General features: G+C 65.1%; 52 protein-coding genes and 2 pseudogenes (2 of these 54 only partly in view). 30 read left to right on the top strand and 24 right to left on the bottom strand.

From position 1 onward, the window contains the following. The 6 genes from J2T47_RS04845 to bglX form a co-directional block, all read left to right on the top strand. A protein-coding gene (locus J2T47_RS04845; protein WP_253442980.1) for a PHP domain-containing protein crosses the window boundary here: on the top strand, positions 1-619 show its 3' portion. The gene continues 257 nt to the left of window position 1, outside the view; 619 of the gene's 876 nt are visible here — the last part of the coding sequence; its start codon lies beyond the left edge, outside the window; the stop codon is at positions 617-619. Continuing rightward, the gene (locus tag J2T47_RS04840) at positions 616-1245 is read left to right on the top strand and encodes an L-threonylcarbamoyladenylate synthase (RefSeq protein WP_045210146.1); all 630 of its coding nucleotides are present in this window, start codon (positions 616-618) and stop codon (positions 1243-1245) included. Before J2T47_RS04845 ends, J2T47_RS04840 begins: the two co-directional genes overlap by 4 nt. Before the next feature lie 61 nt (positions 1246-1306). Further along, a complete protein-coding gene (locus tag J2T47_RS04835) occupies positions 1307-2521 on the top strand; it encodes a tryptophan--tRNA ligase (RefSeq protein WP_253442979.1) in 1215 nt (404 codons plus the stop codon). Positions 2522-2899: 378 nt separating this feature from the next. Continuing rightward, a complete protein-coding gene (locus J2T47_RS04830) occupies positions 2900-3763 on the top strand; it encodes a segregation and condensation protein A (RefSeq protein WP_253443781.1) in 864 nt (287 codons plus the stop codon). Between the two features lie 83 nt (positions 3764-3846). Next, positions 3847-4887, top strand: coding sequence for an SMC-Scp complex subunit ScpB (gene scpB, locus J2T47_RS04825; RefSeq protein ID WP_253442978.1), 1041 nt, complete (start codon positions 3847-3849; stop codon positions 4885-4887). 217 nt (positions 4888-5104) lie between these two features. Further along, positions 5105-7402 (top strand): beta-glucosidase BglX, encoded by a 2298-nt coding sequence (gene bglX / locus J2T47_RS04820; protein WP_253443778.1) that lies wholly within the window; start codon positions 5105-5107, stop codon positions 7400-7402. 59 nt (positions 7403-7461) lie between these two features. Here the strand turns inward: bglX and J2T47_RS04815 are convergent, their stop codons facing one another. Further along, positions 7462-8241 carry a hypothetical protein gene (locus tag J2T47_RS04815; RefSeq protein WP_253442977.1) on the bottom strand — a complete coding sequence of 260 codons (780 nt, stop codon included), beginning with the start codon at positions 8239-8241 and terminating at the stop codon, positions 7462-7464. 53 nt (positions 8242-8294) lie between these two features. Here J2T47_RS04815 and J2T47_RS04810 point away from each other — a divergent pair, with 53 nt between their 5' ends. Then, positions 8295-8444, top strand: a complete 150-nt coding sequence (locus tag J2T47_RS04810) for a hypothetical protein (RefSeq protein ID WP_253442975.1) — start codon at positions 8295-8297, stop codon at positions 8442-8444. Beyond that, on the top strand, positions 8416-8598 hold the full coding sequence (locus J2T47_RS04805; protein WP_253442973.1) for a DUF1289 domain-containing protein: 183 nt from the start codon (positions 8416-8418) through the stop codon (positions 8596-8598). Before J2T47_RS04810 ends, J2T47_RS04805 begins: the two co-directional genes overlap by 29 nt. Before the next feature lie 291 nt (positions 8599-8889). Here J2T47_RS04805 and gap read toward each other — a convergent pair whose 3' ends face one another. Then, positions 8890-9894, bottom strand: coding sequence for a type I glyceraldehyde-3-phosphate dehydrogenase (gap, locus tag J2T47_RS04800; protein WP_253442971.1), 1005 nt, complete (start codon positions 9892-9894; stop codon positions 8890-8892). Between the two features lie 128 nt (positions 9895-10022). Here gap and edd point away from each other — a divergent pair, with 128 nt between their 5' ends. The 10 genes from edd to J2T47_RS04750 all read left to right on the top strand — a co-directional run bounded on the left by edd (position 10023) and on the right by J2T47_RS04750 (position 22064). Further along, positions 10023-11849 carry a phosphogluconate dehydratase gene (gene edd / locus J2T47_RS04795; RefSeq protein WP_253442968.1) on the top strand — a complete coding sequence of 609 codons (1827 nt, stop codon included), beginning with the start codon at positions 10023-10025 and terminating at the stop codon, positions 11847-11849. 106 nt (positions 11850-11955) lie between these two features. After that, on the top strand, positions 11956-12954 hold the full coding sequence (locus J2T47_RS04790; RefSeq protein WP_253442967.1) for a glucokinase: 999 nt from the start codon (positions 11956-11958) through the stop codon (positions 12952-12954). Between the two features lie 43 nt (positions 12955-12997). Beyond that, the gene (locus J2T47_RS04785; protein WP_253442966.1) at positions 12998-13732 is read left to right on the top strand and encodes a response regulator; all 735 of its coding nucleotides are present in this window, start codon (positions 12998-13000) and stop codon (positions 13730-13732) included. A 19-nt stretch (positions 13733-13751) separates the two neighbouring features. Continuing rightward, a complete protein-coding gene (locus J2T47_RS04780) occupies positions 13752-15173 on the top strand; it encodes an ATP-binding protein (RefSeq protein ID WP_253443775.1) in 1422 nt (473 codons plus the stop codon). A gap of 164 nt (positions 15174-15337) precedes the next feature. Further along, on the top strand, positions 15338-16600 hold the full coding sequence (locus tag J2T47_RS04775; protein WP_253442965.1) for an ABC transporter substrate-binding protein: 1263 nt from the start codon (positions 15338-15340) through the stop codon (positions 16598-16600). Between the two features lie 101 nt (positions 16601-16701). Beyond that, a complete protein-coding gene (locus J2T47_RS04770; protein ID WP_253442964.1) occupies positions 16702-17628 on the top strand; it encodes a carbohydrate ABC transporter permease in 927 nt (308 codons plus the stop codon). Next, positions 17621-18466 (top strand): carbohydrate ABC transporter permease, encoded by an 846-nt coding sequence (locus tag J2T47_RS04765; RefSeq protein ID WP_253442963.1) that lies wholly within the window; start codon positions 17621-17623, stop codon positions 18464-18466. The genes J2T47_RS04770 and J2T47_RS04765 overlap by 8 nt, the downstream gene beginning before the upstream one ends. 11 nt (positions 18467-18477) lie before the next feature. Then, the gene (locus J2T47_RS04760) at positions 18478-19638 is read left to right on the top strand and encodes an ABC transporter ATP-binding protein (protein ID WP_253442962.1); all 1161 of its coding nucleotides are present in this window, start codon (positions 18478-18480) and stop codon (positions 19636-19638) included. A gap of 53 nt (positions 19639-19691) precedes the next feature. Then, complete coding sequence (locus J2T47_RS04755) at positions 19692-21047, top strand: carbohydrate porin (protein WP_253442960.1); 1356 nt, start codon at positions 19692-19694, stop codon at positions 21045-21047. A 180-nt stretch (positions 21048-21227) separates the two neighbouring features. After that, on the top strand, positions 21228-22064 hold the full coding sequence (locus J2T47_RS04750) for a D-hexose-6-phosphate mutarotase (protein ID WP_253442958.1): 837 nt from the start codon (positions 21228-21230) through the stop codon (positions 22062-22064). A gap of 164 nt (positions 22065-22228) precedes the next feature. Here J2T47_RS04750 and J2T47_RS29180 read toward each other — a convergent pair whose 3' ends face one another. The 3 genes from J2T47_RS29180 to J2T47_RS04740 all read right to left on the bottom strand — a co-directional run bounded on the left by J2T47_RS29180 (position 22229) and on the right by J2T47_RS04740 (position 23045). Next, positions 22229-22357 carry a hypothetical protein gene (locus tag J2T47_RS29180; protein ID WP_017516671.1) on the bottom strand — a complete coding sequence of 43 codons (129 nt, stop codon included), beginning with the start codon at positions 22355-22357 and terminating at the stop codon, positions 22229-22231. Positions 22358-22431: 74 nt separating this feature from the next. Next, positions 22432-22584 (bottom strand): hypothetical protein, encoded by a 153-nt coding sequence (locus J2T47_RS04745; protein ID WP_253443815.1) that lies wholly within the window; start codon positions 22582-22584, stop codon positions 22432-22434. Positions 22585-22607: 23 nt separating this feature from the next. After that, positions 22608-23045 carry a hypothetical protein gene (locus J2T47_RS04740; protein WP_253442955.1) on the bottom strand — a complete coding sequence of 146 codons (438 nt, stop codon included), beginning with the start codon at positions 23043-23045 and terminating at the stop codon, positions 22608-22610. A gap of 223 nt (positions 23046-23268) precedes the next feature. On the opposite strand from J2T47_RS04740, the gene J2T47_RS04735 reads away from it, so the two are divergent. Together J2T47_RS04735 and J2T47_RS04730 are read left to right on the top strand one after the other, a co-directional pair. Beyond that, positions 23269-23703 (top strand): PGDYG domain-containing protein, encoded by a 435-nt coding sequence (locus J2T47_RS04735; RefSeq protein WP_253442953.1) that lies wholly within the window; start codon positions 23269-23271, stop codon positions 23701-23703. Between the two features lie 156 nt (positions 23704-23859). Next, positions 23860-24765 (top strand): YihY/virulence factor BrkB family protein, encoded by a 906-nt coding sequence (locus J2T47_RS04730; RefSeq protein WP_253442951.1) that lies wholly within the window; start codon positions 23860-23862, stop codon positions 24763-24765. Here J2T47_RS04730 and J2T47_RS04725 read toward each other — a convergent pair. Together J2T47_RS04725 and J2T47_RS04720 are read right to left on the bottom strand one after the other, a co-directional pair. Beyond that, positions 24762-25313, bottom strand: coding sequence for a hypothetical protein (locus J2T47_RS04725; RefSeq protein WP_253442949.1), 552 nt, complete (start codon positions 25311-25313; stop codon positions 24762-24764). The two genes, J2T47_RS04730 and J2T47_RS04725, sit on opposite strands and share 4 nt — an antisense overlap. An 88-nt stretch (positions 25314-25401) precedes the next feature. Further along, positions 25402-26310, bottom strand: a complete 909-nt coding sequence (locus tag J2T47_RS04720; protein WP_253442947.1) for a LysR family transcriptional regulator — start codon at positions 26308-26310, stop codon at positions 25402-25404. Positions 26311-26416: 106 nt separating this feature from the next. Here J2T47_RS04720 and J2T47_RS04715 point away from each other — a divergent pair, with 106 nt between their 5' ends. Beyond that, positions 26417-27661, top strand: coding sequence for an SGNH/GDSL hydrolase family protein (locus J2T47_RS04715; protein ID WP_253442945.1), 1245 nt, complete (start codon positions 26417-26419; stop codon positions 27659-27661). Positions 27662-27740: 79 nt separating this feature from the next. Here J2T47_RS04715 and J2T47_RS04710 read toward each other — a convergent pair whose 3' ends face one another. The 4 genes and pseudogenes from J2T47_RS04710 to J2T47_RS04700 form a co-directional block, all read right to left on the bottom strand. Next, the gene (locus J2T47_RS04710; protein WP_253442944.1) at positions 27741-28856 is read right to left on the bottom strand and encodes a PilT/PilU family type 4a pilus ATPase; all 1116 of its coding nucleotides are present in this window, start codon (positions 28854-28856) and stop codon (positions 27741-27743) included. Between the two features lie 114 nt (positions 28857-28970). After that, positions 28971-29411, bottom strand: a pseudogene (locus tag J2T47_RS29415) (methyl-accepting chemotaxis protein); the annotation flags it as partial. A gap of 99 nt (positions 29412-29510) precedes the next feature. After that, a pseudogene (locus tag J2T47_RS29410) lies at positions 29511-30197 on the bottom strand (PAS domain-containing protein); the annotation flags it as partial. 227 nt (positions 30198-30424) lie between these two features. Next, the gene (locus J2T47_RS04700) at positions 30425-32182 is read right to left on the bottom strand and encodes a hybrid sensor histidine kinase/response regulator (protein WP_253442939.1); all 1758 of its coding nucleotides are present in this window, start codon (positions 32180-32182) and stop codon (positions 30425-30427) included. A 27-nt stretch (positions 32183-32209) separates the two neighbouring features. Between J2T47_RS04700 and J2T47_RS04695 the strand changes: the two genes are divergently transcribed. Together J2T47_RS04695 and J2T47_RS04690 are read left to right on the top strand one after the other, a co-directional pair. Next, on the top strand, positions 32210-32869 hold the full coding sequence (locus J2T47_RS04695; protein ID WP_253442935.1) for a response regulator: 660 nt from the start codon (positions 32210-32212) through the stop codon (positions 32867-32869). Positions 32870-33080: 211 nt separating this feature from the next. Further along, complete coding sequence (locus tag J2T47_RS04690; protein WP_253442932.1) at positions 33081-33713, top strand: LysE family translocator; 633 nt, start codon at positions 33081-33083, stop codon at positions 33711-33713. Positions 33714-33795: 82 nt separating this feature from the next. Here the strand turns inward: J2T47_RS04690 and J2T47_RS04685 are convergent, their stop codons facing one another. Next, positions 33796-34077: a peptidylprolyl isomerase gene (locus tag J2T47_RS04685; protein WP_184594568.1), complete on the bottom strand. Its 282-nt coding sequence runs from the start codon at positions 34075-34077 to the stop codon at positions 33796-33798. A gap of 288 nt (positions 34078-34365) precedes the next feature. Continuing rightward, positions 34366-34959 (bottom strand): NAD(P)H-dependent oxidoreductase, encoded by a 594-nt coding sequence (locus J2T47_RS04680; RefSeq protein ID WP_253442929.1) that lies wholly within the window; start codon positions 34957-34959, stop codon positions 34366-34368. Positions 34960-35124: 165 nt separating this feature from the next. Here J2T47_RS04680 and J2T47_RS04675 point away from each other — a divergent pair, with 165 nt between their 5' ends. Then, positions 35125-35418, top strand: a complete 294-nt coding sequence (locus tag J2T47_RS04675; protein ID WP_253442926.1) for a putative quinol monooxygenase — start codon at positions 35125-35127, stop codon at positions 35416-35418. 7 nt (positions 35419-35425) lie between these two features. On the opposite strand, the gene J2T47_RS04670 is transcribed toward J2T47_RS04675, so the two are convergent. Further along, positions 35426-36865, bottom strand: coding sequence for a sensor domain-containing diguanylate cyclase (locus J2T47_RS04670; protein ID WP_253442923.1), 1440 nt, complete (start codon positions 36863-36865; stop codon positions 35426-35428). Between the two features lie 242 nt (positions 36866-37107). On the opposite strand from J2T47_RS04670, the gene J2T47_RS04665 reads away from it, so the two are divergent. Next, a complete protein-coding gene (locus J2T47_RS04665; RefSeq protein WP_253442920.1) occupies positions 37108-37956 on the top strand; it encodes a CAP domain-containing protein in 849 nt (282 codons plus the stop codon). 4 nt (positions 37957-37960) lie between these two features. Here the strand turns inward: J2T47_RS04665 and J2T47_RS04660 are convergent, their stop codons facing one another. The 4 genes from J2T47_RS04660 to J2T47_RS04645 all read right to left on the bottom strand — a co-directional run bounded on the left by J2T47_RS04660 (position 37961) and on the right by J2T47_RS04645 (position 40935). Then, on the bottom strand, positions 37961-38482 hold the full coding sequence (locus tag J2T47_RS04660) for a hypothetical protein (protein ID WP_253442918.1): 522 nt from the start codon (positions 38480-38482) through the stop codon (positions 37961-37963). A 183-nt stretch (positions 38483-38665) separates the two neighbouring features. Continuing rightward, the gene (locus J2T47_RS04655; RefSeq protein WP_151186420.1) at positions 38666-39502 is read right to left on the bottom strand and encodes a bifunctional allantoicase/(S)-ureidoglycine aminohydrolase; all 837 of its coding nucleotides are present in this window, start codon (positions 39500-39502) and stop codon (positions 38666-38668) included. Between the two features lie 187 nt (positions 39503-39689). Next, a complete protein-coding gene (locus tag J2T47_RS04650) occupies positions 39690-40574 on the bottom strand; it encodes a LysR family transcriptional regulator (RefSeq protein ID WP_088418102.1) in 885 nt (294 codons plus the stop codon). An 82-nt stretch (positions 40575-40656) separates the two neighbouring features. Then, complete coding sequence (locus J2T47_RS04645; RefSeq protein ID WP_253442915.1) at positions 40657-40935, bottom strand: hypothetical protein; 279 nt, start codon at positions 40933-40935, stop codon at positions 40657-40659. 157 nt (positions 40936-41092) lie between these two features. Between J2T47_RS04645 and J2T47_RS04640 the strand changes: the two genes are divergently transcribed. Then, positions 41093-41416, top strand: a complete 324-nt coding sequence (locus J2T47_RS04640; protein ID WP_253442911.1) for a hypothetical protein — start codon at positions 41093-41095, stop codon at positions 41414-41416. A 37-nt stretch (positions 41417-41453) separates the two neighbouring features. On the opposite strand, the gene J2T47_RS04635 is transcribed toward J2T47_RS04640, so the two are convergent. Next, entirely contained in the window at positions 41454-42512 is a 1059-nt protein-coding gene (locus J2T47_RS04635) for a hypothetical protein (protein WP_253442908.1), read from the bottom strand. A 91-nt stretch (positions 42513-42603) separates the two neighbouring features. Then, entirely contained in the window at positions 42604-42825 is a 222-nt protein-coding gene (locus J2T47_RS04630) for a DUF1654 domain-containing protein (RefSeq protein ID WP_253442905.1), read from the bottom strand. Positions 42826-43182: 357 nt separating this feature from the next. On the opposite strand from J2T47_RS04630, the gene ycaC reads away from it, so the two are divergent. Beyond that, the gene (gene ycaC, locus J2T47_RS04625) at positions 43183-43812 is read left to right on the top strand and encodes an isochorismate family cysteine hydrolase YcaC (protein ID WP_253442902.1); all 630 of its coding nucleotides are present in this window, start codon (positions 43183-43185) and stop codon (positions 43810-43812) included. 1027 nt (positions 43813-44839) lie between these two features. On the opposite strand, the gene J2T47_RS04620 is transcribed toward ycaC, so the two are convergent. The 4 genes from J2T47_RS04620 to J2T47_RS04605 all read right to left on the bottom strand — a co-directional run bounded on the left by J2T47_RS04620 (position 44840) and on the right by J2T47_RS04605 (position 51670). Beyond that, positions 44840-45310, bottom strand: coding sequence for a BRO-N domain-containing protein (locus J2T47_RS04620; protein ID WP_253442898.1), 471 nt, complete (start codon positions 45308-45310; stop codon positions 44840-44842). A gap of 210 nt (positions 45311-45520) precedes the next feature. Beyond that, positions 45521-46921 carry a hypothetical protein gene (locus tag J2T47_RS04615; RefSeq protein WP_253442895.1) on the bottom strand — a complete coding sequence of 467 codons (1401 nt, stop codon included), beginning with the start codon at positions 46919-46921 and terminating at the stop codon, positions 45521-45523. Between the two features lie 361 nt (positions 46922-47282). Further along, positions 47283-48530 carry a ribonucleotide-diphosphate reductase subunit beta gene (locus tag J2T47_RS04610; protein ID WP_081518061.1) on the bottom strand — a complete coding sequence of 416 codons (1248 nt, stop codon included), beginning with the start codon at positions 48528-48530 and terminating at the stop codon, positions 47283-47285. A gap of 251 nt (positions 48531-48781) precedes the next feature. Next, positions 48782-51670, bottom strand: a complete 2889-nt coding sequence (locus tag J2T47_RS04605; protein ID WP_253442892.1) for a ribonucleoside-diphosphate reductase subunit alpha — start codon at positions 51668-51670, stop codon at positions 48782-48784. Between the two features lie 783 nt (positions 51671-52453). On the opposite strand from J2T47_RS04605, the gene J2T47_RS04600 reads away from it, so the two are divergent. The 3 genes in view from J2T47_RS04600 to J2T47_RS04590 are tightly spaced (at most 3 nt apart) and all read left to right on the top strand, a layout consistent with a single transcriptional unit that may run on beyond the window. Then, the gene (locus J2T47_RS04600; protein ID WP_253442889.1) at positions 52454-53158 is read left to right on the top strand and encodes a response regulator; all 705 of its coding nucleotides are present in this window, start codon (positions 52454-52456) and stop codon (positions 53156-53158) included. A 3-nt stretch (positions 53159-53161) separates the two neighbouring features. Next, positions 53162-53722 (top strand): GNAT family N-acetyltransferase, encoded by a 561-nt coding sequence (locus J2T47_RS04595; protein WP_253442886.1) that lies wholly within the window; start codon positions 53162-53164, stop codon positions 53720-53722. Beyond that, positions 53719-55073, top strand: partial view of an ATP-binding protein gene (locus J2T47_RS04590; RefSeq protein WP_253442883.1) — the 5' portion only. It continues 271 nt past the right edge of the window; only the first 1355 of its 1626 coding nucleotides appear in the window; its start codon is at positions 53719-53721; its stop codon lies beyond the right edge, outside the window. Before J2T47_RS04595 ends, J2T47_RS04590 begins: the two co-directional genes overlap by 4 nt.

The following is a 55073-nucleotide window of genomic DNA, read 5'->3' as shown; positions in this document are numbered from 1 at the left end:
GCTGGTGCAGGCGCTGGACGACCTGCACCGCGCCCGCTGGACCCGCGCCGAGGAAATCGGCCGGCGCCTGGAAGCCAAGGGCATGCCCGGCGCCTTCGAAGGGGCGCGGGCGATTCAGGCTGAACTGGGCGACAGCGAGAATGCCCCGGCGCGCCCGCATTTCGCCGAATTCCTGCTGCGCCAGGGCCATGTCAAGGACCGCGCCGAAGCCTTCCGCAAGTGGCTGGGCGCCGGCAAGCTGGGCGACGTCAAGCAGCACTGGCCGAGTCTCGCCGACGCGGTCGGCACGCTGCGTGCGGCGGGCGCCTGGATCAGCCTGGCGCACCCCTACCAGTACGACTTCACCCGTACCAAGCGGCGCAAGCTGCTGGCCGACTTCATCGCCGCCGGCGGCCATGCACTGGAAGTCTGCAACGGCCCGCAGCCGGCCGAGCAGGTCGGCGTGCTGAGCATCCTCGCCCGCGAATTCGGCCTGATGGTCACCGCCGGCAGTGACTTCCATGGCCCCAGCGACTGGTCGGAGCTGGGCCTTTACCGGAGCGTACCGGACGACCTGCCGCCGCTCTGGCCGCGCTTCGCCAGCGCCGAGAACGCCATCGGGATCAAGGAGACTCCATGAGCCAGTTCTTTCAGATCCACCCGGAAAATCCCCAGGCGCGCCTGATCAAGCAGGCAGTGGAGATCGTCCGGCAGGGCGGGGTGATCGCCTATCCCACCGACTCCTCCTACGCGCTGGGCTGCCGCATCGGCGAGAAGTCCGCGGTGGAGCGCATCCGCCACATCCGCCGGCTCGACGACAAGCACAACTTCACCCTGGTCTGCCGCGACCTGTCAGAGCTGGGCCTCTACGCCAAGGTCGACACCGGCCTGTTCCGCCTGCTCAAGGCGCACACGCCCGGCCCCTACACCTTCATCCTCAACGCTACCCGCGAAGTGCCGCGCATGCTGCTGCATCCCAAGCGCCGCACCATCGGCCTGCGTGTGCCGGCCTGCCCGATCGCCCTGGCGCTGCTGGAGGAACTGGGCGAGCCGCTGATGAGCGTCAGCCTGATCCTGCCGGGCCAGAGCGAGCCGCTGAACGATCCGTACGAGATGCGCGATTCGCTGGAGCACCTGGTCGACCTGATCATCGACGGCGGCTTCGGCGGCGGTGAGGCTTCCACCGTGATCGCCCTGACCGACGAAGACCCGGTGGTCGTGCGTGTCGGTTGCGGCGACCCGGAACCCTTCATGGTCAACGCCTGAACACGCCCGGCGTGCTGGCTATACTCCCTCGTCCCATCGCCGAACCCGCGAGGTTGACCGCTTGACCAGCGTCGAATCCCTGCGCCGTGTGCTGTCCGGCATGCGCCCCACCGGGCGCCTGCACCTGGGGCATTACCACGGTGTGCTGCAGAGCTGGGTGAAGCTGCAGCACGAGTACGAATGCTACTTCTCCATCGTCGACTGGCATGCCCTGACCACCGAGTACGACGAGACCGCCAGCATCCGCCAGCACGTGCGCGACATGGCCATCGACTGGCTGGCGGTGGGCGTAAGCCCCAGCGCCGCGACGCTGTTCATCCAGTCCCAGGTGCCCGAGCACGCCGAGCTGAACCTGCTGCTGTCGATGCTCTGCCCGCTGTCCTGGCTGGAGCGCGTGCCGACGTACAAGGAGCTGCAGGAAAAGCTGGTGCACAAGGACCTCTCCACCTTCGGCTTCCTCGGCTATCCGCTGTTGCAGGCCGCGGACATCCTGATCTACCGCGCAGGCCTGGTGCCGGTGGGCTCGGACCAGTTCGCCCACGTCGAATTCACCCGCGAGATCGCCCGCCGCTTCAACCACCTGTACGGTGGCGAGGTGGACTTCGAAGACCGCGCCCAGACCGCCATCGCGCGCCTGGGCAAGAAGACCGGCAAGCTCTACAGCAGCCTGCGCCGCGCCTGGCAGGAACAGGGCGACGCCGAGGCGCTGGAGACCGCCCGCGCGCTGCTCATGGAGCAGCAGAGCCTGACCCTGGGCGACCGCGACCGGCTGTTCGGCTACCTCGAAGGCAGCAGCCGCGTGCTGCTGCCCGAGCCGCAGACCCTCACCAGCCACGCACCGAAGATGCCGGGGCTGGACGGGCAGAAGATGTCCAAGTCGCACCACAACACTATTGCCCTGCGCGACAGCCCGGCGGTGATCGAGGAAAAGATCGCGCGCATGCCCACCGACCCCGCGCGGGTGCACCGCCGCGATCCGGGCGACCCGGAGCGCTGCCCGGTATGGCAGTGGCACCTGATCTACTCCGACGACGGTTGCCGCCAGTGGGTGCAGGAAGGTTGCCGCAGCGCCGGGATCGGCTGCCTGGACTGCAAGCGGCCGGTGATCGAGTCGATCCTCCACGAACTGGCGCCGATCCAGGAGCGCGCGCTGGACTACGAGGACAATCCCGAACTGGTGCGCAGCATCCTCGCCGAAGGCGCCGAGCGCGCCCGCGAGGCCGCACGAGAGACGCTGGTGGAAGTGCGCCATGCGATGGGGTTGTCCTACCGCTGACGGGCGCGCGGATCAACTGACGGTGTAGGAGCGGGCCATGCCCGCGATCGCGCGCATGGCGCGCTCCTACAAGGAGCGCCGCACATGGGGATTCTGCCGAACAGAACCGATTCCGCCGCGATGCTTTCTGTTAGAGCACGGCCTGCCAATGATGTGACACCGCCCATCCCTTGAGCCAAAAGCCCCTCGCGCCGCCGGCAAAAGCAGGGATAATGCCGCCTTCGAACCCCAGCGCCTGACGAGTGGCCGATGAGTGACCTGACCGAGCCGGAAGCCCCCGCCGCCGCCCCTGAATACCAGGTGCCGGTGCAGCTGGCGCTCGTCTATGGCGAGGCCCTGACGGAGATGCCGCAGGACCTGTACATCCCGCCGGACGCCCTGGAGGTCTTCCTCGAAGCCTTCGAAGGCCCGCTCGACCTGCTGCTCTACCTGATCCGCAAGCAGAACATCAACATCCTCGACATCCCCGTGGCGGAGATCACCCGCCAGTACATGGGCTATGTCGAGCTGATGAAGTCGGTGCGCCTGGAGCTGGCCGCCGAGTACCTGGTGATGGCCGCCATGCTCGCCGAGATCAAGTCGCGCATGCTGCTGCCGCGCTCGGCCGAGGCCGAGGAAGAAGAGGAAGACCCGCGCGCCGAGCTGATCCGCCGCCTGCAGGAGTACGAACGCTTCAAGAAGGCCGCCGAGGACCTCGACGACCTGCCACGCCTTGGCCGCGACTACGTGGTGCCCACCGTCGCCGCGCCGGATGCGCGGGCGCGCCGGCTGCTGCCGGAAGTGGACATGCAGGAGCTGATGCTGTGCATGGCCGAGGTGCTGCGCCGCGCCGACCTGTTCGAGAGCCACCAGGTCACCCGCGAGATGCTCTCCACCCGCGAACGCATGACCGAGATCCTCGAACGCCTGAAGGGTGAGGGCTTCGTGCCCTTCATCAGCCTGTTCCGCGTCGACGAAGGAAAGCTTGGCGTGGTGGTGACCTTCATGGCGGTGTTGGAGCTGGTCAAGGAACAGCTGGTGGAGCTGGTGCAGAACGAAGCCTTCGCACCGATCCACGTCCGCGCCCGCAGCGAAGTGCAGGAGGGCCCCGCGCGCTTCGGCGAGGTAGCGGAAGAGCTGCTGGAGGAGGGTGACGAAGACGTCTTCGAGCCCCGCGACGAGCCGCCTGCCGAGCTGACCTTCGAGGATGGCCACTTCGACGGCCCGGAAGGTGACGCGGAGCCGGACGAAGAGCCGCTCTGAGCCGCCAGCGTTGCCCTGGCGCCGCGCTTTGAGTAGCTTTCCCGCCTGAACGGCGAAACCTTCAACCCCGACCCGAGTTCCCGATGAATCTCTCCGACCCGCAAGAACTGGCGACCCTGCTCGAAGGCATCCTCCTGGCTGCCGGCAAGCCCATGTCGCTGGAGCGCCTCGGCGAGCTGTTCGAGGAGGCCGAGCGCCCCGAGCCGCAGCAGTTCCGCGATGCGCTGGCGGTGCTGAGTCTGTCCTGTTCCGGGCGGGCCTTCGAGCTGAAGGAAGTCGCCACCGGCTACCGCCTGCAGGTGCGCGAGAAGTTCGCCTCCTGGGTCGGCCGGCTCTGGGAGGAGCGCCCGCAGCGCTATTCCCGTGCGCTGCTGGAGACCCTGGCGCTGATCGCCTACCGCCAGCCCATCACCCGGGGCGAGATCGAGGAAATCCGTGGCGTCGCGGTGAACACCCAGATCGTCAAGACGCTGATGGAGCGCGAGTGGATCCGCATCGTCGGCTACCGCGAAGTCCCCGGCCGCCCGGCGATGCTCGCCACCACCCGCACCTTCCTCGACTACTTCAACCTCAAGAGCCTGGAAGACCTGCCGCCGCTGGCCGAGCTGAAACTGATGGAGCCCGAGCCGCAGCCGATCCTCGAGGACATGGCGCCGGTGGCCAGCCTGCCGAGCCCCGAGGAATACGACGAGGACTATGTGCCGCCGTCGCTGCAGGCCCTGGCCGACCAGGCCGTGCGCGATGCCGGCGAGGAGCCGGAGCCCGCACCGCCGGAGGAGCCGAAGGAGGAGACCAGCTTCCGCAGTCTGCTCGCCGAGCTGGACGAGATGGAACAGGGCTTGAAGACCGACTTCGACGACCTGATCGACCGCCCGCCGAGCGACGACGAGGACACCGGGGTGGATGCCGACTTCAGTGGCGTGCATGCGCTGCCGGAGGTCGAGCCGCAGGGCGCAGCCCAGGTGGCTGCCCAGCCCGAAGCGCAAGCCGAGCCCGAGGTGGCCGCGCCAGCGCTGGCCCCCGCGCCGTCCGCGCCGGCGGAAGACGAATGGGATGAAGAGCGTGCCCTGCGCGAAGCCATGCTCGAGGAAATGGAGTTCAATGCGCGCAACCGCGACCATTGAGTCCGGCCTCTGGCGCATCTGACCCAGGCTTTCCAGCCGTTCGGTGATTGACTTCCGCGCCCCGCGCGACGACCTTATGTGCCGCGTTCGAAAGGCGCCGGCCGCTACACCCGGGGGAGCAGCCGGAATCCCCGTCCCTTCGACGATCCTCGACAACAATCCACAGTGGCCTGGCGCCTCGCGCAGGCGGCTGAGTACCCATATGAAAAGAACTCCAATCAGCCGTATCTGCTGGCTCGGCCTTCTGCTGGGCCTGAGCAGCGCTTCGCTTTCCGCCGCCCAGGCGCCTGCTGACGCACCTGCCGTGCCGTTGGCCGGCCAGTCCAAGGAAGCCTTCCTCGACAGCCTGATGCAGCGCATGACGCTGGAAGAGAAGATCGGCCAGCTGCGTCTGGTCAGCGTCGGGCCGGATCATCCCAAGCCGGTACTGCTGAAGGAAATCGCCGAGGGCACCACCGGCGCGGTGTTCAACACCGTGGTCCGTCCGGGCATCCGCGACCTGCAGGACGCGGCCATGCAGAGCCGGCTGAAGATCCCGCTGTTCTTCGCCTATGACGTGGTCCACGGCCACCGCACCGTATTCCCCATCGGCCTGGGCCTGGCGGCGAGCTGGGACCTGGCGGCCATCGAGCGCAGCGCGCGGGTCTCGGCCATCGAAGCCAGCGCCGACGGTCTCAACCTGACCTATTCGCCCACCGTCGACATCGCCCGCGATCCGCGCTGGGGCCGCGTCTCCGAAGGCTTCGGCGAAGACGCCTGGCTGACCAGCAAGGTTGCTGCCGCGGTGGTCAAGGGCTACCAGGGCAAGGGCCTGAACCAGCCGGAAACCATCATGGCCGGGGTCAAGCACTTCGCCCTGTACGGCGCCGGCGAAGGCGGCCGCGACTACAACACCGTGGACATGAGCCCGCAGCGCATGTTCCAGGACTACCTGCCACCGTACCGCGCGGCCATTGATGCCGGCGCCGGGGCAGTGATGGTCTCGCTGAACAGCATCAACGGCGTGCCGGCCACCGCCAACAAGTGGCTGCTGCAGGACCTGCTGCGCGGCCAGTGGGGCTACAAGGGCCTGACCCTGAGCGACCACGGCGCGGTGCTGGAGCTGATCAAGCACGGCGTGGCCGCTACCGAGCGCGACGCCACCCAGGCGGCGATCAACGCCGGCGTCGAAATGAACATGAACGATGACCTCTACGGCAAGCACATGCCCGAGCTGCTCAAGGCCGGGCTGATCAGCCAGGACGAGATCGACCGTGCCTGCCGCGACGTGCTCGCCGCCAAGTGGGACATGGGCCTGTTCCAGGACCCGTACCGCTACCTGCAGGGCAAGGACCCGGTCGATACCGATGCCGAGGATCGCCTGCACCGCGCCGACGCCCGCGAGATCGCGCGCAAGGGCATGGTCCTGCTGAAGAACGAAGGCGGCGTGCTGCCGCTCAAGCGCGACGGCGTGATCGCCCTGATCGGCCCGCTGGCCGACAGCAAGCGCGACGTGATGGGCAGTTGGTCCGCCGCTGGCAAGGCCTTCCAGGCCGTGACCGTGCTCGAGGGTATGGGCGCCGCCACCCGTGGCCATGCCGCGCTGCTCTACGCCAAGGGCGCCAACGTCACCGACGATCCGGAGATCGTCAAATACCTCAACGAGTACAGCGAAGACGTCAAGGTCGACCCGCGCAGCCCGAAAGCCATGATCGACGAAGCCGTCGAGAAGGCGAAACAGGCCGACGTGGTGGTGGCCGTGGTCGGCGAATCCCAGGGCATGGCCCACGAGGCGTCGAGCAAGACCAACCTGCACATCGCGCAGAGCCAGATCGAGCTGCTCAAGGCCCTCAAGGCCACCGGCAAGCCGCTGGTGCTGGTGCTGATGAACGGCCGGCCGATGGACCTGCGCTGGGAAAGTGCCAACGCCGACGCCGTGCTGGAAACCTGGTTCAGCGGCACCGAGGGCGGCAACGCCATCGCCGACGTACTGTTCGGCGACTACAACCCCTCGGGCAAGCTGACCATGACCTTCCCGCGCTCGGTGGGCCAGGTGCCGATCTACTACAACCACCTGAACACCGGCCGCCCGTTCGACCACGAGCACCCGAACAAGTACACCTCGCGCTACTTCGACTCGCAGAACGGCCCGCTGTACCCGTTCGGCTACGGCCTGAGCTACACCGACTTCAGCGTCTCGGACGTGAAGATGTCCGGCAGCAAACTGAAGAAGGGTGACCAGCTGACCGCCAGCGTGACCGTGAAGAACACCGGCAAGGTCGCCGGCGAGACCACCGTGCAGCTCTACCTGCGCGACGTCGCCGCGTCCATCAGCCGCCCGGTCAAGGAGCTCAAGGGCTTCAGCAAGATCCTGCTGCAGCCGGGCGAGTCGAAGGTGGTGCAGTTCCCGATCCGCGAAGAAGACCTGCGCTTCTACGACAGCCAGCTGCGCTACGCCTCGGAGCCGGGCGAGTTCAAGGTCTACGTCGGCCTGGATTCGGACAACGTGAAGGAGCAGAGCTTCACGCTGCTCTAAGCGTTACGCGCTGCTGCGAACGAAAACGCCACGGCTGGATCAGCCGTGGCGTTTTTCATTCAGGCGGTGTTGGTGGCCTTGCGTGACCGGAGCCCGATCAGCCAGCGCAGCGTGCCTTGAACCAGCACGGCCAGCAGTGCGGCCTGGGCGAAGCTCGGCAGGGTGTCGTTGGCCGGCAGGCGCAGCGCCAGCCACAGGCAGAACGCCGCGAAGGCCGGGCGCCCGCTGACCATGCCGCGCAGCAGGGCGATGACGAAGCCCGCGCCGTGCAGGCGTTGCGACGACACGCAAAGCACGATGGAGAGCAGCGGGAACACCGCCAGCAGGCCGCTCCAGCTCGGCCCGGCCCAGCCGGCGAGGGCGGTGACGGCCAGTGTCAGCAATGCACCGGCAAGCATGCGCAGGCCCAGCTCGAAGCGGCCCAGCGCGGCGATGCTGCCTGACGGTTCGGCGCGGGGCATGAACAGCTGACTGGTCAGTGCGCCCATTGCTGCGGCGATCAGTGCCCAGACGGGCGAGACAGGGAGTTGCGTCAGGGCCCAGGCAGCCACCAGCCAGGCCAGCATTGCGCCGCTCAGGGCCAGCGGCCAACGGTGCTTCCGGCACAGCCAGGCATAGGCGAAGTTGAATGCTTCCGCAGCGAAGATCGCCGCCAGCGCCAGCCGCGCGGCCTGGGCGCCGAAGTCGCGGCCGTGCTCCACGGTGATCAGGTAGAGGATCGGCCCGGCGATGGCGGGCAGGGCGGCGAGGCAGCCGGCCACGGTCGGCCCCCACCAGCGCCCGGAAAGGGACACCAGCAGCAGGAACAGCGGAACCAGGGTGAGCTTGAGGGCGAGCATGGGGGACGCCGGAGTGCGTGGAGGGCGGATTCTAGCAAGGCGCGCCGACTTCAATGACCGCATCGATTGCCCGCGTCGATGACGCCGATGGGGAAATCGAGTTGGACCTTGGCGCCGCGCGGGTGTCCATTGTGCAGGCCCACCGACATTCATCCATCAGTCGCGAGGAAGTCCGTGAAGAGTCCGTGCATCAAGATCTGTGAGTTCGACGAGGGCATCTGCCTGGGCTGCGGTCGCAGTCGCGAGGAAATCAAGGCGTGGAAGCGTGTCGACCACCTGGGCCAGGAGGCGATCCTGGCCGAGGCGGACATGCGCCTGCTGGTGCTGGAGGCGCAGGGGAAAAGGCTTTATCGCTGAGTGGTGTTTGCCGGTAACGCCGTGCCTGGGTTCCCCTCTCCCCAGCCCTCTCCCTGAAGGGAGAGGGGGCCGTCCGTGCCGGCTGATGCCATGGTTTCAACCTGCTCCGATCCAGTCCCCTCTGCCTTCGGAGCGGGGCGCGCAGCCAGGGTTAGGGAGAGGGCAGCCGAAGGGGAGTGCGATGGTTCCAGTGGGGGCTCTAGACAGGCGTAGGGCGAATAACCCGGAACGGGTTATCCGCCGCATCCTCCACGGCGGATAACGCTGGCGCGTTATGCGCCCTACAGGTTGTCAGCCGCGTGTTGCAGCCATCGCCCGCGCCGTATCCAGCATGCGGTTGGAGAAGCCCCATTCGTTGTCATACCAGGCCATCACCTTCACCAGCCGGCCGTTCACCCGCGTGTGGCTGGCGTCGAAGATCGCCGAGCGCGGGTCGTGGTTGAAGTCCACCGAGACCAGCGGCTGGCGGTTGAAGCCGAGGATCGCCGAAGTTTCGCTGGCGCGCTCCAGCAGCGCGTTCACCTCCTGCGCGCTGGTGTCGCGGGCGACCTGCAGCGTGAGGTCCACCAGCGATACGTTGATCACCGGCACGCGCACCGCCAGGCCGGTCAGCTTGCCGGCCAGTTCCGGCAGCACCAGACCCACCGCCTCGGCGGCGCCGGTCCTGGTCGGGATCATCGACTGGGTGGCCGAACGCGCCCGGTATGGGTCGCTGTGGTAGACGTCGGAGAGGTTCTGGTCGTTGGTGTAGGCGTGGATGGTGGTCATCAGCCCATGCTCGATGCCCAGTTCTCGATGCAGCACCTGGGCCACCGGCGCCAGGCAGTTGGTGGTGCAGGAAGCGTTGGAGACGATGCGCTGTTCCGCGCGCAGGATGCCTTCGTTGACGCCGAACACCACCGTGGCGTCGACGTCCTGGCCGGGAGCGGAGATCAGCACCTGGCGCGCGCCGGCCTGCAGGTGCGCGGCGGCCTTGTCGCGGGAGGTGAACAGGCCGGTGCACTCCAGCACGATATCCACTCCCAGGGCTTGCCACGGCAACTCCGCCGGATTGCGGATGGCCGTGACGGCAATGCGGTCGCCCTCTACCCTGAGGCTTTCGGCATCGTGCTCGACGTGGCCGGCGAAGCGCCCGTGCACGCTGTCGAACTGGCACAGGTGGGCGTTGATCGCCGCGTCGCCCAGGTCGTTGATCGCCACCACTTGCAGGTGCTGACGATACGGCCCCGAGTAGAGCGCGCGGAGCACGTTCCGACCGATGCGGCCAAATCCGTTGATTGCCAGGCGTATAGTCATGGAGGTCGTCTCTTTTCTTTTGTTGTGGTAAAAACCATTAAATTTCCACGTTGATGAAAAGTAAACACCGAGTAATCAACGATAATGTTGTAAAAACAACAACCGATAGTCTGTAGGAGAATGCTGCCATGCACCCTCGTGTGCTTGAAGTCACCCAGCGCATCCAGGCCCGCAGCGCGGCCACACGCCAGCGCTACCTCGACCTGGTCAAGGCAGCCGCCACCAAGGGCCCGCACCGCGGCACGCTGCCCTGCGGCAACCTCGCCCACGGCGTCGCGGCTTGTGGTGATTCCGACAAACAGGCGCTGCGGCTGATGAACCAGGCCAACGTCGCCATCGTCTCCGCCTACAACGACATGCTCTCCGCGCATCAGCCGCTGGAACGCTTCCCGGAGCTGATCAAGGACGCCCTGCGGCAGATCGGCTCGGTCGGCCAGTTCGCCGGCGGCGTGCCGGCCATGTGTGACGGCGTGACCCAGGGCGAGCCGGGGATGGAGCTGTCCCTGGCCAGCCGCGACGTGATCGCCATGGGCACCGCCATCGCGCTGTCGCACAACATGTTCGACGCCGCGCTGTGCCTGGGCGTGTGCGACAAGATCGTCCCCGGCCTGCTGATCGGCTCGCTGCGCTTCGGCCACCTGCCGGTGGTGTTCGTGCCTGCCGGGCCGATGCCCACCGGCATCTCCAACAAGGAAAAGGCCGCAGTGCGCCAGCTGTTCGCCGAAGGCAAGGCCACCCGCGAGGAGCTGCTGGCCTCGGAGATGGCCTCCTACCATGCGCCGGGCACCTGTACCTTCTATGGCACCGCCAACACCAACCAGTTGCTGGTGGAAGTGATGGGCCTGCACCTGCCGGGCGCCTCCTTCGTCAACCCGAACACCCCGCTGCGCGACGAGCTGACCCGCGAAGCCGCCCGCCAGGCCGCGCGCCTGGCGCCGGAGAACGGCCAGTTCGTGCCCATGGCGGAGATCGTCGACGAGAAGGCCATGGTCAACTCGGTGGTGGCGCTGCTGGCCACCGGCGGCTCGACCAACCACACCCTGCACCTGCTGGCCATCGCCCAGGCCGCCGGCATCCAGCTGACCTGGCAGGACATGGCCGACCTCTCCGAAATCGTGCCGACCCTGGCGCGCATCTATCCCAACGGCCAGGCCGACATCAACCACTTCCAGGCGGCGGGCGGCATGTCCTTCCTGATCCGCCAGCTGCTCGATGGCGGCCTGCTGCATGAAGACGTGCAGACCGTGGTTGGCAAGGGCCTGCGTCGCTACCTGCAGGAACCCTTCCTCGACGACGGCAAGCTGGTCTGGCGCGAAGGCCCGGCGGCGAGCCTGGACGAGAACATCCTGCGCCCCATCGACAAGCCGTTCTCCGCCGAAGGCGGCCTGCGCCTGATGGAAGGCAACCTCGGCCGCGGCGTGATGAAGGTCTCCGCCGTGGCGCTGGAGCACCAGATCGTCGAGGCCCCGGTGCGCATCTTCCACGACCAGTCGAGCCTGGCCGCCGCCTTCAAGGCCGGCGAGCTGGAGCGCGACCTGGTGGCCGTGGTGCGCTTCCAGGGGCCGCGCGCCAACGGCATGCCGGAGCTGCACAAGCTCACGCCGTTCCTCGGCGTGCTGCAGGACCGTGGCTTCAAGGTGGCGCTGGTCACCGACGGGCGCATGTCCGGCGCCTCCGGCAAGGTGCCGGCGGCGATCCACGTGTCCCCGGAGGCGCTCAACGGCGGCCCGCTGGCCAGGCTGCGCGATGGCGACGTGGTGCGCGTCGACGGCACCACCGGCGAGCTGCGCGTGCTGGTGGATGCGGCAGAATGGGAAGCCCGTCCGCTCATCGAGACCCCGGCACTGGATAATGTCGGCATGGGGCGCGAGCTGTTCGCCTTCATGCGCAACGCCTTCAGTTCGGCCGAGCAGGGCGCCTGCAGCTTCACCGCCGAGCTCGACGGCTTGCGCTGATCGATGCAACCTCCCGCGCGGCCGGACTGCCTGTCCGCCGCACGGGAGCGTTCGCGGTGCTGTCCTAAGCTGAATCTTTTCCTCCACTTCCAGGCCCGAGCCCGCAATGAATTCCAACAAAGCTCACTCCGCCTCGAACGGTTTCGCCCTGGTCGGCGACATCGGCGGCACCAACGCGCGCTTCGCCCTGTGGCGCGGTGAAGTCCTCGAATCCATCCAGGTCCTGGCCTGCGCCGACTACCCGCGCCCGGAAGACGCCGTGCGCGACTACCTGCAGCGTATCGGCCAGCCGCTGTCCGCCGTCGACAACGTCTGCCTGGCCTGTGCCGGGCCCGTCGGCGCCGGCGACTTTAAATTCACCAACAACCACTGGGTGATCAAGCGCGAGGCGTTCCGCCATGAACTGGGCCTGAGCCACCTGCTGCTGGTGAACGACTTCAGCACCATGGCCTGGGCGGCCTCGCGGCTGTCGGAGGAGCACCTGGTGCAGGTGCGCGCCGGCAAGCCGCTGGAAGGTCGCGCCAAACTGATCATCGGCCCGGGCACCGGCCTGGGCGTCGGTAGCCTGATGCCGCTGCCGAACGGTGGCTGGGAAGTGCTGCCCTGCGAAGGCGGCCACGTCGACCTGCCGGTGACCTCCGAGCGTGACTTCGCCCTCTGGCAGCTGCTGCGCGAGAAGTACGGCCATGTCTCGGCCGAGCGCGTGCTCTCCGGCAGCGGCCTGGAAAACCTCTACCGCATGAGCTGCCAGCTCGATGGCGTGGCGCCGAAATGCACCACCGCCGCCGAGATCGGCGAGCGCGCCATGGCTGGCGATGCCTACGCCGACGCGGTACTGGAACACTTCTTCGTCTGGCTGGCGCGGGTCGCCGGCAATGCCGTGCTGACGGTCGGCGCGCTGGGGGGCGTGTACATCACCGGCGGCATCGTCCCGCGCTTCCTCGAACGCTTCCAGCGCAGCGGCTTCGCCGAGGCCTTCCGCAGCCGTGGCAAGACCAGCGGGCCGTACCTCGACCCGGTTCCGGTATGGGTCATGACGGCCGACCATCCGGGCCTGTTCGGCGCCGGTGTAGCCCTGGAGCAGGCGCTGCGCAACGAAGGCTGATTTTTCGTTCCACCTCGAAGAACAACAAGAAAGGACGCCCGAAGTGAACCAGCCTGCCCGATCCATCCTGCTGGTGGACGACGACCAGGAAATCCGCGAGCTGCTGGAGACCTACCTCAGCCGCGCCGGCTTCCAGGTGCGCAGCGTCGCCGATGGCGAGAGCTTCCGCCGCGCGCTGTGCGACGAGGACGCCGCCCTGGCGATCCTCGACGTGATGCTGCCCGACGAGGACGGCTTCAGCCTGTGCCGCTGGATTCGCTCGCATCAGCGCCACGCCTGCATGCCGGTGATCATGCTCACCGCCAGCTCCGACGAGGCCGACCGCGTGGTAGGCCTGGAGCTGGGCGCCGACGATTACCTCGGCAAACCCTTCAGCCCCCGCGAGCTGCTGGCGCGGATCAAGGCGCTGCTGCGCCGCGCGCAGTTCACCCAGGTGCGCGGCGGCGAGGTCATCGCCTTCGACGACTGGCGGCTGGATACCATCAGCCACCGGCTGTTCCACGAGGACGGCGAAGAACATTTCCTCAGTGGCGCCGACTTCGCCCTGCTCAAGCTGTTCCTCGACAACCCCCGGCAGATACTCGACCGCGACACCATCGCCAGCGCCACCCGTGGCCGCGAGGTGATGCCGCTGGAGCGTATCGTCGACATGGCCGTGTCGCGCCTGCGCCAGCGCCTGCGTGACACCGACAAGCCGGCGCGGCTGATCCAGACCGTGCGCGGCAGCGGCTACCTGCTGGCCGCCCAGGTTCGCCCGCACCTCGCCGGCCATGAGTGAACGCCGCCGCTGGGCCCTGGTGCCGCGCTCGCTGCTCGGCCGCATGCTGCTGCTCACCCTGCTGGCGGTGCTGATCGCCCAGGGGCTGTCGAGCCTGTTCTGGATTTCCCACCTGCGCACCAGCCAGCGCGACGGCCTGCTCACCAGCTCGCGCAGCCTGGCTTACTCCATGGCTGCCAGCGTCAGCTACTTCCGCTCGCTGCCCATCGGCTACCGCCCGCTGGTGCTCGACCAGCTGCGCAGCATGGGCGGCACACGCTTCTTCGTCTCGCTCAACGAACGCCCGCTGAACCTGCGCGCGTTGCCGGACACCACCAACAAGCAGGCGGTGATCGACATCGTGCAGGACGTCCTGCAGCAGAAGCTGGGCAAGGACGTCGAGCTGCAGGTGGAGTTCGTCAGCCCCGACGACCTGCGGCTGTTCAACGGCGAGCTGAAACTGGAGGAGCTGCCGCGCTCCTGGGCGCACTACGCGCTGACCCTGGAGCCGGTGAACCCGCCGGTGCTGGTCACACAGATCCGCATCGGCGAAAGCGAGTGGCTGTACATTGCCAGCCTGATGCCGGCGCCCTACGTTACCTTGGAGCCTGAAGGCCTGCCGCCGCAGCAGGTCATTTCCATCGCCTTCACCAGCCTGTTGTTGCTGCTGTTCACCGGCCTGCTGGTGCACTGGCAGAGCCGCCCGCTCAAGCGCCTGGCCCGCGCCGCCCGCGACATCGCGCTGGGTGGTGAGGACCAGCCGCTGGAGGAGAGCGGGGCGAGCGAGCTGGTGGAAGTCTCCCGCGCCTTCAACACCATGCGCGAACGCATCGACCGCTATGTCAACGAACGCGCCCAGCTGTTCAGCGGCATCTCCCACGACCTGCGCACGCCCATCACCCGCCTGCGCCTGCGCGTGGAGCTGCTGGAGGATGAACAGGCGCAGGACAAGTTCAGCCACGACCTCGATGAACTGGAACTGCTGGTGAAGGGCGCGCTGCAATGCGTGAAGGACACCGACATCCACGAGAACGTCGAACCGGTGGACCTCAACCAGCTGCTGCAATACGTCGCCGGCCCCTACATAGCCGATGGCCGCGTCGAGGTACTGGGCGCGTCGCTCGAGCCCTATCCGGGCAAGCCGCTGGCACTCAAGCGCTGCATCGGCAACCTGCTGGACAACGCCCTGAAGTACGGCGGCCGCGCCCAGCTGAGCATCGAGGACGATGCCGACGCGGTGGTCCTGCATGTCGACGATCAGGGCCCGGGTGTGCCGGAGCAGCGCCTGGAAAAAGTCTTCGAGCCACGCTTCCGGTTGTCCGAACGGGGACAGGGCTACGGCTTGGGCCTGGGCATTGCGCGCAACATCGCGCATACCCACGGCGGCGAAGTCACCCTGCAGAACCGCCGTGAGGGCGGGTTGCGGGTGACGCTGAGGTTGCCGCGGTTGGAGGTGGAGTAGGGCGATTCCTGCTCCCGTCATCTTTCCTCATGAACATTCGCCAAATGTCACTGGCCAGTGACAATCGAAGATCGCTTCGTTACCCGGAGAACGGAATGCCTTGGATAGACTCGGACCATCGCAAGCGCAGACTTGCCTCCAATAACAAGAACAAGGTGCTCCCCATGAATGCGATCCGTCGCCTGTCGGCCGCCATCTGTCTTTCCTCTTTCTGTCTCTCCCCCCTGCTGGCCCACGCCGGTGAAGTCGAAGTGCTGCACTGGTGGACGTCCCCCGGTGAGAAGCGCGCCGCCGAAACCCTGAAGAAACTCGTCGAAGCCAAGGGCCACACCTGGAAGGACTTCGCCGTCGCCGGGGGCGGTGGTGAAGCGGCCATGACCGTACTGAAGACCCGCGCCGTCTCCGGCAATCCGCCGGCCGCCGCACAGATCAAGGGGCCGGACATCCAGGAGTGGGGCGAACTGGGCCTGCTCGCCGACCTCAACGAGGTCGCCGCCGAAGGCAAGTGGGACCAGCTGCTGCCGCCGCAGGTGGCGCAGATCATGAAGTACAAGGGCGACTACGTGGCCGTGCCGGTCAACGTGCACCGGGTGAACTGGCTGTACATCAACCCGGAAGTGTTCAAGAAGGCCGGCGCCACGCCGCCGACCACCCTCGATGAATTCTTCGCCGCCGCCGACAAGCTCAAGGCCGCCGGCTTCACGCCGCTGGCCCATGGCAGCCAGCCGTGGCAGGACGGCACCCTGTTCGAGAACCTGGTGCTCAGCAAGATGGGCACGGAAGGCTACCGCAAGGCCTTCGTCGAACTGGACAAGGAAACCCTCACCGGCGCGCCGATGGCTGACGTCTTCGCCGCGCTGAAGAAGCTGCACGGCTACGTCGACGCCGACGCCGCCGGCCGCGAATGGAACGTCGCCACCGGCATGGTCATCAACGGCAAGGCCGGCATGCAGATCATGGGCGACTGGGCCAAGAGCGAGTTCACCGCCGCCGGCAAGGTGGCGGGCAAGGACTACCAGTGCCTGCCGTTCCCCGGCACGCAGCAGGCCTTCGACTACAACATCGACTCCCTGGTGATGTTCAAGCTGAGCAACGAGGAAAACCGCAAGGCCCAGGAAGACCTGGCCCGCGCTGTACTCGATCCTTCGTTCCAGAAGGACTTCAGCCTCAACAAGGGCTCGATCCCGGTGCGTCTGGACGTCGACATGACGCCCTTCGACAGCTGCGCCCAGCAGTCGATGAAGGACTTCAAGGCCGCCTCCGCCAGCAACAACCTGGTGCCGAGCATGGCCCACAGTATGGCCGCCTCCAGCTACGTGCAGGGCGCGATCTTCGACGTGGTCACCAACTTCTTCAACGACCCCGCCGCCGATCCGCAGAAGGCCGCGCAGCAACTGGGCGCCGCCATCCAGGCCGCCGCGCAGTAAGGCGCTCGCCGGCTCCGTAGCGGAGCCGGCTTCCCTCCCGACAGAACGACTCCGGGCCGCCACGGCAGCCCGGGTGGGCTCACTCATCCTCGAGAAAGCAGATGGCGACCCGATCTCCGACTTTCACCCCCGCCGCCGCGCCCCGCGCTTCGCTGCTCGATGGCTTGCAGGCCTGGCTGCCGAAGCTGGTGCTGGCCCCGAGCATGCTCGTGGTGCTGGTCTGCGTGTACGGCTACATCGGCTGGACGCTGCTGCTGTCCTTCACCAATTCACGCTTCATGCCGGCCTACAGCTGGGCCGGGCTGAGCCAGTACCTGCGGCTGTGGGACAACGACCGCTGGTGGGTGGCGAGCAAGAACCTGCTGCTGTTCGGCGGCCTGTTCATCGGCACCTGCCTGGTGCTCGGGGTGTTCCTCGCGGTGCTGCTGGACCAGCGCATTCGTCGCGAAGGCTTCATCCGCACGGTGTACCTGTACCCCATGGCGCTTTCGATGATCGTCACCGGTACCGCCTGGAAGTGGCTGCTCAACCCCGGCCTGGGCCTGGACAAGCTGCTGCGCGACTGGGGCTGGAGCGGCTTTCGCTTCGACTGGCTGGTGGACCCGGAACGGGTGGTCTACTGCCTGGTGATCGCCGCCGTGTGGCAGGCCTCGGGCTTCGTCATGGCGCTGTTCCTCGCCGGGCTGCGCGGGGTCGATCCGGCCATCGTGCGTGCCGCCCAGGTGGACGGCGCGAGCCTGCCGACCATTTACCTGCGCATCGTCCTGCCGAGCCTGCGTCCGGTGTTCTTCAGCGCGCTGATGATCCTCGCGCACATCGCCATCAAGAGCTTCGACCTGGTCGCCGCGATGACCGCCGGCGGCCCCGGCTACTCCTCCGACCTGCCGGCGATGTTCATGTACGCCCACACTTTCACCCGCGGCCAGATGGGCCTGGGCGCGGCCAGCGCGATGCTGATGCTGGGTGCCGTGCTGGCCATCGTCGTGCCGTACCTGTACTCCGAACTGCGGGGCAAGCGCCATGCATGACTCGACCCTGAAACCGTCGTTCAGCCTGAGCCGCCTGGCGGTGCATGCGACCCTCTGGGGCGCCGTGGCGCTGTACGTGATCCCGCTGCTGGTGATGCTGCTGACCAGCTTCAAGTCGCCCGAGGATATCCGCACCAGCAACCTGCTGGCGCTGCCGGACGTATTCACCGTGATCGGCTGGGTGAAGGCCTGGGGTGCGGTGGGCGACTACTTCTGGAACTCGGTGAAGATCACCGTGCCGGGCGTGCTGATCTCCACCTTCATCGGCGCCATGAACGGTTACGTGCTGTCGATGTGGCGCTTCCGCGGTTCGCAGCTGTTCTTCGGCGCGCTGCTGTTCGGCTGCTTCCTGCCGTTCCAGGTGATCCTCCTGCCGATGTCCTTCACCCTCGGCAAGCTCGGCCTGGCCAACACCACCACCGGCCTGGTGATGGTGCACTGCATCTACGGCCTGGCCTTCACCACGCTGTTCTTCCGCAACTACTTCGTGGCGATTCCCGATGCGCTGGTGAAGGCCGCGCGCCTGGACGGCGCGGGGTTCTTCACCATCTTCCTACGCATTCTGATGCCGATGTCCACCCCCATCGTGATGGTCTGTCTGATCTGGCAGTTCACCCAGATCTGGAATGATTTCCTCTTCGGGGTGGTGTTCGCCAGCGGCGACGCCCAGCCCATCACCGTGGCTCTGAACAACCTGGTGAACATCAGCACGGGCGTGAAGGAATACAACGTCGACATGGCGGCCGCGATGATCGCGGCGCTGCCCACGCTGGTGGTCTACGTACTGGCCGGCAAGTACTTCGTGCGCGGGCTCACTGCCGGCGCCGTCAAAGGTTGAGGTAAGCACCGATGTCCACCCTTGAACTGCACAACCTGCACAAGTCCTACGGCGCAGGCCTGGCGGACACCCTGAAGTCGATCAACCTGTCGATCGATTCGGGCGAGTTCCTGATCCTGGTCGGCCCCTCCGGCTGTGGCAAATCCACCCTGATGAACTGCATCGCCGGCCTGGAGAACGTCACCGGCGGCGCCATCCTGGTGGACGGCCAGGACATCAGCGGCATGAGCCCGAAGGATCGCGACATCGCCATGGTGTTCCAGTCCTACGCGCTGTACCCGACCATGAGCGTGCGCGAGAACATCGCCTTCGGCCTGAAGATCCGCAAGCTGCCGAAAACCGAAATCGACGCCGAGGTGGCTCGCGTGGCGAAGCTCTTGCAGATCGAGCACCTGCTCGAACGCAAGCCCTCGCAGCTCTCCGGCGGCCAGCAGCAGCGCGTGGCGATGGGCCGGGCGCTGGCGCGGCGGCCGAAGATCTACCTGTTCGACGAACCGCTGTCGAACCTCGACGCCAAGCTGCGCGTGGAGATGCGCACCGAGATCAAGCTGATGCACCAGCGCCTGAAGACCACCACGGTGTACGTGACCCACGACCAGATCGAGGCCATGACCCTGGGTGACAAGGTGGCGGTGATGAAGGACGGCATCGTCCAGCAGTTCGGCACCCCGCAGCAGATCTACAACGATCCGGCGAACCTGTTTGTCGCCAGCTTCATCGGCTCGCCGCCGATGAACTTCATCCCGCTCAGGGTGCAGCAGCAGGGCGGCCGGCTGGTCGGCCTGCTGGACAGCGGCCAGGACCGCTGCGAATTGCCGCTGCAACTGGACGCCGGGCTGGTCGAAGGTCGCGAGCTGATCCTCGGCGTGCGCCCGGAGCAGGTACAGCTGGCCAGCGACGACGGCAACGGCCCGAGCGACCTGCGTGCCGAGGTCGAGGTGGTCGAACCCACCGGCCCGGACACCCTGGCCTTCGTCACGCTCAATGGCGCCAAGGTCTGCTGCCGCCTGGCGCCGGACCAGACGCCGCTGCCGGGCTCGTCCCTGCAGCTGCGCTTCGATCCTTCCCGCGCGCTGCTGTTCGACGCACAGAGCGGCGAGCGACTGCGCGCCGAGCCGCGTGGCGACGGCGCGAACAAGGTGACGCCGCTGGCCCGCCAGAAGCATTCCTGAAACACCCCCTGCCTGTAACGACGCTAGAAACCAAGACAACGAGGACGCTGGAGATGCACAAGAACAACAACCGGCCCGCCGCACGAACCCTGGGCTGCCTGCTCGCACTGGGCTGCGTGGGCAACGTCGCCCATGCCGACGATGCCTTCTCATCCGAGTCAAAGTGGGGCCTGGGTGACTGGGGTGGCAAGCGCACCGAACTGCTGGAGAAGGGCTACGACTTCAAGCTCGACTACGTCGGCGAGGTGGCCAGCAACCTGGGCGGTGGCTACGACCAGCACACCACGGCGCGCTACTCCGACCAGTTCGCCCTCGGCACCCACCTGGACCTGCAGAAGATCCTCGGCTGGGATGCCACCGAGTTCCAGCTGACGGTCACCGAGCGCAGCGGCCGCAATCTTTCCAACGACCGCATCAGCGACCCGCGCGCCGGACAGTTCAGCTCCGTGCAGGAAGTCTGGGGCCGTGGCCAGACCTGGCGCCTGACGCAGATGTGGATCAAGCAGCAGTACTTCGATGGCGCGCTGGACGTGAAGGTCGGCCGCTTCGGCGAGGGCGAGGACTTCAACAGCTTCCCCTGTGATTTCCAGAACCTGGCCTTCTGCGGCTCGCAGGTGGGCAACTGGGTCGGCGGCATCTGGTACAACTGGCCGGTCAGCCAGTGGGCGGCCCGGGTGAAGTGGAACTTCAACGACCAGTGGTACGCCCAGGTCGGCGCGTACAACCAGAACCCGTCGAACCTGGAAACCGGCAACGGCTTCAAGCTCAACGGCAGCGGTACCAAGGGCACCATTCTACCGGTGGAGCTGGTGTGGATGCCCAGGGTCGGCGCCCAGCAACTGCCCGGCGAATACCGCCTGGGCTACTACTACAGCACCGCCGAGGCCGACGACGTATACGACGACGTCAACGGCAACCCGCAGGCGCTCACCGGCGAGCCAGCGAAGACCCACAGCGGCAAGCATGGCTGGTGGGTGGTGGCGCAGCAGCAGGTGACCGCCCATGACGGCGACACCTCGCGTGGCCTGAACCTGTTCGCCAACTTCACCGTGCACGACAAGGCCACCAACACCGTCGACAACTACCAGCAGCTCGGCGTGGTCTACAAGGGCCCGTTCGACGCGCGGCCCAAGGATGACATCGGCTTCGGCGTGGCGCGCATCCATGTCAACGACGATGTGCAGGATCGCCAGCGCCTGGTGAACCAGGTCAACGGCATCGACGACTACGACAACCCGCTGTACCAGCCCATCCAGGACACCGAGTACAACGCCGAGCTGTACTACGGCGTGCATGTGACCAATTGGCTCACCGTGCGGCCGAACCTGCAGTACATCCGCCATCCGGGCGGCGTGGACGAGGTCAACAACGCCGTGGTGGCCGGCCTGAAGATCCAGTCCAGCTTCTGATTGCTCCCTGGTGCGAACCTGGCCCGTCCTTGCGACGGGCCTTTTTTCATTGGCGCGGGCGCTGCGCGTGACTAGGCTTTGCGGTTAGAATCGCCGCCTTTTCTGTAAGATGTAGTGAAACTACAGAGATCTTCACGCCCCGGAATGTCCGGGCAGGGATTGGATCAGGACATCCGGACAATGCTCGAGCATCCGCTGCAGCGCTTTTTTCATTCCATGCGGGGCAAGCGCCCCTTCGACTGGGTGCGCTTCCAGCGTCGCGACCTGCTGCTCATCGATCATCCGCAATGCCAGGCGGTGTTCAGCCGCCAGGGTGCGCAACTGCTGCACTTCCAGCCGCGTGGTGCGCGCCCGCTGCTGTGGTGCTCAAGCCAGTGGCCGAGCCTGAGCACGGCACCGATCCGCGGCGGTATCCCGGTCTGCTGGCCCTGGTTCGGCAGCCACCCCACTGAGGCCGACTGGCCCCAGCACGGCTGGGCGCGCCAGCGCGAGTGGCGCATGCTCGACGCCTGGGCCGACGACAGCAAGGTGGTGGTCAGCTGGCAGCTGGACATCGAGGACTGGCACGTGCGCCTGGAAGCGCGCCTGGGCCAGGACCTGGACATCGAGCTCTCCAGCTACCACGAAGATGACAGCGACTGCCTCTTCAGCTTCGCCCTGCAGCCCTACTGGCGCGTGGGTTCGTTGCGTCGCTCGGTGGTCCATGGGATGGAGCTGGACGGCAAGGCCAGCGGCCTGCCCAACACCTGGGCTCCCCGTGGCGCGGTCAAGCAGGTGCTCTACAACACCGGTTCCCTGGTGCTGGAGGATGCCGGCTGGCAGCGCCGCCTGCGCATCGACAAGAACACCAGCGCCGGCAGTGTCATCTGGCACCCCGGCAGCCGCGCGGTGGAACAGGTGGAGCCGGGCGAAGCGGAGCGCTTCCTGTGCATCGGCGCCGCCGGTTATCGCGCCGGCGGGCTGATTCTCGCCCAGGGCGAACGGATGCTGCTGAATCTGCGCGCCGGGCTGGTCTGACCCGGATTGATTTAGCGCACGCTTACCAGGGCGGTGTATCGGAACACCCTTGCAGGAGCGGGCCATGCCCACGATCGCGCGCATGGCGCGCTCCCGCAGAGTCCCGGGAGGGGAGGTGAGCGGACAGCCTCGCCGAGGCCATCCGCGGGACGAGGGGCGCGCCCTCAGGACGGTTGCTGAGGCGTGCCCAGCAGCGACTTGCCGGTTTTCTTCTGCCGCTTGGCCATGCGTTTTTCGTGCGCGGTTTTCAGCGGCTTCTTCTTCGCCTGTTTCTTCGCGTCGAGACCTTTCACGAGCCTGTCCTCCAACGGGACGCCCTCGGACCGAGAGCTGACTGCTTCAGCATAGTCCCGTGGCAGGCGGCCGTTCAGCCGGCGGTCAGGCGCTCCAGCTCGCGGCGCACCATGTTGGCGTAGTGCGGCGGGCTCAGCCGGTACAGCTCGCCTGCCACCCAGTGCAGCCAGCGCGCGCCGAGCTTCGGCCTCGGCGCGCTGGGCGTTTTCCTGGTGGTAGTCGGCACGGCTCATCGGTGGTTCTGCAACGTCAGGTCTTGGCGCAGCTCAGGGTCTGCGGATCGATGGTGATGCTGGCCAGCGGCTTGGCGTCGCTGCCGGCGTACTCGTGGGTGACGCTCAGGTGGTGCTCGCGGAAGCGCTGCAGCAGGTCGGGCTGCTGGCAGGTGGTCTCGGAGAGCTGCTTCTTCAGGCCGTTCTCGAACTTGGCGCGGGCGCCCAGGTCCATGGCGTCCAGGCGCAGGTTGGAGATGGCGTAGCGGTAATACAGCATCTTCTTCGCCGGGTCGAGCTGCACGCTGTTGAGGGTGGTCACCTTGTCCACCTGGCGCGGCAGGTTGGCCTTGGTGACCTGGTCGAAATAGTCCGCCGATTCCTTGAGGAATTTCGCTTCGTCGGGGGTGTCTTCGGCGTGGACGGCCAGGCTGGTGAGCAACAGGAAGGGCAGGGCGAGACGGGCAAACAGCATGGGAGATTCCTGTACGGCTGATGGGAGTGGTGCGTGGGTGCAGGCTCAGTAGGTGCGACAGCCAGAGCATGGCCGGGTTCGGGCCGATGTGCCGTGACGGCACGCCCATGGCGTGTGAGTGTAGAGCACCGTCGGCCGCTGGCTGCTCGCGGGGCGATTCTTTTGCGGGTAGGCTTGCCGCCGGTCTCTCTTCCACCTCTTTCCGCAGGTCTGCAGCCCCGCCATGATCGAACTCACCCAGGTCGACCTCCGCACCGATCCCGCCGCGCAACGCGTGGTGAAGGATGAAACCGTCACCGTCGAATTCGCTGCCGCGGTGGGCGAATTGATGAGCCTCGAAGGTCCGAATCGCTACGCCATCGGGGACGCGATCATCAGCGGCGCGACGGGCGAGCGCTGGGTCGTCTCCCGCGAGCGCTTCGACCCCAAATACCGGCCCGCCGACACTGCACTCAGCCACGGCGAGCCGGGCGCTTACCGCAATATCCCCAGCCCGGTGCTGGCCCGGCGCATGGACGAAGCCTTCAGCCTGCTGCGCTCGGCCGGTGGCGACCGCCTCACCGGTGCCGCTGGTGACTGGGTCATGCAGTACGCCCCCGGTGACTACGGTGTGGTGAAGGCCGAGCGCTTCGCCAAGGTCTATCGCCCGGCCGACTGAATCCGCACCCGCTCTGGCCTCCGCGCCCCGCCAGCGGCTATGGTCTGTGCTGGCGGGGCGCTCTGCGTCGCGCATTTATTGCAACTTTGCCGGCTTGGCGCGGGTCCACCCTGCAGCCGCCGGCAGGCGGGACGCTCATCGGGAGGACGGTGCGGGATGCGATTCATGGACATGCGCGGGCTCAGCCTGGGGCCCTGGAAGCTGATCAGGCTGACGCTGAAGGAATTCCTCGACGACGAGATGCCCACCTACGCCGCCGCACTGGCCTACCAGGGGTTGTTCTCGCTGTTTCCCTTCCTGCTGTTCCTCATCGCGCTGCTGGGCTTCCTGCACCTGCCGGAGTTCTTCGACTTCCTCCGCCAGCAGGCCGACTACGTGCTGCCGGCGCAGGCGCTGGAGCAGGTCAACCCGGTCATCGACCAGTTGCAGCAGCGCCAGGGTGGGTTGCTGTCCATCGGTATCGTGGTGGCGCTGTGGTCGTCCTCGGCGGCGGTGCGTTCGCTGATGATCGCACTCAACGCCGCCTATGACGTGCGCGAGGCGCGTCCGGCCTGGAAGCGCATCCCGCTGTCGCTGTTCTACACCTTCGGCCTGGTGGCCATGCTGATGCTGATCGCCGCGCTGATGATCCTCGGGCCCCAGGTGATGGGCTGGATCGCCGCCAAGGTGGGCCTGGAGGATTTCGTGGTGATCCTCTGGAGCATCCTGCGCTGGCCGGTGATCGTGCTGCTGATGATGATGGCGGTGGCGATCATCTACTACGTCACGCCCAACGTGCAGCAGAGGTTCCGCTTCATCACGCCCGGTTCGATGCTCGCCGTGGTGCTGTGGATTTCCGCATCGCTGGGCTTCGGTTACTACGTGAAGAACTTCGCCGACTACAACGCCATGTACGGCAGCGTCGGGGCGATCATCGTGCTGCTGCTGTACTTCTACATCTCGTCGGCGGTGCTGCTGCTGGGCGCGGAGCTCAATGCGGTGATCGAGCACCATCTGCCCCACGGCAAGGACGAGGGCGCGAGGACCTTCGACCAGGCCGCCCCGGCGCCCGATGAGGGCTAGGGCTGAGCCGGCTGGTCGGCGACGGCGGGCGGTTCGCTGAGCAGCGAGTTGACCAGCGCGGTGGCTTTCTCGAACGACGGGTAGCCGCTCCTGGCGACGTCCAGGTTGCCGTAGTCCTCAAGATACTGCCGGGCTTTCGCCGGGTCGGCCTGCTCCACCAGGAAGGGTTCGGACCAGATCTTGTAGAGCAGCGCCACGGCATAGGGCTGGCCGGCGTCGGCGGCCTTCTCCAGCAGTGGCAGCACCTCGTCCACCTGCGGGCCTTCCTTGATCTTCAGCAGCGCCATGTAGAAGCTCGCCTCGCCGCGCACGTCCTTTTCCAGGGAGCGGGCGAGCAGAGCTTCGGCCAGCTCGTAGTTGGCCAGGTCGCCGCTGGCGATCAGCAGCTTCGCCTGCAGCATGTCGTTCTGGTAGAGCAGGCGCTCCTGGCGGCAGGCCTCGCCGCTCAGCGGCTCGTCGCAGGGGTTGCTGGCGCTCGTCGAGCAGCCGGCCAGCAGTAGCGGCAGCGCCAGGGTGGCCAGCAGATAAGGTGTGTGTTGCTTGCCCATGCAAGTCCCTCGGGGGCGGATATCAGGGTTCGACCGGTCGGTGGGCGCGGCGGTTCTGCTCAATGCCGAAAAGCATAGCCGCTGCCCGTCAGAGAGCCTCGAAACCGGGCAGGCGCGGCAGGCGCTCGATGAGGAAATCGATCAGCGCGCGGGTCCGGGCCGGCAGAAAAAGCCGCGAAGGATACAGCAGACTGGCCTCCTGGGTAGGCCCGTGCCAGTGCGGGAGAATGCGTTGCAGGCTGCCGTCGGCCAGCAGGTCGGCCACCAGCCAGGCCGGCGTGAGACCGAAACCGGCAGCCAGGCAGTAGCTCTCGCGGATCGCCAGGGAGCTGTTCACCGTGTAGCGGCTGCGTGTGGCGAGGTTCAGTTCGCGCCCGTCGACGTGGCGCAGCAGCAGGTTCTGGCCGGCGTCGAGCCAGGCGAAACGCAGGTAGTCGGCCAGCGGCAGGTCCTCGGGCGAGTGCAGGCCGGGCTGCCGGGCGAGCCATGCCGGGGCGGCCACCAGATAGCGCCGCGAGCGCGCCAGCGGACGGGCGATCAGTTGTTCCGGCAGTTCGCCGCCCAGGCGCAGGGCGAGGTCGATGCCTTCTGCGGTGAGGTCGACGAAGCGGTCGTTGAGCAGCAGTTCCACCTCGACCTCCGGGTGCAACTGCATGAACTCCAGCAGCAGCGCATTCAGCCGCAGCACGCCCAGACTCACCGGCGCGCTGACCCGCAGGCGGCCGCGCACCTGCTCGGTCTCGCCACGGGCCTCGCTGACGCCCTCGGCATAGCTTTCCAGCGTCTGCCGCGCATGCTCGTAGAAGCTCCGGCCCTGCTCGGTGGGCTGCACGCGGGTGGTGCTGCGGATCAGCAACTGCGCGCCAACCTGGCGTTCCAGCGCTGCCATGGTCTTGCTCACCGTCGGCTGGCTGCTGCCGGACTCGCGGGCCACGGCGGAAAGACTGCCCAGTTCCACGGCGCGGACGAAACAGTGCAACGCCTTGAGGGTATCCATGTCCTATTCGTTAATCGAATGACGGGTCTGCAAATATGCCGTCTACCGCCGTGATTGGGAATGGCCGAGCCTATGGTCATCTCCATCAACGTTGTCGAGGAATACCATGAAACGACTGCTGCTCACCGCCCTGATCGCCCTGGCCATACCGTTGGCCCTGCCCTTGGCGCAGGCTGAAGAAGGACACTGGCAGGCGACCTGGAGCGCCAGCCCGCAGCGCGTCTGGGGCAAGGAAGTACCCTTGCCGCTGGGGGTGCCGACGGTGATCGGCAACCACACGCTGCGGCAGAGTGTGAAGGTCAGCCTGGGCGGGCAGCGTATCCGCATAGCCCTGTCCAACGCCTATGGCAGCCAACCGGTGGCCATAGGCGGCGCGGCCGTGGCGCTCGCGGCGGCGGACGGGCGACTTGGTGGTCCGGGCCGGCGCCTGACCTTCGCCGGTCAGCCCACGGCTTACATCGCACCAGGCGCCGAGTTGCTCAGTGATCCGCTGGACCTCGCCGTTCCGGCGCTGGGCGAACTGGCTGTGTCGATCTATCTGCCGCAGCCCACTGCCATCGAAAGCTTCCATTGGGACGGCAAGCAGCGCGTATACGGTGGCCCGGGCGAGCAGCTCGACGCCGCGCGCCTGCCGGCGGACGGCAAGATGGAGGCGCGGTTGTTCCTCGCCGACGTGTTTGTGGAGAGTTCCGAAGCGCGCCCGGTGGTGGCGGTGCTCGGTGACTCCATCACCGATGGCCGCGGCGCCAGCCTGGACGGCAACCAGCGCTGGCCGGACGTGCTGGCGCAGCGGCTGGCGGCGCATGACGTGGGCGTGATCAATGCCGGCATCTCCGGCGCGCGCCTGCTCTCCGACGGCATGGGACAGAGTGCCCTGGTGCGTTTCCAGCGCGACGTGCTGGGCAAGCCGGGCGTAAAGGCAGCCATCGTACTGCTGGGCATCAACGACATCTCCTGGCCCGGCAGCACCTTCGCGCCGAACAACCCGCTGGTGCAGTACGAGGACCTGGTCGCCGGTTACCGCCAGCTGATCGCCCAGGCCCATGTGCGTGGCGTGCGCATCGTCGGCACGACCCTCCTGCCGTTCGAGCGCGCGCTCAGCGGTTCACCCATCGAGAACTACCACGCCGCCAACAAGGAGGCGCTGCGCCAGCGGGTGAACCAGTGGATTCGCGACAGCGGCGAGTTCGATGCGGTGCTCGACCTGGATGCGCACCTGCGCGATCCCGCGCACCCGCTACGCCTGCTGCCAGCCTACGACAGCGGCGACCACCTGCACCCCGGCGATGCGGGGAACCGGGCGATGGCCGAGAGTGTGGAGATCGATGCGTTGCTCAAGGGCATCCTGTAGGAGCGCCCTGCGGGCGCTGATCGCGGGCATGGCCCGCTCCTACAAGGTCCACGCTCCTACGAAAAGCAGCCGGGTCAACTCAACTGCCGAACACCGGCCCCACGCTGTCGTCGTCCATCCCACGCTCCAGCTTGATCTTCAGCGCCAGGTCGGTGCGCGAGTCGGCGAACTTCAGCGCATCGCTCACGCTCACGCGGCCTTCCTCCAGCAGCTTGTAGAGGCTCTGGTCGAAGCTCTGCATGCCACTTTCCAGCGCACGCTCCACCGCGCCCTTGAGCTCAGGCAACTCGTCGCGCTGGATGATGCCGCGGATGTGCGGCGTGCCCAGTACCAGCTCCACCGCCACCGCGCGGCGCTGGTGGCTGCCGGGCACCAGGCGCTGGCCGACCAGCGCGAGGATGTTCTGCGACAGGTCGGCCAGCACCTGCGGACGCGCCTCGTCGGGGAAGAAGCGGGTGATGCGCTCGATGGCGTGGCGGCAACTGGTGCCGTGCAGGGTGGCGACGCACAGGTGACCGGTCTCGGCGTAGTGCAGCGCGTGCTGCATGGTGGCGGCGTCGCGGATCTCGCCGAGCATGATCACGTCCGGCGCCTCGCGCAGCACGTTGCGCAGGGCGTCCTCGTAGCTGTGGGTGTCCAGGCCGACCTCGCGCTGGTCGATGATCGACTTCTTGTGCGTGTGGAGGAACTCGATGGGGTCCTCGATGCAGACGATGTGCCCGGAGCGATGGCGGTTGCGGAAGTCCAGCATGCTCGCCAGGGTCGTCGACTTGCCCGCGCCGGCCGCGCCGATCACCAGGATCAGCCCGCGATCCTGCATGGCCAGCTTGTCGAGGATCGACGGCAGGCCGAGGGAGGTGACGTCGGGGATCACCTGCTTGATCAGGCGTACCACCATGGCCACTTCGCCGCGCTGGAAGTAGATGTTCGCGCGAAAGCGCCCGACGTCCGGCACGCTCAGCGCCAGGTTCATCTCCAGGTCGCGCTCGAAATCCTGCGCCTGTGCCGGCGACATCAGTTGCCAGGCCAGGGTCTTCACTTCGCCGTTCTGCAGTACCCGGTCATCCGCCGGCTGGCTGTGGCCTTCGGCCTTCAGGTGCGGCGGCGCGCCGACACTGAAGAACATGTCCGAGCCGCCACGCTCGGGTAGCAGGCGCAGGTACTGGATGACGTCGGGGAGGGGAGTGCTGCTCATGGGATCGTCCTTCGATGGCGAGGGTGCGCATCTGCATTGAGCCTAGCTGCAATGCCGGACGGGAGCCTAGGGGAGGCTGCGGCACGCCGTGTTGACGTGCCGCAGGGAAGCGCCTCAGGTCGACAGCTGGTTGGCGAACTGGCCCACGGCGTTGACCACGCGCTGGGCGCTGTCCTGGATCTCGATGATCACCGTGCCGGCCTGGCCGGAAAGCTCCAGGCCCAGCTCGGCCTGCTGCTTGCCGCGGTCGATCATGGCCACGGCCTGGCCGGCCAGGTGCTGGTTCTGTTCCACCACGCGGGTGATTTCCTCGGTGGCGGCGCTGGTGCGCGAGGCGAGCTGGCGTACCTCGTCGGCGACCACCGCGAAGCCGCGCCCCTGGTCGCCCGCGCGGGCCGCCTCGATGGCGGCGTTGAGCGCCAGCAGGTTGGTCTGGTCGGCGATGCTGCGGATGCTCTGCACCAGCGCGCCGATGGCCTGGGACTGGCGGTCCAGCGCCTCGATGCCCTGGGCGGCCTCCTGCATGCGCTCCGCCAGCTCGCGCATCACATCCACGGTCTGCTGCACCACGGCGGCGCCTTTGGTGGCGCTGTCGTCGGTGGTCTGCGAGGTGTCGAAGGCGATGGTCGCCGCCTGCGCGACGGCGTTCTCGCGGTGCACCTGCTCGGTGATCACGGTGGCGAACTTCACCACTTTGTAGAGGCGGTCGTGGGCGTCGATGATCGGGTTGTAGGAGGCCTCCAGCCAGACTTCGTGGCCGCGGCTGTCGAGGCGCTTGAAGCGGCCGGTGACGAACTCGCCGCGGCGCAGCTTGGCCCAGAAGGCGTCGTAGTTCGACGAGTTGTATTCGCCGGGCTCGCAGAACATCCGGTGATGCTTGCCCTGGATCTGCGTCAGGCTGTAGCCCATGGCGTTGAGGAAGCGGTCGTTGGCGGCGAGCACTTCGCCCTGCAGGTTGAATTCGATCACCGCGGTGGAGCGTTGCAGCGCCTCGATCAGGTTCTCGTGCTCGCGGGAGTTCTCGATGGTGCGGGTCAGGTCGCTGGCGTGGATCGAGAAGTGCCGGACCACGCCGTTGCTGTCGTGCATCGGCTGCAGGATCGAGCGCAGCCAGGCCTCTTCGCCATCGCCACGCAGCAGACGGATCACCCCGGCCAGGTGTTCGCCGCGCTCGATGGCGTGCTTGACCCGCAGGTGAAAATCGAGCCCACGCACGTGATCGGGGATCAGGTCCAGCAGCGGACGGCCGATGAGCTGGTCGCCGCGATGGAGCATCTCCTTCTCGAAGTTGGCGTTCACCGATTCGATGCGCCCACGGGGATCGAGGAAGAGAACCAGCATTTCCTGGTCGAGGCTGGCGCGGACCTCGTTGACCGAGTCGAGCTCTTCACGCAGGGCGGCCAGTTCCTGTTTCAAACGCGAATTGAACATTCGTGGGCATTCTCAAGTGGTGGTGCACCCAGGCTGATGCCGGATGACTTCATCTACTGCATCGGCTGATCCGGCCGTGACTTTAGCCCCCGTGTGTAACGGCGTATGCCGCGTGGTTAAAGGCCTGACGCCAGTTTTCAGACAGTGCTGGTCACATCCTGACTGCTGGCGATGGCGGCGCGCAGCTGGTCGGTGTCCAGCGGTTTGTGCAGCAGCTGGCTGCCGCTGGCGGAGGCCTCGCGCAGGCGCTCGGGGGAGGTGTCGCCGGTGATGATCAGTGCGGGCACATTGCGCGACAGGTAGCTGCGGATGCGGCGTACCGCATCGGCGCCGGTCTGGCCTTCCCCCAGGCGATAGTCGCTGAGGATCAGGTCCACGGGCGCGCGGCCAGCGTGGCTGGCCTCGATATGCCGCTGGCAGGCGAGCAGGGCGCTGGTGCCGGGATAGACGCGATGACCCCAGACCTCCAGCAGGCTGCACAGCGCATCCAGCACGTCGACTTCGTCCTCCACCACCATGATGCCCAGGCCGGGCCCGCGGGCGGTCGTCGGCAGCGGCAGGGGCGGAGCCTGCAACGGTGTCTCGGCCAGTGGCACGCGCAGGCTGAAGCAGGTGCCCCGGCCGGCCTCGGAGGTCAGCACCAGGGGATGCCCGAGCAGCCGTGCGGTGTGGCGCACGATAGCCAGGCCCAGCCCCAGCCCCTGCTTGCGGTCGCGTTCGGCGTTATGCAGCTGGACGAACTCGTCGAAGATCACTTCCTGCTGGCTGGCGTGGATGCCGACGCCGGTGTCGATCACCTGGATTTCCAGCTCCTCGCCACGCCGGCGGCAGCCCAGCAGCACGCTGCCGTTGGGCGTATAGCGGAAGGCGTTGCTCAGCAGGTTGTCGAGGATGCGCTTGAGCAGCAGTGGGTCGCTGTCCACCCACAGCCGGCTGTCCTGCACGCGCCAGCGCAGGTTGTGCTCGCTGGCGGTGCCGGCGAATGCCTCGCGCAGGTCGGCGAACAGCTTGTGCAGCGAGATCGGCTCGCGCGCCACCGGCACCACGCCGGCGTCCAGGCGCGAGATATCCAGCAGGCCGTTGAGCAGGTCGCTCAGGTTGCCGAGCATGGCGCGCAGGCGCGAAGCGATATCACGCGCCTGGCGGGCATCCACCGGGCCGCGTTCGGCGAGGGCGGAGAGGGCGCCGACGAACAGTCCGAGGGCGTGGATCGGCTGGCGCAGGTCGTGGCTGGCGGCGGCCAGGAAGCGCGTCTTGGCCTGGTCGGCGGCGCGGGCGCGGTCGCGCTGTTCGCGCAGGTCCTGCACCAGCTCGGAGTTTTCCTGGCGCAGGCGGATGGTCTCGCACAGGCTGCGGTAGGTTACCCGGCTGTAGTACAGGTTGACCGCGGCCAGGCAGACGATGAAGAAGCTGTAGGTGGTGTGCTGTTCGTCGGCAATGCTCAGGCAGCACACCAGCATGGGCAGCAGCATCGCGGTGAGCGAGCCGATATAGGCCGGCGGAAAGGCCGACAGCGAGGGCACCGCACCGCACACCAGGCCTGTGAGCACGATGCAGGTGAAGGCGAACAGCTGCGGATCGCCGTGGGCGAAGCCGGCCCAGCCCAGCCATCCCCACAGCAGGCTGCTGGCCCAGGACAGCAGCGTGGTGCTCCACAGCCATTGTTCTTCCCGCGTGTGCGCCGGGGCTTGCCGGAAGTACGTGCGTGCCAGGACAATCCGCCCCAGCGTGAGCGCGTAGAGCGCGACCAACCAGAAGACCATCGTCGTCGGCGACAGGGCGTTGCGGAAGATGTACAGCACCGGCAGGGGTATCACCAGGTTGGCAAAGAGCACGGCGTAGGACTGGCGGAACAAGAGATCGACCAGATCGCGCTGCTGCAGGCTGTTGTGCATATCCGAAATGCCTCAGGGAGACGAAAGATGGACGGGAAGCGCGATCTGCGGGTGGTCATCGCCGATGACCACGGTATCGTACGGGACGGCCTGCACCTGCTGCTGTCGACCCAGGACGGCATCCAGGTGGTGGGTGAGGCGGGGGACGGCCTGCGCCTGCATGCCCTGCTGGAAGAACAGGGCGCGGACCTGCTCCTGCTCGACCTGAACATGCCCGGCCTCAACCGGCTGCAGTTCATCCACGAACTGCGCCAGCGTCACCCCCGGCTGAAGATACTGGTTCTCACCGCCAACACGGAGACGGCCACGGTGCGCTCGGTGCTCGACGCCGGCGTGCACGGCTACCTGAGCAAGAACGATGATACCGGCGAGCTGCTCGAAGCCATCGACGCCCTGCGCGGCGGCCGGCACTTCCTGGCGCACAGCCTGCGCGTCCTGCTGGACAGCCCGAAGGTGCGCGCCCCGGTTGATTCCAGCCTGCTGTCGGCCGTGGAGCTGACCCGACGCGAGCGACAGATTCTCGTCCTGGCCGCCCAGGGGCACAGCGCGCGGGAAATCGCCGAGCACTTCAGCATCAGCCCGCTGACCGTGCGCAAGCACCGCGAGAACCTCATGCGCAAACTCGACCTGCACAGCCCTGCGGAGCTGGCGGCCTTCGCCGTGCGCCTGGGGCTGCCCAGCGCCTGAGTCGAACCTCTGCCTTGCCTGCGTGCGCATGCTGCGCGTCCCCGTCCCATGCATGAGTCGTCCGGCAGAGACTAGCTTCCCGCACGCCGGGAAAAAATACGGCAACTGCCGTATGTGCCTGGCTGCCCGCGCTGCTTAACCTTTCCCATCACGGACCAGACGCCGCCTCGATGAGCGCCGGCCGATACCCGATCAAGGGAAGGATCACACCATGACACTGCCTGCCTACTGGGCCTCGTTCGCCGTGGCGACGCTGGCATTCGCCTGCATACCGGGCCCGGCCATCCTCTACATGACCTCGCAGACCCTCGCCCACGGCCGCCGTGCCGGCCTGCACGCCGCACTGGGCATTCACCTGGGTTGCTACGCACACATCCTCGCCGCCAGCGCCGGCCTCGCCGCGCTGCTGCACCATGCACCGAACCTGTACCTCACGCTGAAACTGGCCGGCGCGGCCTACCTGATCTGGCTGGGCGGCGCGATGATCTTCGGCCGGCGCCGCCTGCTCGGCGACGGGCAGGACGCAGGCGAGGCACGGCCCAAGGTGCTGCGCGACAGCATCATCGTCGAGGTACTCAATCCCAAGACGGCGCTGTTCTTCCTGACCTTCCTGCCGCAGTTCGTCGACCCGGCCGCCAGCCTGCCGGTGGGCCTGCAGTTCTTCATCCTCGGGATGATCGTCAACCTGGTGTTCTCCACCGCCGACGTGCTCGCCGTGCTGTTCGCCTCGCTGTTGCTGGGCGCGCTGGGCAAGGGGCGCGGACAGCGCCTGATGCCGCGTGTGTGCGGGTCGATACTGGTAGGGCTGGGCGTGATGCTGGTGGCCCGGGGCGGGCCGGTGTAACGCAGGGGACTCGCGCGGGAAGCGCAGTGGGAAGCAGAGCAGGCGCCGCCCCGTCAGAGAAGGGCGGCGCGGGCGAAGCGGATCAGTCCTCGCGGCTGGTCACTTCCACCAGGTGGTAACCGAACTGGGTCTTCACCGGACCCTGGACGACATTCAGCGGGGCGCTGAACACGACCTGGTCGAATTCGCGAACCATCTGGCCCGGGCGGAAGCTGCCCAGGTCGCCGCCGCTGCGGCCGGACGGGCAGGTGGAGTTGTCGCGCGCCACCTGGGCGAAATCGGCGCCGCCTTCGATAGCGGTTTTCAGTTCATTGCACTTGGCTTCGCTGGAAACCAGGATGTGACGGGCGGATGCACGGGCCATGGGATAACTCCTGAACAGGCAGTAGGAAAGGGCGAAGCCTAGCCGATTCCGCTGACGAACCCAATGTCGGGCGCCTGACGGCGGGCTTAATCTTGGAGCGAGCTCGCTCGCGAACGGATTCACCGTCGCCTTCGGCGCTGGGCGGTTCGCGAGCAAGCTCGCTCCTACAGGCCGCTGCCAGGGTGGGACGCGCATAGGAGCGGATTCATCCGCGATGGACCTCGCCCAGATGGAGAACGTGCCGGCGGCAAGCGATCGCGGACGGAGTCCGCTCCTGCGCTCGGTCGATCAGGCCTGCGACGCGCCGAATACTTCGCTCAGGTGCTGCTGGTAGCGCTGCACATCGCCCTCGATGTTCGGGCGCTTCATCACGTCCACGCAGAGGAAGGTCGGCAGCGCGCTCATGCCGAGGAACTGGTTGGCCTTGTGGAACGGGAAGTACACCGCGTCCACGCCTTTGCCCTCGAAGAAATCGGTCGGGTCGTCGAAGGCCTGCCGGGGCGCATTCCAGGTGGCCGAGATCATGTATTGCTTGCCCTGCAGCAGACCGCCGCTGCCGTACTTCTGCGAAGCGTCGGAGCGGGTGCGGCCGTCGTTGGCGTAGAGGCTGCCGTGGCCGGCGGTGAACACCTCGTCGAGGTACTGCTTGACGGTCCAGGGCGCGCCCATCCACCAGCCGGGCATCTGGTACACGATGACGTCGGCCCAGAGCATCTTCTGCACTTCTTCCTGGATGTCGTAGCCGCCGTCGACGAAGGTTTCCTTCACGTCGAAACCGGCGCGGTCCAGATGGGCGATGGCGGCTTCATGCAGGGTCGCGTTGTAGCGGCCCTCGGAGTGGGCGAACTGCTTGCCGCCATTGATCAGCAGGATCTTTTTCATGGAGTGGGCTCCGTCAGTCAGAAATTCGATGGCGGCAGAATATCGACCGGGACAGGGAAGAAAAACCCGTTCTCGGACAAATGATCCGTGCGTGAGAATCAAGAATGCAGAGGATTGATTTGCGTCAGGATTAGGCAATCCTTTCGTCCACCCGGAGCCCATTCGATGTACGCCTTCACCCTCCAGGCCCACACCCTTCCGGAAAAATCCCAGGTCTTCGAGGACCTGTTCCGTACCTACCTCACTCCCAGCCGCGCCGAGGAAGGCTGCATCCAGTACCACATGCTGCGCGACGCCAGCGACCCGACCCTGTTCACCTTCTTCGAGGTCTGGCAGAGCCGCGAACATCTGGCCATCCACTCCTCGCTGCCGCACATGCGCGAGTTCCATGAGCGGCGCATGGAGTACCTGCGCCGCGATTTCGACATCCAGGAAGTCGAGGTCATGCAGCCGCGCTGACCGTCTTTCAGGCCACCACCCGGTTGCGTCCGGCTTCCTTGGCCTTGTAGAGGTTGGCGTCCGCCGCATCGATCAGCTCCTGCAGGCTCTGCGCCGGGGTGTCCGAGGTACTGGCCACGCCGATGCTGAGGGTCACCACGCCGCGCTGGCTCTGCTCGTGGGGTAGCGCGGTTTCCTCCACCTCGCGGCGGATCGACTCGGCGACCTGCGCGGCGGTGGCGCTGTCGCAGCCGGGGAGGATCATCACGAACTCCTCGCCGCCGTAGCGCGCCGCGCCGTCTTCCTCGCGGCGGCAGCCTTTGCGCACCAGGTGCGCGACGTTGATCAGCGCCAGGTCGCCGCGCGGGTGGCCATAGTGGTCGTTGTAGGCCTTGAACTGGTCGATATCCATCATCAGTACTGCCAGGTTGCCGTCTGCGGAGCGGCGGCGCTGCCATTCGCGCTGCGCCTTCTGATCGAACCAGCGACGGTTGTGCAGGCCGGTCAGCGGGTCGGTATCGGCCTGGAGGCGCAGGCGGTTTTCCTTGGCATTGCGGCGCTTCAGGTGGCGGGTCAGGCGGAAGGCGAAGTAGATAGTCGCCGCATTGATCGCCAGCAGCAGGCCGGCGGTGATCCAGGTGCGCCCGGTCCAGGTGTGGAAGATTTCTTCGCGGCACAACTCCACCGAGACCACCGCCGGGTAATCGCCGATGCGCCGGTAACCGCGCCAGTGGGCGCTGGTGCCGCCGATGCTTTCGTCGATCGCTTCGGCCCGCCCGGAGGCGACGAAGTCACGGAAGGTGGCGCTTTCGTCCGGGTGCATCGGATGCTGCGGTGGCCACTGCGTCAGCGGCGTGCCGTCGAGCAGGCGAATGGAGACCACACCGCGCTGCCCCAGGTCGAGATCACGGACAAAGGCGTCGAGGTGGTGCAGGTCCTTGATCGCCGCCGCCACGCCGAGGAACTGGCCGTCCTTGCCGACGATGGCGCGGCTGAGCGCGATGCTCGGCCCTGACCCGGGGTAGGAGGGGAGGAATGGATGGCTGAGGTAGAGGCGTCCCGGATGATCGCGCGGTGTGGTGTAGTACTCGCGGCCGGAGAGGTCGCGGCGGGTTTCACCGGCGTGGTTGAGGTCCACCAGCAACTGGCCCTGGGCGTCAGTAACGACCAGCGTGCCGGACTGCAGCGCACCCGCCGCGTGGCCCTGCACCAGCTCCTGCAGGACCTGCTGGGTCATGTCTGGCGTGCTGGGGCCGGTGATGACGTTGGCGAGGGTCTGCAGCGTTTGCGCATGGACGTCGAGGTCGCGATGGAATTCCCGCTCCACCAGCAGCAGGGTGTTGTTGCCGCTGGCGCGGGCGTACATCAGGGCGTCCTGCTTCATCTGCAGCATATGCCAGCCGGCCAGCATTGTGGCGAGCACGGCGAGCAGGAAGGTCAGGGCGAAAACTTGCAACGGTTTGAGCACGATGCCCACCTTTCGGGCTATCCGAATTCGTTCAGGTAGCTGAATTGTCCCTGACGGCGCTGGACCGGCAATCGCAGTCGGAAGCTCCCTTGCCCTATGTCAGGCGGCCCGGAGATTCTCCGCAGGCCGGATGGGGCAAACGTTGCCGGGTTTTTCCACGGAGGGAACCCAAGTGCGCAGGCCGCAGCCAAATGCCGAGAAATCCCGCATCATTGAGCCCTTATCGACCATCGGAGCCATCCATGCCCAGCCCGTCGTTCCTTCCGCGTAGCCTGTTGTTGTCGCTCGGCCTGCTGGCCGCCGCCAGCGCCAGCGCGGCCGACCAGGACCAACTGCTCGAAGCGATCAACGCCTATCGCGGCGACGTGCAGTCCTGCGGCGGCCAGGCCTCCCAGGTGCTGCCGCCGCTGTCGCCGGACCCGCGCCTGGCGCTGCCGGCTTCGGCGGGGGAGTGGAAGGCCGCGCTGAACCAGACCGGCTACCCGATGAGCAGTGTGCGCATGCTCAGCCTCACCGGCCCGCGCGACGTGACGGCGGCCATGAAGGCGCTGCAGGAGAGTTTCTGCCAGGTACTGCTGGACCCGCAGTTCGTCGATGTCGGCATCAAGCGCGAGGGCGATGACTGGCGCATCCTGCTGGGCCGACCGCTGCTGCAGGCCAAGCTGGGCACCTGGGAAGCCGAAGGGCAACAGCTGCTGCAGGCAGTCAACAGTGCACGGGGCAAAGCTCGCCAGTGCGGCGGGCAGGCCTTCGGCCCGGCTGCTGCGCTGAGCTGGAACGCCACCCTGGGCGGCACCGCCGAAGCCCACAGCCGCGACATGGCCAACAACAACTACTTCGACCACAAGGGCCGGGATGGCAGCACACCGGGCGACCGCGCCGAACTGGACGGCTACGCCGGCCAGCGCATCGGCGAGAACATCGCTGCCGGCCAAGGCAACGCACAGAAGGTAGTGGACAGCTGGCTGGCCAGCCCCGGCCATTGCGCCAACCTGATGAACCCGCAATACAGCGAGCTGGGCGCGGCCTACGCGGCGGACCCGAAGAGCGACGCGGGCATCTACTGGACGGCGATGTTCGGCTCGCCCTGAGCCGTCATCGACTGCTGCTGGCGGCGCCCGTCTCGGCGCCCTGGCGCTTCACCTTCGCCGCGAGGATGCTCGCTTCGACTGCCGCCAGTGTGCCCGAGGCCGCCGGCAGCTCGAAGACCGCGCTTTCGGCGAGGGTCGAAACGCGCTCGCCGCTATCCAGGGTGAATTCCACGAATGCCAGGTGCTCAGACCAGGAGCGATAGCGCCGCACCATGAACAGGCTGTGGCGGGTGCGCACCGAGCTGATCTTCTCCAGCGCGATCAGCCGGTGGCTGTCCTTGCCGCACAGCACCAGCTCACCCTTGTCGATGAACGCCGGTTCGGCCCTTGATACCCGCTGCCACTCCACGGCAAAGCGCCCGCCGAGCAGCAGCAGGCAGAAGGGCAGGGCGGAGAACAGGGGCACGACGCCGCTGAACATCTTGATCAGCGTGAAGATGGCCATCGCCAGCAGGATCAGCAGGGTGACGGCGCGGTAGAAATGGACGTTGTCGAACTCGGTCTGCGGCAAGAACCGGACTTCCATGTGCAAATTTCCTCGGCGACTGCGAAACGTCATTCAGCCAGACTTTTTAGCAGACTGAGCGTCGCTTGCCATGCGAGGCGGGTCACGGCGTGGGGCGATACCAAAAGAAAAACCGGCGCCTGGGCGCCGGTTTTTCATTTGTCGCTGCGGGAGGCTGAGTCAGCTCCCGGCCGAACCTGCCACTCAGTGCGGCTGGTTCAGGGTCAGGCGCATGTGACGGTTCACATCCTTGTACAGCAGGTAGCGGAAGCGACCGGGGCCGCCGGAGTAGCAGGCCTGCGGGCAGAAGGCGCGCAGCCACATGAAGTCGCCGGCTTCCACCTCGACCCAGTCCTGGTTCAGGCGGTACACCGCCTTGCCTTCCAGCACGTACAGGCCGTGTTCCATCACGTGGGTCTCGGCGAACGGAATCACGCCGCCCGGCTCGAAGTTCACGATGTTCACGTGCATGTCATGGCGCATATCGGCCATGTCGACGAAGCGGGTGGTGCTCCAGCGGCCTTCGGTATCCGGCATCACCTTCGGCTCGATGTCCTGCTCGTTGGTGACGAAGGCTTCGGGCAGCGGTACGCCGTCGACTTTCTGGTAGTGCTTGCGGATCCAGTGGAAGCGGGTGTGCTGGCCGCTGGTGTTGCGCACCTTGTAGTCGGCGCCCGGCGGAATGAACGCATAGCCGCCCGGCTGCATCTTGTGCACTTCACCCTGCAGGGTCAGGGTCAGCTCGCCTTCGACGATGAACAGTACCGCTTCGGCGTTGATGTCCTGCTCGGGCTTGTCGCTGCCGCCCTGGGGCGCCAGTTCGACGATGTACTGCGCGAAGGTCTCGGCGAAGCCCGACAGCGGGCGGGCGATGACCCACATGCGCATGTTGTCCCAGAAGGGCAGGTGGCTGGTGACGATGTCACGCATCACGCCCTTGGGGATCACGGCATAGGCTTCGGTGAACATGGCGCGGTCGGTGAGCAGCTCGGTCTGTGCCGGGTGCCCGCCGTGCGGCGCGTAATAAGTGGATTTGGCCATGGGGTAATTCCTCATTGTTGTCTTGCTGCCCGGCGCGTGCGGCGCCGTGGTGAGCAATTGGTGCAGAGCGGCGCGCTGTCGGTGCGCTGGCCGTCGCTGGAAACCACGATATCCAGCGGCGTGTTCATGCACAAATTAAATGTTGGAATCCGCTGTATTCAATTTCTGAATGCTAAGGTGGTGGCGCTCAGCCTTTCGTGTCCTGCGCCAGAACCCGCGACAGCACCCGCGCCAGCTCCTTCACCATCGGGTCTACCGCCGGCCGGTGCAGCATCGCCACCTCGAACACGTCCACCGAGGGTAGCCCGATATTCTTCGGCAGCACGGCGTGCTCCGCCGTCACCGCGCGCTGCGGCAGCAGGCCGATGCCCATGCCGTCGGCGATGGCCGACTGGATGCCGGACAAGCTCGAGCTGGTGAAACTGATGTGCCAGCGTCGGCCGATGGATTCCAGCGCGGCGATCATCTCGTCGCGGTACACCCCGCGCGGCGGGAAGGTGACGATGGGCAGTGGGTCCAGCTCGATGCAGGCGTTCTTCGCACTGTCCACCCAGCGCGTCTTCTCCGGCCAGCAGGCCACCGCCTCGCGGGCGTTCTGCCGCTGCTTGAGCAGCACCAGGTCCAGCTCGCCGCGGTCGTAGCTGGCGGACAGGTCACGGCTCAGCCCGCTGGTGACCTCCAGCTTCACCTGCGGATAGCGGCGGTTGAACGCGGCCAATTGTTCGGTGGTGCGCCCGGTGGCGAAGTCGTCCGGCACGCCGATGCGCACCGTCAGCGCCACGGTGGCGCCGGACAGCGCCTCGACCATCTCGTCATTCAATGCCAGCAGGCGCCGGGCGTAGCCCAGCAGCGTATCGCCGGCATCGGTGGGCAATACATCGCGGTTGCCGCGTTCGAGCAGGCGGTGTCCGGCCATTTCCTCCAGCCGGCGAATCTTCTGGCTGACGGTGGACTGGGTCGAATGCAGGCGCGTGGCGGCCGTGGTGAAACTGCCGCAGTCGGCCACCGTGACGATGGCGCGGAGCAGGTCGAGATCAAAGAGACGGGTATTCGGTTTATCACTGTCGCTCATGGCGGTATCGGAAATCTGAATGCGATACCGCTTTCTAGCAGCTCAGCCCGAGCCTCGGCAAATCACCTGGCGCAGCTGCTGCTCAGAAGTCCACCGACTTGGCCCAGGGGTCTTCGACCCGGCCGCCGCGCCGGTCACCCCGGCGGCGATCGTCCTCGAAGCGGATGGTCAGGCGTCGGTCGCTGCCGCAGCGGCGTTCGCCGTGGCGGGTGTCGAGCTGAGCCTTCGGCCTTGGCGGCATGGCTGACAGCGCCGGTGCGGCAGGTTGTGCCGCGGGCTCCAGGGGAACCAGGCTGAGCTCATCACTGTTCAGGTCATCGAAGTTGAAATCACTGAGGTCGAAATCGTCGTCGAGATTCATCACGCGTCGCTCCACTGCAATACCCTCAGAGGTGAGCGTAGAAGCGTAGTGGCGTTGCGCCGTAACAGCCGACGGATTGCACGTCGGACGTTTCCTTCAGCGCGATCTAGACTCCAGAAGCTGACCCTACCGGGGGAACCACACGGAGAGCGTCATCATGAAACGTCCACCGCTGTCCCTGCCGGTGCTGGCTGCTGTCGCCGCGTTGTCCGGTTGCATGAGCAACGAAGAGTTCCTCGCCTCGAACCAGCAGGCCGCGATCAGTGCCACCGAATCGCGGGCGAAGTTCGAACTCAACTGCGAGTCGGTCACCAGCAGCGTGCTGTCGAGCAAGGTCACCCAGGTGCGCCGCGCCATGGAGCGCACCGAATACACCATCGGCGTGCGCGGTTGTAACAAGCAGGCGACCTACATCACCTACTGCCTCAATCCCACCACCTGCAATGCCATTGCCGATACGGCGCGGACCAGCTCGCCGTAGGTCATCTGGGATGGGGTGTTCGTGGTCCATCCTGGGTTTAGTTTGTTTTGCGGACGATGGCTTTCACGAAGCGGCTGGGTAGTTGAATCTGGCTGGCGTCCTTGGCATTGCCGATTCGGAAGGTGAAGACATCTCCCATCGACCAGACCACCTGCACGTCCTTCAGCTCGCACTCTGAGGTGAGCGGAATATCCTTCGGTGCCGAGCCTTCGCAGTAGCTTTTTTCGAGTACGACGCTCTGCGCCTCGTAGTTGCCCAGTCCCAGATTGCGCACGACGCGGTCCGGCATACCGGCTAGTGCTCCGCTGTAGAAGGCGATGGCCAAGGCATAGAACAACGCGAAATGGACTGCGTAAGTCAAACCGCCAAAGCTCCCTGCGGCGCATATGGCGGCTACGAAGCAGGCCCCGAGTGGGATCAAGTAGACGGCCAGTGTCTTCAGATCACCATTCTCGATTCCATCGATGAACTGGGCGGTATCCGAAATGACCGAGAAAGCCACGATGCCCACCATCATTAAGGGCATCCAAGCGCAGTAGGCGAAACGGAGAACGCTAGTTCTTGGGAGTTTGAGGGTCAGTTGAATCGCTATACCAAACAGCAAGCACACGAGAATAGGTACAGAGATGAGTGCCTTGATGTAGTGAGCGGGCCAGTGCAGAAGTACCGCAGACAAGATGATGGAGTTGAGGCAGTACGGCCCCGCATAAATCAACGCCAGGAGGGAGAATGCCTTCCTAAGCTCTCGCACTTCCTGCGGACCGAACCAATGGATGATAGCGCCACGTATCTCCGGGCGTTCGATGAATCCATGAAAGATCACTAGTCCCGGCACCAGTAATCCAATCATCAGCAGTCCGATGATAAGGAAACCCACCATTCCCGCTCCCAGCAGCAGTGATGAAAACTGAAGCAGGTCGAAGCTTGGGTAGAAGTGGTTGCTGTGGAAGTACAGCAGGAAGAGCACGAATCCTGCCGCTGGCGGGGCGAACTTGGCGATCTGTGCTGAGTAGCGCTTGAAGAAAACCGAGCTTATCGCAGCAAATCGATCAATTGGGTCCTGCTCGGGCGCAGGCCGGTCACTCCATCGTTCCATATCGCTTCCTTGCACGACTGCTGGCTGAGTGCCTGCATGGTAGGGAGCGACGCCAGCACTGTCATCAACCAGTACGTGGTGGTGGCTGAATTCAATCCAGCCAGCTATGCCACGCCAAGCGGATCGCGCCGTCCTGCAGGGGCAGCAGGGTCAGGTTCGGGGCCTGGCGCAGGTCGGTGACCAGTTGGCTCCAGGCGGCGGAGTCATCGCTGGGCTCGCGGCGCAAGGTGATGCCGAGGTTCTTCAGGGTAGTCGGGTCTGCCAGCAGGGCGTTCACGCGGGCGGACAGCTGGTTGTAGGTTGCGACGTGCATGGGAGGCCTCCGGTTCGGGGTGGATGGAAAGTACTGTATGTAAATACAGTATTTCTTGTAAAGGCCTGGGTGATCGTTGGTAGGCTGATTTCTGAAGGACGTGAAATCGAGAGCTCTGGGACGGTGCTTGGAGTGATGGTCGGCGTTTACTCAGGGGCGCAGCCCCCGGGAGCCGTGGGGTTGAGGGGCGTCTTGTTTCTATCGTTCTGAAAATGGAACGCTAGAGGCGAGTTTTACCGTCTGGTGGATCAAGGGTGTCGAATTTAATCTTTGTTCCATGCAGTGACGCACTGCAAGACGAGTCCAAAACCTTCCGGCCCGGCCGGCACCCACTGAAAGCAAATCGAGGATTTCACCATGACCAACGCCACCTACAACCGCCTGGACAAAGACAACGCCGTCGTACTGCTGGTCGATCACCAGGCCGGTCTGCTCTCGCTGGTCCGCGACATCGATCCGGACAAGTTCAAGAACAACGTGCTGGCGCTGGGCGACCTGGCGAAGTTCTTCAACCTGCCGACCATCCTCACCACCAGCTTCGAAACCGGCCCCAACGGCCCGCTGGTTCCCGAGCTGAAGGCGCAGTTCCCGGGCGCGCCGTACATCGCCCGCCCCGGCCAGATCAACGCCTGGGACAACGAGGATTTCGTGAAAGCGGTGAAGGCCACTGGCAAGAAGCAGCTGATCATCGCCGGCGTAGTGACCGAGGTCTGCGTGGCGTTCCCGGCGCTGTCGGCCCTGGCGGAAGGCTTCGATGTGTTCGTGGTGGCGGATGCGTCCGGCACCTTCAACGAGATGACCCGTGATGCGGCGTGGCGCCGGATGGAAGCGGCTGGCGCCCAGCTGATGACCTGGTTCGGCGTGGCCTGTGAGTTGCACCGCGACTGGCGCAACGATGTCGAAGGGCTGGCGGCGCTGTGCTCGAACCACATTCCGGATTACCGGAATCTGATGACCAGCTACAACGCGTTTGCGGCTGGCAAGTAACAGCCCGCTGAAATGAAAACCGGAGCCTCCTGTGGGGCTCCGGTTTTTGCTGTTGTAGGAGCGAGCTTGCTCGCGAACCGCCCAACGCAGGGTTTCCCCTGTAGGAGCGGGCCATGCCCGCGATCCGTCGGCAGGGCCGACGTTTCTTTTGCTCCGGTGTTGCAGGGCTGCTGCTGCGTTGGCTTGGGTGTTCCAGCGCCGCTTCGGTGTGCGCTCGGATTTCGTGTTTCGCCCCCTCGGGCGAGTCACTTCTTCCAAACGCCGAAGAAGTAACCAAGAAGGCTTGCCCCGGACATCCGGTTTTTCGCTTGGGGCGAAAAATTCCCTCGTTGAATTGAAGTTTCAGGGGCACGCCGCGAAGGGCCATCCCTGGCCCATCGCGGCTCTCGCGGCATCCATGCCGCTCAACCCCTGAAACTCCAATTCAACGAGGCCTCCTGAACGGGGCCGTTCGGAGTGCGCGGGTATTTCTCTGGAAGTCTTTCAGAGCCAGGGCCAAAGCCAGAGCCACAGCCAGATCGAGACGTTTGGATTTTTGTAGGAGCGAGCTTGCTCGCGAACAGCTCTTGGCTCCTGCACTTTCTTTTAAAGTCTTCCAGAGAAACGTCCGCACACTCCGAAGTGCCCCTTTCAGGAGGCCGAAGGTGATCGGAGTTTCAGGGGCCGAGCGACATGGATGTCGCGAGAGCGTTGCCGGGCCAGGGATGGCCCGTCAACGCGGGCCCCTGAAACTCCGAAGAACCGAGGGTACTTTTCGCGAAGCGAAAAGCCGGATGGCAGGGGCAAGCCTTTTTGGTTCCTTTTGGGGCGTTTGCCAAAAGGGACTCGCCCGAGGGGGCGAAACACGAAGCCCGCGCGCACGCCGAAGCGGCGCGGAAATACCCAATCCGAAGCAACCGACCAACACCAGCGCAGAAGCAGACGCCGGCCCTGCCGACGGATCGCGGGCATGGCCCGCTCCTACAGGGGAATACCGAGCGGCGAAGGGAAGAGCAGAGCGATGGGTATCGCTCCGCTCCACACCATCCTACGTCGTGCTCTCCGGTCGGATATTCAGCTCGGGCCAGAGCTGGAAGGGCACCCAGGTCACGCCCTGCCATTTCAATACCGATAACGTCTGCGTTGCCGCCCGCAGCGTTTCCCGGCGTGGTTCGCCGCGGCCGGTACGGTGCTGGTCCCGCAACGCCGGAATCACATGCAGCGACAACCACTGCCGCACGCTGCGATTCTCCGGATGGAAGTAGTGGATCAGCGCGGCATACGTCCCCGATTCGCTGATCAGCAGCTCATCGATGTAGTCGCCGCTGCCGTCCTGCATCCAGGCGTGGCGCATCTGGTCGTCGTCCAGGTTGCGCTCCACGCGTTCGGCCAGCCATGGAACGCCGATCAGCCGGCCCAGGTCGTGGGCGCAGAACCAGCACTGGTCTTCCAGCAGCACGGCGCGCAGCAGGCGCTTGTGGCGGATGAATTCGGTGGGGATCAGGACCTCTTCAGACATGGCGCACCTCCGGATAGGAGGGAGAAGAGGGCGGGTACAGCGAAGCGCCTTCGGGGCGAAGGCAACGAGGGAAGGGCATATCCATTTCCTCAATGGGTACACCGCTGCTTTCGGGAGCAGTATTGCCGCTATGTGAAGCGTTTCTTAGGCGCCAACTGGATCATCGATCATAAAATGAGGAGGTGCAACCTCCTCATTTGCATTAGTTTCTCAGAAAAGAATGGCGTTAATATCGCTTGCGGTATTCTTTCCTGCTCGATGGTCGCTTGGGGTTTTTGCAAGAATAATTGGATATCTAGAGTCCAGTTGGAAAGTTAGTTTGTAGTGAGTTCCTTCACCTTCAATGCTGAATCCTAGGCGCTCAAGATTTCGCTTTGTTCTGTCATCTAATTTTTGATATTGGCTGAGAGTGTCTTTTATCTCGCGGGTAATCTCTTCTCTGCTGCCGTTTTTTGTGTTGGATTGTAGGATTGCCTGCAGTACATCTTTTCGTCTTTTGTATTTTTCAGGTGTGCTGGAGTGGTATGATTCGATTGCTTCAAGAACTAAATCTTGATGTTCGCCGGGATATAGGTCTTTCTCGGAGCTTGGGACAATTAACTCGCAGTCGTCATTGTCTGATGTTCTTGAGAATGCCTGTGATTTTAAACGGGCATTTTCTCTTTCAAGTTTAGATAGCTCATCTTTAAGGCTTGATATTTCTGCGTCAAAAATATCGATGTATTCATCTATTGCAGTTGAGCCGCTTGATTTAAGTGCTTCAATTGCGAGTTTTGTCTTTTGCTCGATTATGTATTGCCAATTACAGTCTTTAAGAGGGCGCATTGATAGAAGCGCGCTGCGTATTACCTTCTTGGTTTCACTTTCAATGGTTTTGGGGTTTTCATATTTCCCCCATGGAAGGAATAGGTACCGACCTAGACCCTCTGGCCAGTAAATTGCAATAGCTCCCTCGAATGCATTTTTATGATTAGTGTCGTGACGTAGGTTTAGTGAGAAGTCACGATTAGGCTCAATAACAACATGGGCCATGCCTGATAGGTGATATGCAAGTTCTTTAGTGTTTATTAGTGAAGAGTCATTGCTGTCTGCGCTGACATAAACTACTGGCATTATGTTTGCCGACTCGCCATTAATAACGTCGGCGGCAATTTTCAGTTCTTTGCTGTTAAGCTCCACTGGGTTTATGGATGTCTCAAAGTCTCCGTCCGATCCTCCACCAAGCTTGGAAAGTAGTGTTTTTATAATGTGAGGTTTTTTTGTGGTTGGTATTTTATGCGTTGGAACAGAGTTGTCGCAGGATACTTGTATTGACACCCAGAATGAAAACTCCTTCTTAGAGCCAACAATTTCAGTGGTCCATCTAATGGAGTCTTGAGTTGTCGTGTGGCGTGCTCCTGCGAGCGACTGACTTCCTCTGTTAAGGATTATTATCTGTAATGAATCGGAGTTTCCCGTGATGTAACTGTCTTCGTGAGTTGGAAGTAAAGAAAGGGTTTCCTTGGGTAGCGTTGAATGTGGGCTTTCTATTTGCCATTTCTTTATTAGTTCAATAAAGCTGGGGATGCTGGTTTTTGAGTCTATAGGGAACTGGGTGTTAAATGTGTGCATCGATCTCTCCCTGAACTGATGTTTAAGTGGCAGACACCAACTTCTAGCCTCGATAGCCATAGAGGCCTCAGGGGAATTTATACTAATGGCATCAGGCCATCAATCGGGGGTGGGATTTTTTTGGATATTCAGAGGATAAATAAGCGTTAGGTGCAGCTGTTGATTGGTTCAGGGGCGAAAATGGATGGGATCGGCAGTGTGGGATTTCTTCTTTACATGGGAGAGTTAGTGCTCTACGTGCATAACAGAAAAGCCCCGCACAAGGCGGGGCTCTTCGTCTTTCTTTATCACTGCCCCAACATTCCATTTCGGGTTACAGCGTTTCTAATGGTCTTGACTTGCGGTGGTGCTACTACTTCCGTCAGTCCCAGCTCAGCGCGCCGCCGGTCTGGTACTCGATCACGCGGGTCTCGAAGAAGTTCTTCTCTTTCTTCAAGTCCATGATTTCGCTCATCCACGGGAACGGGTTGCTGGTGCCCGGGTATTCCTCTTTGAGGCCGATCTGGGTCAGGCGGCGGTTGGCGATGAACTTGAGGTAGTCCTCCATCATCGCGGCGTTCATGCCCAGTACGCCACGCGGCATGGTGTCGCGAGCGTATTCGATCTCCAGCTGGGTGCCCTGGAGGATCATCTGGGTGGCCTCGTCCTTCATCTGGGCATCCCACAGGTGCGGGTTTTCGATCTTGATCTGGTTGATCACGTCGATGCCGAAGTTCAGGTGCATGGATTCGTCGCGCAGGATGTACTGGAACTGCTCGGCGGTGCCGGTCATCTTGTTGCGGCGGCCCATGGAGAGGATCTGGGTGAAGCCGCAGTAGAAGAAGATGCCTTCCAGAACGCAGTAGTAGGCGATCAGGTTGCGCAGGAACTGGCGGTCGGTCTCCGGGGTACCGGTTTCGAACTTCGGATCGGAGATCGAGCGGGTGTACTTGAGGCCCCAGGACGCTTTCTTCGCGACGCTCGGGATCTCGTGGTACATGTTGAAGATTTCGCCCTCGTCCATGCCCAGCGACTCGATGCAGTACTGGTAGGCGTGGGTGTGGATCGCTTCCTCGAAGGCCTGGCGCAGGATGTACTGGCGGCACTCGGGGTTGGTGATCAGGCGGTAGACGGCCAGCACCAGGTTGTTGGCGACCAGGGAGTCGGCGGTGGAGAAGAAGCCGAGGTTGCGCATGACGATGCGGCGCTCGTCTTCGGACAGGCCGTCCTTGCTCTTCCACAGGGCAATGTCGGCGTTCATGTTCACTTCCTGGGGCATCCAGTGGTTGGCGCAACCATCCAGATACTTCTGCCAGGCCCAGTCGTACTTGAAGGGTACGAGCTGGTTGAGGTCGGCGCGGGCGTTGATCATCTGCTTGTCGCCGACTTGTACGCGGGCGGCGGAGCCTTCGAGATCGTCCAGGCCTTCCTGGATGTCCAGGGCGTCGAGGGCCTGCTTGGCGCGGGCGACGGCGTCGGAGTCGTCGGCGGATACGGCGCGCGCTTCTTCGACGGAGCCAGCGGCGTCGGCGTCGAGTTTGTCAGCGTTCTGCGCGGCAGCCTGGGCGACGGCCGGGGCGGCCTTGGCTTCGGTGGCGTCTTCTTTGTCGAATTCGTCCCAGCTCAGCATGGGTCCTCTCCTGTTCTGGATGGCCGTTCTAGGGCGGCCTGATGTCTGGTGGCGTGTGGTGCACGCTAAGAGCTTGTGCTTCTTCCGTCCTGCGCGGTGCGCGGCGGAGGAGGCTGTTGTTCGGTGGGGAGAAGGGGCCCTGAAGAGCCCCTCACCCTAACCCTCTCCCAGAGGGAGAGGGGACAGTCCGTGCGGTCTGCCGTTTCGGTGTCAGCGCCGCTTTCGCGGCGCGCTCACCTTATTGGCAAGCTTCATTGGCAAGCTTCGCAATCCGGGTTGTCGATGCTGCAGGCTTGCGGTACCGGAGCCGGTTGCGGCTCGGCAGCAGCAGCTTGCAGGCCTTCGTTGCCACCCGCCGACACGGCGTTGAGCTTGCCGGTGTTGATGGTGGACTTCTCGGTGCTGGTCGCGGCCAGGGCACGGAGGTAGTAGGTGGTCTTCAGACCACGGAACCAGGCCATGCGGTAGGTCACGTCGAGCTTCTTGCCCGAGGCGCCGGCGATGTAGAGGTTCAGCGACTGGGCCTGGTCGATCCACTTCTGGCGGCGGCTGGCGGCGTCGACGATCCACTTGGTCTCGACTTCGAAGGCGGTGGCGTACAGGTCCTTCAGGTCTTGCGGGATGCGCTCGATCTGCTGCACGGAGCCGTCGTAGTACTTCAGGTCGTTGACCATGACCGGGTCCCACAGGCCACGGACCTTGAGGTCGCGAACCAGGTAGGGGTTGATCACGGTGAATTCGCCGGAGAGGTTCGATTTCACGTACAGGTTCTGGTAGGTCGGCTCGATGGACTGCGATACGCCGGTGATGTTGGCGATGGTCGCGGTCGGCGCGATGGCCATGATGTTCGAGTTACGGATGCCTTTCTGTACGCGGGCACGTACCGGAGCCCAGTCGAGGGATTCGGTCAGGTCGACGTCGATGTACTTCTGGCCACGGGCTTCGATGAGGATCTGCTGCGAGTCCAGCGGCAGGATGCCCTTGGACCACAGGGAGCCGTCGAAGGTCTCGTAGGCGCCACGCTCGTCGGCCAGGTCACAGGAAGCCTGGATGGCGAAGTAGCTCACCGCTTCCATGGACTTGTCGGCGAACTCGATGGCAGCGTCGGAGCCGTAGGCGATGTGCTGCAGGTACAGCGCGTCCTGGAAGCCCATGATGCCGAGGCCTACCGGGCGGTGCTTGAGGTTCGAGTTGCGAGCCTGCGGGACCGAGTAGTAGTTGATGTCGATAACGTTATCGAGCATGCGCACGGCGGTCTTCACGGTCTTCTCGAGCTTGGCGGTGTCCAGCTTGCCGTCGACGATGTGGTTGACCAGGTTGATCGAGCCCAGGTTGCAGACCGCGATCTCGTCCTTGTTGGTGTTCAGGGTGATCTCGGTGCACAGGTTCGAGCTGTGGACCACGCCCACGTGCTGCTGCGGGCTGCGCAGGTTGCACGGGTCCTTGAAGGTCAGCCACGGGTGGCCGGTCTCGAAGAGCATGGAGAGCATCTTGCGCCACAGGTCTTTGGCCTGGACGACCTTGAACACCTTGATCTTGTTGTACTCGGTCAGGGCTTCGTAATACTCGTAGCGCTCTTCGAAGGCCTTGCCGGTCAGATCGTGCAGGTCCGGAACTTCCGACGGGGAGAACAGGGTCCACTTGCCGTCGTCGAAGACGCGCTTCATGAACAGGTCCGGAATCCAGTTCGCGGTGTTCATGTCGTGGGTACGGCGACGGTCGTCACCGGTGTTCTTGCGCAGCTCGAGGAATTCCTCGATGTCCAGGTGCCAGGTTTCCAGGTAGGCGCAGACGGCGCCCTTGCGCTTGCCACCCTGGTTCACGGCGACGGCGGTGTCGTTCACCACTTTGAGGAACGGAACCACGCCCTGGGACTTGCCGTTGGTGCCCTTGATGTAGGAGCCCAGCGCACGGACCGGAGTCCAGTCGTTGCCCAGGCCGCCTGCGAATTTGGACAGCATGGCGTTGTCGTGGATGGCGTTGTAGATGCCCGACAGGTCGTCCGGAACGGTGGTCAGGTAGCAGCTGGAGAGCTGCGGACGCAGGGTGCCGGCGTTGAACAGGGTCGGGGTCGACGACATGTAGTCGAACGAGGAGAGCAGGTTGTAGAACTCGATGGCGCGAGCTTCACGGTCCTTCTCTTCGATGGCCAGGCCCATGGCCACGCGCATGAAGAAGACCTGCGGCAGTTCGAAACGGATGCCGTCCTTGTGGATGAAGTAGCGGTCGTACAGGGTCTGCAGGCCGAGGTAGGTGAACTGCTGGTCGCGCTCGTGGTTGATCGCGGCGCCCAGTTTGGCCAGGTCGTAGCCCTTGAGCTTGCTGTCGATCAGCTCGAACTCGGAGCCTTTCTCTACATAGGCAACCAGGGCCTGTGCGTAGAGGTCAGCCATCTCGTGGTGAGTGGCGCTCTCGGCGACGCCGAGGAAGCCTAGGGCTTCGGCGCGCAGGGTGTCCATCAGCAGGCGGGCGGTGACGTAGGAGTAGTTCGGCTCGCGCTCGACCAGGGTACGGGCGGTCATCACCAGGGCGGTGTTGACGTCCTTCTCGGCCACGCCGTCGTACAGGTTCTTCAGGGTCTCGCGTTCGATCAGGGCGCCATCGACTTCGGCCAGGCCTTCGCAGGCTTCGCGGATGATGGTCTGCAGGCGGCCCATGTCCAGCGGCTGGGTGCTGCCGTCGGCCTTGGTGATGCGGATGCTCGGGTGCGGCTGGGCGATATCGCTGGCAACGCCGGCGGTCTTGCGCTCGTTGGCACGGGCTTCGCGGTAGATCACGTAGTCGCGGGCGACTTTCTGCTCGCCGGCGCGCATCAGGGACAGTTCGACCTGGTCCTGGATCTCTTCGATGTGGATGGTGCCACCGGAGGGCATGCGGCGCTTGAAGGTTGCGCTGACCTGTTCGGTCAGGCGGCGCACGGTCTCATGGATGCGCGACGAGGCGGCGGCGGTGCCGCCTTCCACGGCGAGGAACGCCTTGGTGATGGCTACGGTGATCTTGTCATCGGTGTAGGGGACTACGGTGCCGTTGCGCTTGATCACGCGCAGCTGGCCGGGCGCAGTGGCAGCCAGATCCTGTGCGGATTCGGCGGCCTGCGGCGCGTTGGCCTGCGGGTTCTCGCGAGTGGTGTCGATTTGCATGGGTGGTTGTCTCCACGTTCTCGTAATGGGTGTGTTGCCGACGCCAGGGGCGCCATTCTCAAAAGCAAGGAGTGCAAATAAAGAGCAAAAAGAGCAGTCGCCCGCGATTGCAGCCGCGAGCTGGAATTCGTCTGGAACAGGGGGAATGACCCGAAGCGCCTCCCTGGCCCAACTCGGGTGCCGGCTTTACGGGCCGGGACCACAATACCTAGTGGTGTTGAACGTTACGTTGCAACACCCGTACCGCATTTCCATCGACATGAATCGCTCCTTGCGGGAAGGCCCGCCTGGCACATCAGTACGTCTGGAATACGTTGTGGTGGAACCGGAGGAGCCATGGAACAGGCTCGGGATTTCGACTTTCTTCTTGTGTCCGGTTCATCGTGGCAACCCCAAGATGTAGGGGTATGCCGCAACGGGGATACAAGATAATGCGCTATGGGGGTGTTTGCAAGGCGGGAGAACGGGGAAAAGCTGTGGATAAAATGTGCATGGAATGTGGGTGAAGCGGGGTAACTCGCGCTATCCCTGATGCTGGCTGCCTTTCGCCGTTCGTCGTGGTCGGCGACAGATTTTTCACACGCATGGGAGGGGCTGCACGGGGGAGAACACTACCACAATATGTAGTGTTTCTGCCGCAGCAGCCCTTGACCTTTTCGCGCAATGCCTGGTTGCGCCTGTGGCGTGCGACGGCGCTGGCAATCTGGCTACAATGCCGGCCGCTTTTGCGGGCTCTCTATAGTAAGGGGGCCCGCGCTCGCTCATGGCGCATCAGGAGGCAAGGTGGAACAAGAAGCGCGCATTCTCATCGTCGAGGACGACCAGCGATTGGCCGAGTTGACCCAGGACTACCTGGAGAGCAACGGCCTGGCGGTGTCCATCGAGTCCCATGGCGGCAAGGCGGTGGAGCGGGTGCTGGCCGAACGGCCGGACCTGGTGGTGCTCGACCTGATGCTGCCAGGGGAGGATGGGCTGTCCATCTGCAAGCGTCTGCGCCCGGACTACGACGGGCCGATCCTGATGCTTACCGCGCGCACCGACGACATGGACCAGGTGCAGGGCCTGGAGATGGGCGCCGACGACTACGTGTGCAAGCCGGTGCGCCCGCGCGTGCTGCTGGCGCGCATCCGCGCCCTGCTGCGCCGCAGCGAGCCGGCCGAGGCTGCGCCGGCCCCCGCGGGCAAGCGCCTGACCTTCGGCAAGCTGGTGATCGACAATGCCATGCGCGAGGCCTGGCTGGACGAGCAGACCATCGAGCTGACCAGCGCCGAGTTCGACCTGCTCTGGCTGCTGGCGGCCAACGCCGGGCGCATCCTCTCCCGCGAGGAAATCTTCAATTCCCTGCGCGGCATCGAGTACGACGGCCAGGACCGCTCCATCGACGTGCGCATCTCGCGCATCCGCCCGAAGATCGGCGACGACCCGATGCACCCGCGCCTGATCAAGACGGTGCGCAGCAAGGGCTACCTGTTCGTCGGGGAGCTCTGAGCCGTGAGCGCCGTGCCACCGTTCCCCGAGCTGCACGGCGAGCACTTCCGCCTGCGCGCTTTCACCGATGCCGACCAGCCGGCGGTGTTCCGCGCGCTGTCGCATCCCGAGGTGATCCGCTACTACGGGGTCTCCTACGCGACGCTGGAAGCCACCCGCGAGCAGATGGAGTGGTTCGAGCGCATCCATAAGGAAAGCAGCGGTATCTGGTGGGCGATCTGCCGGCCGGATGCCCCCGCGGACGTCCTCGGCGGCTGCGGCTTCAACAACTGGCAGCAGGAACATCGTCGCCTGGAGCTGGGCTATTGGCTGCTGCCCGAACACTGGGGGCAGGGCGTGATGGGCGAATGCCTGCCGCTGATCTTCCGCCACGCCTTCCGCGAAATGAACGTGCACCGCATCGAGGCCGAGGTGGAGACGGAAAACCTCGCCAGCGGCCGCCTGTTGCTGCGCCAGGGCTTCACCCTGGAAGGCCGGCGCCGCGAGTGCGAGGTCAAGGACGGGGCGTTCCTCAGCCTGGATAACTACGGGTTGCTGGCCCCGGCGGCAGTGTCCCCTCCATGAAATCCATCTTCCTGCGCATCTACGGCGGCATGCTGCTGACCCTGGTGGCGGTCGCCGCGCTGGCGGTGCTGACGCTGCACCTGGTCAACGATGTGCGCGGAGAGCGCTACCGCGAGGACCTGGCGCGCGGCACCTTCCGGCTGATGGCGGACGAACTGCTGCCCATGAGCGAGGTGGACCGCAAGCGCGCGCTGAGCCAGTGGAGCCGCCTGCTGGGCATCCCGCTCAAGCTCACCAGCCTGGACGCACTGGGCATGGAAGGGCGCAGCCGGGCGCGGCTGATGAACGACCAGGTGCTGGTGCAGGCCGGTGCGCCCCATGAAGTGAAGGTGATGACCCAGGTGAGCGCGGCGGAAGGGCTGATCCTCGCCGGCGAGGTGGAACAGGTCAGTGAGCAGCTGGCGCGCGCCACCATCTACCTGCTGATGGACGAGCTCAAGCGCTACCCGGCCAGCGAACAGCCCTATCACCTGGCGCGCATCGTCCGCGACAAGCGCTTCGGCTTCGAGGTGCACCTGCTGCGCCTGAAGGAGGTCGACCTCGACGATGACCAGAGTCGCCGTGTGGAGGAGGGCGACACGGTGATGGCGCTGGGCAAGGGCGGCGATTCGATCCGTGTGCTCTCGGGCATCCTCGACACGCCCTGGGTGCTGGAGCTGGGGCCGATCTACCAGATGAATCCGTACCCGCCGCAGTTGCTGACGATCATCGTGGTGGTGGCGCTGACCCTCATCGGCCTGACCCTGTACTTGCTGATCAGCGGTCTGGAGCAGCGCCTGCGCGGCCTCGAGTCCGCCGCCACGCGCATCGCCCGCGGCAGCCTGGACACCCGCGTGGAAGTGCGCGGCGCGGACTCGGTGGGGCGCCTCGCCGGGGCCTTCAACCACATGGCCGAGCAGTTGCACCTGCTGCTGACGGTGCAGCGCGAGCTGGTGCGCGCGGTGTCCCACGAACTGCGCACGCCAGTGGCGCGGCTGCGCTTCGGCCTGGAGATGATCGAGTCCGCCGAAACCGACAAGGCGCGGCGCAAGTACATGGAAGGCATGGACGGCGACATCCAGGACCTCGACCAGCTGGTGGACGAGATGCTCACCTACGCGCGGCTGGAGCAGGGCTCGCCGGCGCTGAGCTACCAGCGCATCGAGCTGGGCGCATTGGTGGAGCAGGTGGTGTCGGAGATTGCCCCGTTGCGCCGGGAAATTACTGTGACCTGCGAGGCGGGTGCGCTGGTGCCGTTCGATCAGGGCAGCTGGATCGAGGCCGAGCCGCGCTATCTGCATCGCGCCCTGCAGAACCTGATGACCAACGCGTTGCGCTACGCCGAAGGGCGGGTGCGCATCAGTTACCGGGT

The organism is Pseudomonas nitroreducens (assembly GCF_024170165.1).
GTDB classification, from domain to species: domain Bacteria; phylum Pseudomonadota; class Gammaproteobacteria; order Pseudomonadales; family Pseudomonadaceae; genus Pseudomonas; species Pseudomonas nitroreducens_C.
The sequence above is the reverse complement of the archived record's forward strand: the minus strand, read 5'-3'. Positions and strand labels throughout refer to the sequence as shown.

What these genes read in the sequence shown, in the direction of transcription:
- J2T47_RS04650 (WP_088418102.1), bottom strand. Translation starts at nt 40,574, where the DNA reads ATGAGCGACAGTGATAAACCGAATACCCGTCTCTTTGATCTCGACCTG.
- J2T47_RS04750 (WP_253442958.1), top strand. Translation starts at nt 21,228, where the DNA reads ATGCTCGAGCATCCGCTGCAGCGCTTTTTTCATTCCATGCGGGGCAAG.
- J2T47_RS04710 (WP_253442944.1), bottom strand. Translation starts at nt 28,856, where the DNA reads ATGAGCAGCACTCCCCTCCCCGACGTCATCCAGTACCTGCGCCTGCTA.
- J2T47_RS04685 (WP_184594568.1), bottom strand. Translation starts at nt 34,077, where the DNA reads ATGGCCCGTGCATCCGCCCGTCACATCCTGGTTTCCAGCGAAGCCAAG.
- J2T47_RS04730 (WP_253442951.1), top strand. Translation starts at nt 23,860, where the DNA reads ATGCGATTCATGGACATGCGCGGGCTCAGCCTGGGGCCCTGGAAGCTG.
- J2T47_RS04615 (WP_253442895.1), bottom strand. Translation starts at nt 46,921, where the DNA reads ATGCACACATTTAACACCCAGTTCCCTATAGACTCAAAAACCAGCATC.
- J2T47_RS04770 (WP_253442964.1), top strand. Translation starts at nt 16,702, where the DNA reads ATGGCGACCCGATCTCCGACTTTCACCCCCGCCGCCGCGCCCCGCGCT.
- J2T47_RS04645 (WP_253442915.1), bottom strand. Translation starts at nt 40,935, where the DNA reads ATGAATCTCGACGACGATTTCGACCTCAGTGATTTCAACTTCGATGAC.
- J2T47_RS04775 (WP_253442965.1), top strand. Translation starts at nt 15,338, where the DNA reads ATGAATGCGATCCGTCGCCTGTCGGCCGCCATCTGTCTTTCCTCTTTC.
- J2T47_RS04765 (WP_253442963.1), top strand. Translation starts at nt 17,621, where the DNA reads ATGCATGACTCGACCCTGAAACCGTCGTTCAGCCTGAGCCGCCTGGCG.
- J2T47_RS04720 (WP_253442947.1), bottom strand. Translation starts at nt 26,310, where the DNA reads ATGGATACCCTCAAGGCGTTGCACTGTTTCGTCCGCGCCGTGGAACTG.
- edd (WP_253442968.1), top strand. Translation starts at nt 10,023, where the DNA reads ATGCACCCTCGTGTGCTTGAAGTCACCCAGCGCATCCAGGCCCGCAGC.
- J2T47_RS04690 (WP_253442932.1), top strand. Translation starts at nt 33,081, where the DNA reads ATGACACTGCCTGCCTACTGGGCCTCGTTCGCCGTGGCGACGCTGGCA.
- J2T47_RS04660 (WP_253442918.1), bottom strand. Translation starts at nt 38,482, where the DNA reads ATGGAAGTCCGGTTCTTGCCGCAGACCGAGTTCGACAACGTCCATTTC.
- J2T47_RS04815 (WP_253442977.1), bottom strand. Translation starts at nt 8,241, where the DNA reads ATGCTCGCCCTCAAGCTCACCCTGGTTCCGCTGTTCCTGCTGCTGGTG.
- J2T47_RS04755 (WP_253442960.1), top strand. Translation starts at nt 19,692, where the DNA reads ATGCACAAGAACAACAACCGGCCCGCCGCACGAACCCTGGGCTGCCTG.
- J2T47_RS04715 (WP_253442945.1), top strand. Translation starts at nt 26,417, where the DNA reads ATGAAACGACTGCTGCTCACCGCCCTGATCGCCCTGGCCATACCGTTG.
- J2T47_RS04700 (WP_253442939.1), bottom strand. Translation starts at nt 32,182, where the DNA reads ATGCACAACAGCCTGCAGCAGCGCGATCTGGTCGATCTCTTGTTCCGC.
- J2T47_RS04620 (WP_253442898.1), bottom strand. Translation starts at nt 45,310, where the DNA reads ATGTCTGAAGAGGTCCTGATCCCCACCGAATTCATCCGCCACAAGCGC.
- gap (WP_253442971.1), bottom strand. Translation starts at nt 9,894, where the DNA reads ATGACTATACGCCTGGCAATCAACGGATTTGGCCGCATCGGTCGGAAC.
- J2T47_RS04740 (WP_253442955.1), bottom strand. Translation starts at nt 23,045, where the DNA reads ATGCTGTTTGCCCGTCTCGCCCTGCCCTTCCTGTTGCTCACCAGCCTG.
- J2T47_RS04665 (WP_253442920.1), top strand. Translation starts at nt 37,108, where the DNA reads ATGCCCAGCCCGTCGTTCCTTCCGCGTAGCCTGTTGTTGTCGCTCGGC.
- J2T47_RS04735 (WP_253442953.1), top strand. Translation starts at nt 23,269, where the DNA reads ATGATCGAACTCACCCAGGTCGACCTCCGCACCGATCCCGCCGCGCAA.
- scpB (WP_253442978.1), top strand. Translation starts at nt 3,847, where the DNA reads ATGAATCTCTCCGACCCGCAAGAACTGGCGACCCTGCTCGAAGGCATC.
- J2T47_RS04675 (WP_253442926.1), top strand. Translation starts at nt 35,125, where the DNA reads ATGTACGCCTTCACCCTCCAGGCCCACACCCTTCCGGAAAAATCCCAG.
- J2T47_RS04605 (WP_253442892.1), bottom strand. Translation starts at nt 51,670, where the DNA reads ATGCAAATCGACACCACTCGCGAGAACCCGCAGGCCAACGCGCCGCAG.
- J2T47_RS04635 (WP_253442908.1), bottom strand. Translation starts at nt 42,512, where the DNA reads ATGGAACGATGGAGTGACCGGCCTGCGCCCGAGCAGGACCCAATTGAT.
- J2T47_RS04840 (WP_045210146.1), top strand. Translation starts at nt 616, where the DNA reads ATGAGCCAGTTCTTTCAGATCCACCCGGAAAATCCCCAGGCGCGCCTG.
- J2T47_RS04655 (WP_151186420.1), bottom strand. Translation starts at nt 39,502, where the DNA reads ATGGCCAAATCCACTTATTACGCGCCGCACGGCGGGCACCCGGCACAG.
- J2T47_RS04695 (WP_253442935.1), top strand. Translation starts at nt 32,210, where the DNA reads ATGGACGGGAAGCGCGATCTGCGGGTGGTCATCGCCGATGACCACGGT.
- J2T47_RS04610 (WP_081518061.1), bottom strand. Translation starts at nt 48,530, where the DNA reads ATGCTGAGCTGGGACGAATTCGACAAAGAAGACGCCACCGAAGCCAAG.
- J2T47_RS04640 (WP_253442911.1), top strand. Translation starts at nt 41,093, where the DNA reads ATGAAACGTCCACCGCTGTCCCTGCCGGTGCTGGCTGCTGTCGCCGCG.
- ycaC (WP_253442902.1), top strand. Translation starts at nt 43,183, where the DNA reads ATGACCAACGCCACCTACAACCGCCTGGACAAAGACAACGCCGTCGTA.
- J2T47_RS04790 (WP_253442967.1), top strand. Translation starts at nt 11,956, where the DNA reads ATGAATTCCAACAAAGCTCACTCCGCCTCGAACGGTTTCGCCCTGGTC.
- J2T47_RS04630 (WP_253442905.1), bottom strand. Translation starts at nt 42,825, where the DNA reads ATGCACGTCGCAACCTACAACCAGCTGTCCGCCCGCGTGAACGCCCTG.
- J2T47_RS04680 (WP_253442929.1), bottom strand. Translation starts at nt 34,959, where the DNA reads ATGAAAAAGATCCTGCTGATCAATGGCGGCAAGCAGTTCGCCCACTCC.
- J2T47_RS04810 (WP_253442975.1), top strand. Translation starts at nt 8,295, where the DNA reads ATGACCGCATCGATTGCCCGCGTCGATGACGCCGATGGGGAAATCGAG.
- J2T47_RS04760 (WP_253442962.1), top strand. Translation starts at nt 18,478, where the DNA reads ATGTCCACCCTTGAACTGCACAACCTGCACAAGTCCTACGGCGCAGGC.
- J2T47_RS04725 (WP_253442949.1), bottom strand. Translation starts at nt 25,313, where the DNA reads ATGGGCAAGCAACACACACCTTATCTGCTGGCCACCCTGGCGCTGCCG.